53 protein-coding genes and 1 tRNA gene (1 of these 54 cut by a window edge) are annotated in these 55,242 nt (G+C 70.3%); 30 read left to right on the top strand and 24 right to left on the bottom strand.

The genetic code is table 11. The annotated features are described in order from the left end of the window. The 5 genes from ACZ7SW_RS16065 to ACZ7SW_RS16045 all read right to left on the bottom strand — a co-directional run. Positions 1–402: the 5' portion of a MarR family winged helix-turn-helix transcriptional regulator gene (locus ACZ7SW_RS16065; RefSeq protein WP_470231154.1), read on the bottom strand. Its footprint begins 24 nt before the window's first position; 402 of the gene's 426 nt are visible here — the first part of the coding sequence; it begins with the start codon at positions 400–402; the stop codon falls past the left edge of the window. Between the two features lie 4 nt (positions 403–406). Further along, entirely contained in the window at positions 407–1,630 is a 1,224-nt protein-coding gene (locus ACZ7SW_RS16060; protein ID WP_470231153.1) for a CynX/NimT family MFS transporter, read from the bottom strand. Further along, complete coding sequence (locus ACZ7SW_RS16055) at positions 1,627–2,310, bottom strand: FadR/GntR family transcriptional regulator (protein WP_470231152.1); 684 nt, start codon at positions 2,308–2,310, stop codon at positions 1,627–1,629. Before ACZ7SW_RS16055 ends, ACZ7SW_RS16060 begins: the two co-directional genes overlap by 4 nt. A 124-nt stretch (positions 2,311–2,434) precedes the next feature. Next, positions 2,435–3,031, bottom strand: coding sequence for a TetR/AcrR family transcriptional regulator (locus ACZ7SW_RS16050; RefSeq protein ID WP_470231151.1), 597 nt, complete (start codon positions 3,029–3,031; stop codon positions 2,435–2,437). 9 nt (positions 3,032–3,040) lie between these two features. Continuing rightward, positions 3,041–3,799, bottom strand: a complete 759-nt coding sequence (locus ACZ7SW_RS16045) for a creatininase family protein (protein ID WP_470231150.1) — start codon at positions 3,797–3,799, stop codon at positions 3,041–3,043. 117 nt (positions 3,800–3,916) lie between these two features. Here ACZ7SW_RS16045 and ACZ7SW_RS16040 point away from each other — a divergent pair, with 117 nt between their 5' ends. From ACZ7SW_RS16040 to ACZ7SW_RS16020, 5 genes are read left to right on the top strand one after another with little or no spacing between them, the layout of a single operon-like run. Continuing rightward, positions 3,917–5,089: an LLM class flavin-dependent oxidoreductase gene (locus tag ACZ7SW_RS16040; RefSeq protein ID WP_470231149.1), complete on the top strand. Its 1,173-nt coding sequence runs from the start codon at positions 3,917–3,919 to the stop codon at positions 5,087–5,089. Next, positions 5,086–5,898 carry an enoyl-CoA hydratase/isomerase family protein gene (locus ACZ7SW_RS16035; protein ID WP_470231148.1) on the top strand — a complete coding sequence of 271 codons (813 nt, stop codon included), beginning with the start codon at positions 5,086–5,088 and terminating at the stop codon, positions 5,896–5,898. Before ACZ7SW_RS16040 ends, ACZ7SW_RS16035 begins: the two co-directional genes overlap by 4 nt. An 11-nt stretch (positions 5,899–5,909) precedes the next feature. Continuing rightward, positions 5,910–6,668: an enoyl-CoA hydratase/isomerase family protein gene (locus ACZ7SW_RS16030; protein ID WP_470231147.1), complete on the top strand. Its 759-nt coding sequence runs from the start codon at positions 5,910–5,912 to the stop codon at positions 6,666–6,668. After that, positions 6,661–7,161, top strand: coding sequence for a flavin reductase family protein (locus tag ACZ7SW_RS16025; protein ID WP_470231146.1), 501 nt, complete (start codon positions 6,661–6,663; stop codon positions 7,159–7,161). The genes ACZ7SW_RS16030 and ACZ7SW_RS16025 overlap by 8 nt, the downstream gene beginning before the upstream one ends. Beyond that, positions 7,127–9,001 (top strand): AMP-dependent synthetase/ligase, encoded by a 1,875-nt coding sequence (locus ACZ7SW_RS16020; protein ID WP_470231145.1) that lies wholly within the window; start codon positions 7,127–7,129, stop codon positions 8,999–9,001. Before ACZ7SW_RS16025 ends, ACZ7SW_RS16020 begins: the two co-directional genes overlap by 35 nt. 223 nt (positions 9,002–9,224) lie before the next feature. On the opposite strand, the gene ACZ7SW_RS16015 is transcribed toward ACZ7SW_RS16020, so the two are convergent. Further along, on the bottom strand, positions 9,225–9,584 hold the full coding sequence (locus ACZ7SW_RS16015) for a VOC family protein (protein ID WP_470231144.1): 360 nt from the start codon (positions 9,582–9,584) through the stop codon (positions 9,225–9,227). Between the two features lie 73 nt (positions 9,585–9,657). Between ACZ7SW_RS16015 and ACZ7SW_RS16010 the strand changes: the two genes are divergently transcribed. Continuing rightward, the gene (locus ACZ7SW_RS16010; protein WP_470231143.1) at positions 9,658–9,849 is read left to right on the top strand and encodes a DUF2795 domain-containing protein; all 192 of its coding nucleotides are present in this window, start codon (positions 9,658–9,660) and stop codon (positions 9,847–9,849) included. Positions 9,850–9,859: 10 nt separating this feature from the next. Here ACZ7SW_RS16010 and ACZ7SW_RS16005 read toward each other — a convergent pair whose 3' ends face one another. From ACZ7SW_RS16005 to selD, 9 genes are all read right to left on the bottom strand, one after another. Then, entirely contained in the window at positions 9,860–10,297 is a 438-nt protein-coding gene (locus tag ACZ7SW_RS16005; RefSeq protein ID WP_470231142.1) for a PPOX class F420-dependent oxidoreductase, read from the bottom strand. 74 nt (positions 10,298–10,371) lie between these two features. Continuing rightward, positions 10,372–12,153, bottom strand: a complete 1,782-nt coding sequence (locus ACZ7SW_RS16000; RefSeq protein ID WP_470231141.1) for a complex I subunit 5 family protein — start codon at positions 12,151–12,153, stop codon at positions 10,372–10,374. A 2-nt stretch (positions 12,154–12,155) separates the two neighbouring features. Beyond that, positions 12,156–12,509, bottom strand: coding sequence for an NADH-quinone oxidoreductase subunit K (locus tag ACZ7SW_RS15995; RefSeq protein ID WP_354751095.1), 354 nt, complete (start codon positions 12,507–12,509; stop codon positions 12,156–12,158). Beyond that, the gene (locus tag ACZ7SW_RS15990) at positions 12,506–13,219 is read right to left on the bottom strand and encodes an MnhB domain-containing protein (protein WP_470231140.1); all 714 of its coding nucleotides are present in this window, start codon (positions 13,217–13,219) and stop codon (positions 12,506–12,508) included. Before ACZ7SW_RS15990 ends, ACZ7SW_RS15995 begins: the two co-directional genes overlap by 4 nt. Beyond that, complete coding sequence (locus ACZ7SW_RS15985; protein WP_470231139.1) at positions 13,216–13,452, bottom strand: Na(+)/H(+) antiporter subunit B; 237 nt, start codon at positions 13,450–13,452, stop codon at positions 13,216–13,218. Before ACZ7SW_RS15985 ends, ACZ7SW_RS15990 begins: the two co-directional genes overlap by 4 nt. Next, on the bottom strand, positions 13,449–13,748 hold the full coding sequence (locus ACZ7SW_RS15980) for a cation:proton antiporter (RefSeq protein WP_470231138.1): 300 nt from the start codon (positions 13,746–13,748) through the stop codon (positions 13,449–13,451). The genes ACZ7SW_RS15985 and ACZ7SW_RS15980 overlap by 4 nt, the downstream gene beginning before the upstream one ends. After that, positions 13,745–13,996 carry a monovalent cation/H+ antiporter complex subunit F gene (locus tag ACZ7SW_RS15975; RefSeq protein WP_470231137.1) on the bottom strand — a complete coding sequence of 84 codons (252 nt, stop codon included), beginning with the start codon at positions 13,994–13,996 and terminating at the stop codon, positions 13,745–13,747. Before ACZ7SW_RS15975 ends, ACZ7SW_RS15980 begins: the two co-directional genes overlap by 4 nt. Next, complete coding sequence (locus tag ACZ7SW_RS15970) at positions 13,993–14,448, bottom strand: hypothetical protein (RefSeq protein ID WP_470231136.1); 456 nt, start codon at positions 14,446–14,448, stop codon at positions 13,993–13,995. Before ACZ7SW_RS15970 ends, ACZ7SW_RS15975 begins: the two co-directional genes overlap by 4 nt. A gap of 165 nt (positions 14,449–14,613) precedes the next feature. Next, the gene (selD, locus tag ACZ7SW_RS15965; RefSeq protein ID WP_470231135.1) at positions 14,614–15,606 is read right to left on the bottom strand and encodes a selenide, water dikinase SelD; all 993 of its coding nucleotides are present in this window, start codon (positions 15,604–15,606) and stop codon (positions 14,614–14,616) included. A gap of 54 nt (positions 15,607–15,660) precedes the next feature. On the opposite strand from selD, the gene ACZ7SW_RS15960 reads away from it, so the two are divergent. The 6 genes from ACZ7SW_RS15960 (at position 15,661) to nrfD (ending at position 23,764) form a co-directional block, all read left to right on the top strand. Continuing rightward, positions 15,661–15,755 (top strand) — tRNA-Sec (locus tag ACZ7SW_RS15960). Continuing rightward, positions 15,755–17,044, top strand: coding sequence for an L-seryl-tRNA(Sec) selenium transferase (selA, locus tag ACZ7SW_RS15955; RefSeq protein ID WP_470231134.1), 1,290 nt, complete (start codon positions 15,755–15,757; stop codon positions 17,042–17,044). The genes ACZ7SW_RS15960 and selA overlap by 1 nt, the downstream gene beginning before the upstream one ends. Then, a complete protein-coding gene (gene selB, locus ACZ7SW_RS15950) occupies positions 17,035–18,798 on the top strand; it encodes a selenocysteine-specific translation elongation factor (protein ID WP_470231133.1) in 1,764 nt (587 codons plus the stop codon). The genes selA and selB overlap by 10 nt, the downstream gene beginning before the upstream one ends. 4 nt (positions 18,799–18,802) lie before the next feature. Further along, on the top strand, positions 18,803–22,015 hold the full coding sequence (gene fdh, locus ACZ7SW_RS15945; RefSeq protein WP_470231132.1) for a formate dehydrogenase: 3,213 nt from the start codon (positions 18,803–18,805) through the stop codon (positions 22,013–22,015). Next, complete coding sequence (locus ACZ7SW_RS15940) at positions 22,008–22,841, top strand: 4Fe-4S dicluster domain-containing protein (RefSeq protein ID WP_470231131.1); 834 nt, start codon at positions 22,008–22,010, stop codon at positions 22,839–22,841. Before fdh ends, ACZ7SW_RS15940 begins: the two co-directional genes overlap by 8 nt. After that, the gene (gene nrfD, locus ACZ7SW_RS15935; RefSeq protein ID WP_470231130.1) at positions 22,838–23,764 is read left to right on the top strand and encodes an NrfD/PsrC family molybdoenzyme membrane anchor subunit; all 927 of its coding nucleotides are present in this window, start codon (positions 22,838–22,840) and stop codon (positions 23,762–23,764) included. The genes ACZ7SW_RS15940 and nrfD overlap by 4 nt, the downstream gene beginning before the upstream one ends. Here nrfD and ACZ7SW_RS15930 read toward each other — a convergent pair. The 3 genes from ACZ7SW_RS15930 to ACZ7SW_RS15920 are packed head-to-tail and all read right to left on the bottom strand — an operon-like array spanning position 23,761 to position 26,232. Continuing rightward, positions 23,761–24,384 (bottom strand): diguanylate cyclase/phosphodiesterase, encoded by a 624-nt coding sequence (locus ACZ7SW_RS15930; RefSeq protein WP_470231129.1) that lies wholly within the window; start codon positions 24,382–24,384, stop codon positions 23,761–23,763. The two genes, nrfD and ACZ7SW_RS15930, sit on opposite strands and share 4 nt — an antisense overlap. Beyond that, positions 24,381–25,571: a zinc-dependent alcohol dehydrogenase gene (locus tag ACZ7SW_RS15925; protein WP_470231128.1), complete on the bottom strand. Its 1,191-nt coding sequence runs from the start codon at positions 25,569–25,571 to the stop codon at positions 24,381–24,383. Before ACZ7SW_RS15925 ends, ACZ7SW_RS15930 begins: the two co-directional genes overlap by 4 nt. Positions 25,572–25,614: 43 nt before the next feature. Then, positions 25,615–26,232, bottom strand: a complete 618-nt coding sequence (locus tag ACZ7SW_RS15920; protein ID WP_470231127.1) for a UdgX family uracil-DNA binding protein — start codon at positions 26,230–26,232, stop codon at positions 25,615–25,617. Between the two features lie 77 nt (positions 26,233–26,309). On the opposite strand from ACZ7SW_RS15920, the gene ACZ7SW_RS15915 reads away from it, so the two are divergent. The 7 genes from ACZ7SW_RS15915 (at position 26,310) to ACZ7SW_RS15885 (ending at position 32,466) form a co-directional block, all read left to right on the top strand. Further along, positions 26,310–26,873, top strand: a complete 564-nt coding sequence (locus ACZ7SW_RS15915) for a hemerythrin domain-containing protein (RefSeq protein ID WP_470231126.1) — start codon at positions 26,310–26,312, stop codon at positions 26,871–26,873. Continuing rightward, positions 26,870–27,682 carry a family 1 encapsulin nanocompartment shell protein gene (locus ACZ7SW_RS15910; RefSeq protein WP_470231125.1) on the top strand — a complete coding sequence of 271 codons (813 nt, stop codon included), beginning with the start codon at positions 26,870–26,872 and terminating at the stop codon, positions 27,680–27,682. The genes ACZ7SW_RS15915 and ACZ7SW_RS15910 overlap by 4 nt, the downstream gene beginning before the upstream one ends. A 39-nt stretch (positions 27,683–27,721) precedes the next feature. Then, positions 27,722–28,846 (top strand): NAD(P)-dependent malic enzyme, encoded by a 1,125-nt coding sequence (locus ACZ7SW_RS15905; protein WP_470231124.1) that lies wholly within the window; start codon positions 27,722–27,724, stop codon positions 28,844–28,846. Positions 28,847–28,864: 18 nt separating this feature from the next. Then, positions 28,865–30,316, top strand: a complete 1,452-nt coding sequence (locus ACZ7SW_RS15900) for a CYTH and CHAD domain-containing protein (RefSeq protein WP_470231123.1) — start codon at positions 28,865–28,867, stop codon at positions 30,314–30,316. Positions 30,317–30,499: 183 nt separating this feature from the next. Next, complete coding sequence (locus ACZ7SW_RS15895) at positions 30,500–30,994, top strand: hypothetical protein (RefSeq protein ID WP_470231122.1); 495 nt, start codon at positions 30,500–30,502, stop codon at positions 30,992–30,994. A gap of 21 nt (positions 30,995–31,015) precedes the next feature. Further along, a complete protein-coding gene (locus tag ACZ7SW_RS15890; protein WP_470231121.1) occupies positions 31,016–31,450 on the top strand; it encodes a DUF6292 family protein in 435 nt (144 codons plus the stop codon). Between the two features lie 215 nt (positions 31,451–31,665). Then, complete coding sequence (locus ACZ7SW_RS15885; protein ID WP_470231120.1) at positions 31,666–32,466, top strand: SigB/SigF/SigG family RNA polymerase sigma factor; 801 nt, start codon at positions 31,666–31,668, stop codon at positions 32,464–32,466. A 25-nt stretch (positions 32,467–32,491) separates the two neighbouring features. Here ACZ7SW_RS15885 and ACZ7SW_RS15880 read toward each other — a convergent pair whose 3' ends face one another. Further along, positions 32,492–33,271 (bottom strand): helix-turn-helix domain-containing protein, encoded by a 780-nt coding sequence (locus tag ACZ7SW_RS15880; RefSeq protein WP_470231119.1) that lies wholly within the window; start codon positions 33,269–33,271, stop codon positions 32,492–32,494. 59 nt (positions 33,272–33,330) lie between these two features. Here ACZ7SW_RS15880 and ACZ7SW_RS15875 point away from each other — a divergent pair, with 59 nt between their 5' ends. Then, a complete protein-coding gene (locus ACZ7SW_RS15875) occupies positions 33,331–34,227 on the top strand; it encodes an alpha/beta fold hydrolase (protein WP_470231118.1) in 897 nt (298 codons plus the stop codon). On the opposite strand, the gene ACZ7SW_RS15870 is transcribed toward ACZ7SW_RS15875, so the two are convergent. Further along, positions 34,220–35,560, bottom strand: a complete 1,341-nt coding sequence (locus ACZ7SW_RS15870; RefSeq protein WP_470231117.1) for an MFS transporter — start codon at positions 35,558–35,560, stop codon at positions 34,220–34,222. The genes ACZ7SW_RS15875 and ACZ7SW_RS15870 overlap by 8 nt on opposite strands. A 16-nt stretch (positions 35,561–35,576) precedes the next feature. After that, complete coding sequence (locus ACZ7SW_RS15865; RefSeq protein WP_470231309.1) at positions 35,577–36,842, bottom strand: hydroxyacid-oxoacid transhydrogenase; 1,266 nt, start codon at positions 36,840–36,842, stop codon at positions 35,577–35,579. Positions 36,843–36,971: 129 nt separating this feature from the next. Here ACZ7SW_RS15865 and ACZ7SW_RS15860 point away from each other — a divergent pair, with 129 nt between their 5' ends. Then, positions 36,972–39,836 (top strand): FAD-binding and (Fe-S)-binding domain-containing protein, encoded by a 2,865-nt coding sequence (locus tag ACZ7SW_RS15860; protein ID WP_470231116.1) that lies wholly within the window; start codon positions 36,972–36,974, stop codon positions 39,834–39,836. Here ACZ7SW_RS15860 and ACZ7SW_RS15855 read toward each other — a convergent pair. Further along, entirely contained in the window at positions 39,823–40,614 is a 792-nt protein-coding gene (locus ACZ7SW_RS15855) for an IclR family transcriptional regulator (protein ID WP_470231115.1), read from the bottom strand. The genes ACZ7SW_RS15860 and ACZ7SW_RS15855 overlap by 14 nt on opposite strands. 134 nt (positions 40,615–40,748) lie before the next feature. Here ACZ7SW_RS15855 and ACZ7SW_RS15850 point away from each other — a divergent pair, with 134 nt between their 5' ends. Continuing rightward, entirely contained in the window at positions 40,749–41,267 is a 519-nt protein-coding gene (locus ACZ7SW_RS15850; RefSeq protein WP_470231114.1) for a MarR family winged helix-turn-helix transcriptional regulator, read from the top strand. Here the strand turns inward: ACZ7SW_RS15850 and ACZ7SW_RS15845 are convergent. Further along, positions 41,216–41,380: a hypothetical protein gene (locus ACZ7SW_RS15845; protein WP_470231113.1), complete on the bottom strand. Its 165-nt coding sequence runs from the start codon at positions 41,378–41,380 to the stop codon at positions 41,216–41,218. The two genes, ACZ7SW_RS15850 and ACZ7SW_RS15845, sit on opposite strands and share 52 nt — an antisense overlap. A gap of 431 nt (positions 41,381–41,811) precedes the next feature. Between ACZ7SW_RS15845 and ACZ7SW_RS15840 the strand changes: the two genes are divergently transcribed. Beyond that, the gene (locus ACZ7SW_RS15840; protein WP_470231112.1) at positions 41,812–43,299 is read left to right on the top strand and encodes an FAD-dependent oxidoreductase; all 1,488 of its coding nucleotides are present in this window, start codon (positions 41,812–41,814) and stop codon (positions 43,297–43,299) included. Positions 43,300–43,399: 100 nt separating this feature from the next. Further along, positions 43,400–44,266 carry a manganese catalase gene (locus ACZ7SW_RS15835; RefSeq protein WP_470231111.1) on the top strand — a complete coding sequence of 289 codons (867 nt, stop codon included), beginning with the start codon at positions 43,400–43,402 and terminating at the stop codon, positions 44,264–44,266. 42 nt (positions 44,267–44,308) lie between these two features. Here the strand turns inward: ACZ7SW_RS15835 and ACZ7SW_RS15830 are convergent, their stop codons facing one another. Further along, positions 44,309–45,037 carry an SDR family NAD(P)-dependent oxidoreductase gene (locus tag ACZ7SW_RS15830; RefSeq protein ID WP_470231110.1) on the bottom strand — a complete coding sequence of 243 codons (729 nt, stop codon included), beginning with the start codon at positions 45,035–45,037 and terminating at the stop codon, positions 44,309–44,311. Between the two features lie 45 nt (positions 45,038–45,082). Between ACZ7SW_RS15830 and ACZ7SW_RS15825 the strand changes: the two genes are divergently transcribed. The 6 genes from ACZ7SW_RS15825 to ACZ7SW_RS15800 all read left to right on the top strand — a co-directional run bounded on the left by ACZ7SW_RS15825 (position 45,083) and on the right by ACZ7SW_RS15800 (position 55,192). Continuing rightward, positions 45,083–46,381, top strand: a complete 1,299-nt coding sequence (locus ACZ7SW_RS15825) for a hypothetical protein (RefSeq protein WP_470231109.1) — start codon at positions 45,083–45,085, stop codon at positions 46,379–46,381. 60 nt (positions 46,382–46,441) lie between these two features. After that, positions 46,442–47,650, top strand: coding sequence for an AAA family ATPase (locus ACZ7SW_RS15820; protein WP_470231108.1), 1,209 nt, complete (start codon positions 46,442–46,444; stop codon positions 47,648–47,650). Next, a complete protein-coding gene (locus ACZ7SW_RS15815; RefSeq protein WP_470231107.1) occupies positions 47,650–48,852 on the top strand; it encodes a vWA domain-containing protein in 1,203 nt (400 codons plus the stop codon). The genes ACZ7SW_RS15820 and ACZ7SW_RS15815 overlap by 1 nt, the downstream gene beginning before the upstream one ends. A 204-nt stretch (positions 48,853–49,056) precedes the next feature. Continuing rightward, positions 49,057–49,932 carry a serine hydrolase domain-containing protein gene (locus ACZ7SW_RS15810; protein WP_470231106.1) on the top strand — a complete coding sequence of 292 codons (876 nt, stop codon included), beginning with the start codon at positions 49,057–49,059 and terminating at the stop codon, positions 49,930–49,932. Between the two features lie 344 nt (positions 49,933–50,276). Next, positions 50,277–53,981 carry an IucA/IucC family protein gene (locus tag ACZ7SW_RS15805; RefSeq protein WP_470231105.1) on the top strand — a complete coding sequence of 1,235 codons (3,705 nt, stop codon included), beginning with the start codon at positions 50,277–50,279 and terminating at the stop codon, positions 53,979–53,981. Continuing rightward, entirely contained in the window at positions 53,978–55,192 is a 1,215-nt protein-coding gene (locus ACZ7SW_RS15800) for an MFS transporter (RefSeq protein WP_470231104.1), read from the top strand. Before ACZ7SW_RS15805 ends, ACZ7SW_RS15800 begins: the two co-directional genes overlap by 4 nt. Positions 55,193–55,242: the final 50 nt, after the last annotated feature.

Genomic DNA, 55,242 nt, shown 5'->3' with positions numbered 1-55,242 from the left:
CCGCCGGAGATCGCGGACGAAACAGCCGAGCAGGTCCGCGAACCGCGCGCGTTCCTCCGGGGACCAGCCAGCGAGAGCCTCGCCGAACCGGGCGGCCCGGCGCTGCCGTTCGCTCTCCAGGATCCGGCGGCCCGCGGCAGTCACGGCGAGCGGGCTGACGCGGCCGTCCCGGGGATCGGCACGGCGCTCGACCAGCCCGGACCGGACCAGCCCGGCGACCTGACGGCTGACTGTCGACGGGTTCACGCCCAGGACCTCGGCGATTTCCCCGGCCCGGAACGGGCCCTCGCCGGCGAGCATGGCCAGCAGCGGCAAGCACATCGGCTCGGCCGGTGCCGCTTCCGCTCGCTTGACCAGGCGCGCGAGCGCGAGAAGCTGGTCGGCGAGGTCGATGTCAGCCATGGTTTCAGCGCTCAGCGCGAACGTGGCGGTCGCGCCCGGCCCCGTACCCGGTGAAGACCATCACGACGCTCAGCGCGGTGAGCGCGACGAGCGCGCCGGACCAGCTTCCGGTGGCGTCGTGGAGGATGCCGAGCAGCAGCGGTCCGGCGGCGGCGACCAGGTAGCCGATGGACTGCGCCATCCCGGCCAGGGCGGTGGTCTCGCTGGGGCCGGTGGCGCGCTGGCTCTGGAAGCTGAGCGCGAGCACGAGACAGACTCCGGTGCCCAGCCCGAGCAGCGTGCACCCGACGATCGCGATTCCGGGCGCCAGAAGGAGAATCGCGAACCCGGAGGCGGTGACCGCCGACGCCGCGGCCGCGGGGAGGCGCTGGTCGGCCCGGCCCCGGGTGAGCAGGGGCAGCACCATGCCGGTGGCCAGTGCGACGAGCTGGTAATAGAACAGCGTCCAGCCGGCCGCCGCGGTGCTCATGCCCTGTCCGCTGAGGATGCTGGGCAGCCACGCGACGGCGGTGTAGAAGGCGAGCGACTGCAGGCCCATGAAGAGGGAAACCTGCCACGCCAGCCAGGACCGCCACGGCGTCGGCGCGTGCGTGCCGTGGGCCGGCGAGCCGGGGTCCGGACGCGAGCCGCGCAGCCGGGGCAGCCATCCGGCCAGCGCGGCCACGGCGACGACCACTGCCCAGGCGAGGGCGGAATGCCAGCCGCCCGGCAAAACCCCCGCCAGCGGAACGGAAATCCCGGACGACACCGCGGCGACCACGCCCATGACGGTGACGTAAAGGGCGCTGACGGTGTGCACCCGCGAGGGCGGCACGTGGGTGCGGATCACCGTGGGCAGCAAGACATTCCCGACGGCGATCGCCGCGGACAGCAGCACCGTTCCCAAGAACAGGCAGGCGATCGACGGCAGCGACCGGACCAATGTGCCCGCTGCCAGCACCGCCAGCGAGAGCACGAGCAGCCGCGTGGAACCGATCCGATGCGAAACGCGGCCGACGAGCGGGGAAGTCACCGCGAACATGAGCAGGGGCAAGGTATTCAGCACACCGCCCGCCGAGGCCGGCAGCCCGGTGTCGTGTTCGATGGCGGGCAGCAGGGTGCCGACGCCGGTCAGGGTCGCTCGGAGATTGGCTGCCACCAAGAGGATCGCGAGCAGCAGTCCGGCGGACCACTCGGGTTTGGTGATCGGTCTTTTCGCGACTGCGGGGGCTTCGACGTCGGCGGTCACTTCTCCCGCTCCGTTCCGGTGCCGGTGAGCTTCACGATTTCGGCGGCGCAGTAGCGCGCCCCGACCTCGTCCCCGGCGGCGATCGCGTCGACCAGCCGCCGGTGCAGCCGGGTGTGCTCGGCGGCGGTCGCGTCGGGCCAGAGGGTGTCGCCGATCTGCTCGGCGACGGAGGCGCTGAGGACGTCGTACACCTCGGTGAGCAGGGAGTTCCGGCCCGCGTTCACGACGGCCTGATGGAAGCGGACGTCCGCCTCGACGGCAGTTTCGGTGTCGTCCCGCTTCTCGGCTTCGTCGAGCAGCCGCCGCAGGCTGACCAGGTCGTCGTCGGTGCGGCGCACCGCGGCCAGGCCCGAGGCGTACTCCTCCAGGACGGCGCGGAGTTCCAGCACGTCGCTCCGCCGCGAGGAGTTGGCCCGCCGCATCAGGACGGACTGCATCTCGCTCGACGCCCGGACGTACGTCCCGTCGCCCCGGCGGGCCTCCAGCAGGCCGAGGTGCACCAGCGCGCCGAGCGCCTCCCGCACCGTCGTCCGCCCGACGCCGAGCTGCTTGACCAGGTCGTTCTCGGCCGGAATGCGCATCCCGACCGGCCATTCGCCCGAGGCGATCTGCTCCCGCAGGGTGTCCACGAGTTGCGCGGCGAGGCTCGCGACCCGGCTGGGTGCCCGAAGATCGTTCATAAGGCGACCCTAACACCGAATGTCAGACATTTGCATGTGACCGAGGTCGCGGGACGGTTCCGGACCCGGTCAAGGTCTGTGCGGGGGAGGCTGAGTGCTCCCCGCACGGCTGGCCGCGGGTGCGTCAGACGGTGCCCGCCGGGACGAGCAGCGCGTTGATCGCGGCCGTGCGGATTGTCGTCGCGACGCTTTCCGGATCGAGGCCGCTGTTGAACTGCGGGACGGAGTTGATCATCGAGAACACGGCATGGGTCAGGACCCGGTTCTGCGCGTCCGACAGGTCCGGGCGCAGCCGCTCCACCAGGGCGCTCCACTCCTCGGCGTAGAGGCGCATCATGCGGCGCATCCGGTGCCGTTCCTCTTCGGGGACGTTGTGCTCGTTCTTCAGGAACACCAACGTCGACGGCACATTCTGGAGGCTGCGCGTGACGTGGTAGTCGATCATCGCCTCGAGGGCTTCGCGCGGGTCGGTCACCTCCGCCGCGGTCTCGCGCGCGTTGGCCAGCAGGTCCTTCAGCGGGTCTTCGAGCACGGCGATCAGCAGCGCCTGCTTGCTCGGGAAATGCCGGTACAGCGCGGGACCGGTCACGCCTGCCCGCGCGCCGATCATCTCGGTGGTGACCGCGTCGAAGGCGCGCTCGTGGAACAGCTCGCCGGCGACCTTGATCAGCGTCTCCCTGCGCGAGGAGCGCGGCGACGCGGCGCGAGATGGGCTCGTCATGGGTCGAGTCTAGGTGAGGGGCCGATAACGTGCCGCCGCGTACCGCGCCAGCAGGTCCGCGACCGCGCTGAGACAGGCGAAGCCCAGGTCGGACGACATTCCCTGAGGGTTGCCGAGCACGCCGTTCGGGGCGACAGACCGGACGCCGCCGGTTAATACCCGGGCGAGCAGCTCGTCGTTCATCGGTTCGGCGAGGCCGGCGGCGGCGCGGTCGCTTCGCACCGCTTCCGGCCGGATGGCGAGCATGATCGAGCTTTCGGCCACGTCGGCGTGACCGCCGACGTGGCTGGCGAGGTCGGCGGCGGCGGTGCGCCAGGCGTCGAGCACCGCGGTCGAGTCGGCGAAGGCGGCCACCTCCAAGCCGGCGGGCAGGCGGGCGGCGAGTTTCGGCTCGAGTTCGCTCAGCAACGGGTAGTTGCCGATGTGGGCGGAGAAGATCAGCACTCGACGGAACCCATGTGCGGCAAGACTTTCGCAGCAGTCGAAGCAGATGGCTTCCAGCGTCTCGGGCCGCAGCGAGAGGGTGCCGGGGAAACCGAGATGGTGTGCGGAACAGCCGATTCGCACGGTCGGCAGGACGAGTGCGTCGCCGAGTCGTTCCGCCACGAGTGTGCCCAGCCGGTCGGCGTGCTCGCTGTCGACCGACAGCGGCAGGTGCGCGCCGTGCTGTTCGGTGGCTCCCAGCGGAAGGATCGCGGTGCGCATGCCGCTCGCGACCGCGTCGGCGATCTCCGGCGACGTCAGGCGCTCGATCCGCAGCTCGCTCATGCATTCCTCCCAGGGAAGTTAGCAGCAAGTAACACTTTTCCTCCTCGATCCAGTCTTGACCACGAGTTGACTCCGACTTATGTTATCGAGCAATAACATTGGACGGAAGGAGCGACCATGGACTTCATCCTCATGTCCGAGGGGGACACCCCGGTGGGCCTCACCCACGAGCACCGCTACCGGGAACTGATCGAGGAGGTGCTGCTCGCCGAGCAGGTCGGCTTCGACGCTTTCGGGAGTTCCGAGCAGCACGTCGCCATCGGCACCGCGACGGTGTCCGCGCCGGAGGTGCTCTACCCGTACCTGATGGCGCTCACCAGCCGGATCCGCTTCATCCACCTCGTGACGCTGCTGCCGACGCGGATGAATCACGCGCTGCGCGTCGCCGAGCGGATCGCGACCGAGGACATCCTGTCCCACGGCCGGATCGAACTGGGCACCGGGCGCGGCAACACGACGCTCGCGCTGCGGGCGTTCGAAGTGGACCCGACGGAGAACAAATCCCAGTGGCGCGAAGGGATCGAGCTGATCCGCCGGGCGTTCCTCGACGATCCGTTCTCGTTCGTCGGAGAGCACTACAAGGTCCCGCCGCGCAGTCTGGTGCCGAAGCCGCTGCAGGCGCCGTACCCGCCGATCTCGGTCGCCGCGGGGAGCCCGAGTTCGGTCGAAACCGCCGCCAAGATGGGCATCGGCGCGATCATGGGCGGCTTCTACCTCGGCTACGACCTCGTGGAGAACATGCTGAAGCTCTACGACGAGACCCTCGCCGCCGCCACCCACGAGCACCCGATCACGCCGCGCAAGACGGTCCTGGTCAGCGGCGGCATGCACTGCGCCGAAACGACTGCCCTGGCCCGCGAACAGGCCCGGCCGCTGTTCGAGATGTCCAAGCTTTCCACCGACGCGTTCGGGCGGCTGGCCAAGCTTTCGCAGGACTACGCCTACATGGGCGCGGTCAACGACGTCGATTTCAGCGACGAGGAGTACCTGTTCGAGCGTTCGCAGGGCTTCCTCGTCGGCGACCCGGAGCATTGCGTCGAGCACGTCCAGCGCTACGCGGACATGGGCGTGGAATCCTTGGTGTTGCGGGTGGACAGTCTTCCGCACGACCAGCTGATGCGTTCGATCGAGCTGTTCGGCAAGTACGTGATCCCGCGGTTCAAGCACCCGCGCAATGTGGTGCGCCCGGCCGACGATGTGCTGGCCGGGATCCGTGCCGCGCGTCCCGCGCACGAGGAAGCGCTGCGCCGGTTCCAGTCCGGGGGCAAGGTCGCGGAGGCGGTCCGATGAGCGAGCTTTACCAGCACGGCACCGGAAATGTGCTCGTCGAACGTCCGGCCGACGGCGTTCTGCTGATCACCGTCAACCGGCCCGAGCGGTACAACGCGCTGGTGATGCCGATGTTCGAAGAGCTGGGCCGGATCTGGGCGGACGTCGAACACGACGACGAGACGCGCGTCGTCGTGGTGACCGGTGCCGGTGAAGCGTTTTGCACCGGGATGGACGTCCGCGAACCCGACCCGACGCCGGAAGCGGCGCTCGCGATGCTGGAGGCCGAGCGGCGGCGGATCTCGACCGTGCTGCGGATCGAAAAGCCGATCATCTCCGCGATCAACGGCCCGGCGGTCGGCTACGGCCTGTCGACCGCGTTGCTCGCCGACATCAGCATCGCCGCCGAAGACGCGGTGCTGATCGAAGGGCACACCAAGGTCGGCGTGACCGCGGGCGACCACGCCGCGCTGATCTGGCCGCTGCTGGTCGGGATGGCCAAAACGAAGTACTACGTGCTGACCTCGGAGAAACTGAGCGGGGCCGAGGCGGAGCGGATCGGGCTCGTGAGCCTGGCCGTTCCCCGCGAACAGGTGCTGCCGCGGGCGTTGGAAGTCGCCACTCAGCTCGCGCAGGGCCCGCAGCAGGCGCTCCGGTTCACGAAACGCGCGCTCAACATGTGGCTCACCAATGCGTTGCCACAGCATGAATTGGCCGGTGCGCTGGAGATCCTCGACTTCGCCGGAGCCGACTATCGTGAAGCGCGCCAAGCGTTCCGGGAAAAGCGCCCGCCGGTCTTCCCCTCCGCTTCCGGCGTACCGGCGAACTGAGCGGAGGCGACATGACCACTGCTTCGCTCAGCGCTGTCCAGGTGTCCGAGGAAGCGGACGGCGTGGTGGTCCTGACCCTGAACCGTCCGCCCGCGAACGCGCTCAGCGACTCGCTCATCCGCGGGCTGGCCACGACCCTGGAAGACCTCGCCAGCGGTCCCGCCGTCGTCTTGACCGGTGCGGGCGAGCGGTTCTTCTGCGCTGGCGGCGATCTCAAGGAAGCCGTCGGCTACGACGCCGAATCGATGGTCGAGCGGATGACGTCGTTTCACGCGCTGCTCTGTGCGCTGGGAAGGTTTCCCCGGCCGCTGGTGTGCGCGGTGAACGGCTGGTGCGTCGGTGGCGGGATCGAAATGGCTCTGTTCGCCGATGTCGTTTACGCGTCGGCGCAGGCACGCTTCGTCTTCCCCGAGGTCGACCACGGGATGTTGCCGGCGGTGAAGGGAATCGCCCGGGTACGCGAGGTTTTGGGCGATCGTGGTGCCCGGCGGCTGTTGCTGGGCGGAGAATCCGTCGACGCCTTCGAGGCGAAAACGTTGGGCATTGTCGACGAAGTGGTTGAGCCGGGGGAGTTGCTGGAGGTCGCGACGGCGCGGGCGCGCGCGGCGGCGGCGAAACCGCCGGCGGTGTTCGCGGCCTTGAAACTGGCGTTGCTCCAGGAGACCGCTGTGTGGCCGGACGAGAAACAGCTGCAGGTCACGGCCGCCGACGCGCGAACAGTTTTCACTGACCCTGCCGCACGAACTGCCCGGGAGGCATGGAATGGCTGACGTATCGCACGATCTGGACCCGGCCGTTTTCCGTTCGGCGCTGTCCCGTTTCCCGTCCGGTGTCACGATCGTGACGACCCGGGGCGAGGACGGGACGCTGCACGGATTCACCGCGAGTTCCTTCGCGGCGCTGTCGCTCGATCCGCCGCTGGTGCTCGTGTGCCTCGACCGGGGCGCGACGTGTTTCCCGGTTTTCCTGGCGGCCGAGCGGTTCGTCGTGAACGTGGTGACTCCTTCGCACGCGGACCTGGCGACGAGGTTCGCGACCAAGGGCGAGAACAAGTTCGCCTACGGGAGCTTCGAGTTCGACGAGCAGGGCCACCCGCTCCTGCCGGACGCGGCGGCCGTCCTGCATTGCGAACTGGAGCAAGCCGTCCCCGGCGGGGACCACGTGATCCTCATCGGCCGGGTGCGCGAGGTGCGGACCGGTGCCGGGCTGCCGGTGACGTGGTACCGGGGTGACTTCCTCCACCTCGGCGAGCGTGCCGCGTGAGCGCCGCCGGATCCAGGCTCGCGACGGGAAGGGAGGCCGGATCATGGAGCTGACCGGGTTCGAACCGGAGCGGACGCTGCCGGGTTTGCTGCTCGATCGCGCTCGCCGCGAGCCGGACGCCGTCGCGCTGCGGTATTCGCGCGGCGGGACCGTGCGGGCGATCACCTGGCGGGGGTATCTGGACCGGGTGCGTGAACTGGCGTTCGGCCTTGTCGCACAAGGTGTCCGGCACGGCGATCGGGTCGCGGTGATGAGCGGCGCGCGGCCGGAATGGGTGTTCGCCGCGCTGGCGGTGCAGAGCGTCGGCGGGGTCGTGATCGGCGTGTATCCGACCAACTCGCCCGCGGAGATCGAACAGGTCCTCGTGCACAGCGCGGCGGTCGCGTTCGTCGGCGAGTCGGAAACGGAACTCGCCAAGGTCGCGAAGATCGCCGGGAACACCCCGGACCTGCGGTTCGTCGCCGGGATCGACGCGGCTCCGCCGGATCTGCCGGAGGGGATCGCCGGGGCGAGCTGGGACGACCTGCGCTCGGCTGGAGAACCGGATGCCTTGGCCGAGCTGATCGCCGCCACGAGGCTCGACGACCCGGCCGTGCTCTTCTACACCTCAGGCTCCACCGGAACGCCCAAGGGCGTGACGCATTCGCACCGCACGCTCCAGCACGCGATCCAAAGTGTCATCGGGCTATACCCGGAGAGCCGGACCACGCGGCACGATGTGGTCGGCTTTCTCCCGCTAGCGCATGTGGCACCCGCGGTGTTACTCGTCTTCACTCCGCTGCACACCCGGCTCGTCGTGACTTTCTGCGCCATTGAGGAATACGGCGAGGTACTGCGCGCGGTACGGCCGACGGTCGTGCTGTGGCCGCCTCGGTTTTACGAAAAGCTCGCTGCTGAGCTGATCGAACGAGCTGAGTCCTGGACCGGAATCCGGCGTTTCGCCTATCGGATCGCGATGCGCGTCGGTCGCCGGATGGCCGAGCGACGCTGGTCGAGCCGCCGTCCCTCGGTGCTGTTGAGAATCGCTTACGCCGCAGCGGTTCGCGGAGTTTTTGTTCCGCTGCGGGCAAGTCACGGCATGGACCGGCTGCGCGTCGCGTGGACGGCTTCGGCCGCCATGCCGGAGAGCGTCGTGGCGCTGTGGCAGATCTGGGGCGTCGACCTGCGCGAGAACTACGGGCTCACCGAGACCGGCGGGTGTCCCATCGGGCAGTTCGGGCAGCCGTTCCCTCGGCCGGGGCGGATCGGCCGGGAGTTCCCGGACCCGCGCTTCCAGGCGAAACTCGCCGATGACCGCGAGCTGCTGATCCGCGCGCCCCTGCTGTTCAGCGGGTACTGGCGGAATCCCGGGGCAACCGAAGCGGCGTTCGAGGACGGCTGGTTCCGCACCGGCGACCTGATGGAGCGCACCGCCGGCGGGGACCTCCGGCTGATCGGCCGGAAGAAGGACGTGATCATCACCCGGGGCGGCAAGACGGTCGATCCGCAGCCGATCGAAGTCCGGTTGAAGGAGAGCTCGCTGATCGAGGAAGCGATCGTGGTCGGCGACGGGCGGAAGTACCTGACCGTCCTGATCGAACCGAGCGCGGCCGCCGGTGCGGAGCTGGCCGGCCGGCTGCGGGCGGAGCTGGACCGGGTCAACGCGGACCTCGCGCGGGTCGAGCAGCTGAAGGATTTCCGGGTGCTGCCGCGGGTGCCGGAGGCTTCGCGAGGCGAGCGGACGGCGAACGGGAAGGTGAAACGCGCGGCCGTGGCGGACTCGTTCGCGGGATTGATCGGCGAGATGTACGGCGTGGACGACGACGCGGCGATCGCGGACCACGTGCGGAGGCCGCGTTAGGGAGGGGCGGGTCCTGCTGCCCGCCCCTTTGCGACTGCGCGGACTTCGTGGGGTCCTTGTTCCGGTTGCCGCACAACGGTTCGTCCGTCAGCGACCATGGCGACTGGTGTTGCGGCGACGTCGGGCACCTTGAACGGCGCGGGCAGGCACGCCGTCGTCCGGGCCCGGCGAGGGTGAGGGTCGTGCCGCCTGCGTCGGGGCGTGGCGTGTTAGGGAGGCGTAGCTACTGGGGTCCGTAAATCACGACGGTGTTGCCCCACGGGTCGCGTGCGACCGCGCGGACCTCGTGCGGTCCTTGTTCCGGTTGCCGTACAACGGTTCCCCCGCCAGCGACCAGCGCGGCCAGCGCCGCGGCCACCTCGGGCACCTTGAACGACGCGGCAGGCACGCCGTCGGTGACGTCCTCCTCCGGGCCGACCAGGGCGAGCGTTGTGCCGCCCGCGTCGAGGGCGGCGTAGCGATCTCCGTCGACGAATTTCGCGGGCAGGCCGAAGGTCGTGGCGTAGAACTGCACGGCCGAGCTGACATCGGCGACCGGGTGCAGCACGGTCCCGATCTTGGCCGGGTTCGGGGAGTCGTTCACCAGTCGAGCGTAGCCCGCATTGATCCCGGACCGGGTGGGTATGCGGAGGGAGAATCCGAGGAAAGGGAGTGCCATGTCCGACGTCCGGGAGTATTTGACGGAAGTCGAGTACCCGTGCGAGCGCGAAGAGCTTCTCCGCCGGGCCGCGGCGAAGGGCGCGGGCGACGACGTGCTCGGCCATCTCGGCAAGCTGCCCGAGCAGCGGTACGAGAACGTGGAGGCGGTGCACCGGCTGCTCGGCGAAGACATCGATCCGAATCCGTGAAGACGGCGGGTCAGTCGGCCACGCCCTTCTTCTGGTCGATGAACGTCTGCCGCTCCGGGGTCACCCGCAGGATGACGCGTTCGGACTTGATCGCTTCCGGCGGATAGTCCCCGCCGGTGTACTTGCGGGCGAGCTGGTCGACCTGCAGGCGGGCCCGTTCGCCGGTCTCGACGCCGGTCACGCGGCCGCGGACCTCCGCGTAGCGGTAGGGGTCCCGCTCGTCGCGGATGAGGACGGTGATCCGGTCGTCGCGGGCGATGTTGCGGTACTTGGCCCGGTGAGTCTCGGTGTTGAGCACGATCTTGCCGTTCTCGGCGTGCACCCAGATCATCTGCGTCTGCAGCCGGCCGCTCGGCAGCACGGTGGTGACCGCGGCGAAGTTCTTGCCGGTGGCCAGTTCTTCGGTCTCGGGCAGCAGTTTCGGGCCGTCGGCGGTGCGGGCGGGCACGGCAACTCCTCACAGTCGGCGTCACGGACCGCCGTGCGGGTACCCGGACGGCCGGCGGGCAAACCCGGGCGAGGTCAGAGCCAGACCAGCCCGGCGAGGACGGCGACGCCCGCGAGCAGCCAGGCCACGTAGTCGCCGACCTGGCCGGAATGCGCGCGGTGCAGGACGGTCAGGGCTTCGTGCACCGGTTTCGGGGTCCGGTGCCGCGACCACAGTGCACCTGCCGCGGTGCCGAGGGCGAGCACGGCGGTCACCGCCGCGGACAGCAGGCCGGGGCCGGTCCAGGACAGTTCGGAGCCCGTCGTGGGCAGGGACGGCGGAAGCGTGGGCAGGACGTCGTGCAGGTAGCCCGCGCGGTCGACCGCTTGCGCCCCGGCCGCCGCGGCGACGTCACGGAGCCACGGAGCGACTCCAGCGGCCAGCGCGAAGCCGAGCAGGACGACGATGGCGGCGAGCATCGGCACCGGGGTGCGCCGGATCGGCTGGCCGGTTTCGGGTTGCTCGCCGGAGCCGGTGGTCGTGTCGGCGGAATCGCCGGCGGGCGGCCTGCCGAGTCCGAAGTAGACTCGCAGCCCGGCGCGCAGCACCGCCGCGGCGGTCAGCGCGGAAACCACGGCGAACACGACCGTCAGCCATTCCGGGCCGGCGTGTTCGGCAGCGTCTTTGCCCAGCGCCAGTCCGAACGGCGGCAGCCCGGCGAGTGCGGTCGCCGCGATCAGGAACAGCACCGCTTCCGTCCGCGAATGCGTTGCGCGGCCGAACAGATCGTGCTCGTCGACGCTGCCGTAGCGGTCCTTCAACACCCCGGTGAGCAGGAAGAGCGCGCCTTTGGCCCCGGCGTGCCCGAGCACTGAGAGGACGAACGCGGCCGTCGCCTCGCCGCCGGTCGCGGCCAGTCCGCAAAGGAACAGTCCGATGTGGGCGATGGTCGAGTAGGCCAGCAACCGTTTGAGATGCCGCTGGGTGAAGCAAAGCACCGCGCCGAGCACCGCACTGGCGATCCCGGCGGCGAGGAAGATCCGGCTGACGGTGGCGTCGTCCAGCACGGCGCCGAACACGGTGGTGCGGATGCGGAGCACGCCGTAGAGGCCGAGTTCGACCATGACGCCGGAAAACAGCACGCACACCGGTGTCGGCGCGACGGCGTGCGCGTCGGCGAGCCAGAAGTGGAACGGCACGGTCGCGGCTTTGACCAGCAGTCCGGTGCACACCAAGACAAACGCGGCGATGACGATGGCGTCCGCCGGATGTCCGTCGAGCGCGACTCCCAGCTGGGCGAGGCCGAGCTGGCCGCCGCGCGCGTAGAGCAGGCCGATGCCCATCAGCGTGAAGTACGCGCCGAGGGAGTTCACGACGCCGAAGTTCAGCGCGCCCTGCACGGAGTCCGCCTCTTCGATCCGGTACCCGGTGAGGGCGTAGGCGACGCCGCTCATCAGCTCGAAGAACACGAACAGCGTGAACAGGTCGCCGGTGAAGAGAAACCCGAGCATTCCGGTCAGGAAGAGCATCATCATCGCGTGGTAGCGGGCTTCGACGGCTTCGAAGTAATGCCAGCTGTAGAGCAGCGCGCAGACCGTCAGAAACGCGGCCAGCGCGGCGAAAGTCGTGTTCAGGCCGTCCGCGACGAGCACGATGCCGACCGAACGGGTGCCCTCCGGGCCTTGCCGGCCCAGCCAGGCGACCATTCGCTCGTGGTGTGCCGCGGTCAGCAGGACCACGCACAGCACGCAAACGGCTGCTGCGGTCAGGGTGGCGGTCACGTCGACTACGACGCGGGGGAGTTTGCCGCCGAGGCCGAGCAGCAGGCAGGCGGCCAGCAGCGGGACGGCGATGGCGAGCGCGGGCAGGGTCGTCATGGTCAGCCGCGCAGCGCACGCAGTTCGTCGGGGTCGACCGTGCCGTGGCGGCGCGAGATCTGCAGCGTCAGGGCGAGCAGGAGCGCGGTAATGGTCGCCGAGACGACGATGTCGGTGAGCGTCATGGCCTGCACCATCGGGTCGACCACCGGCTGCGACTGCCCCTGCGCCACGATCGGGGCGGTGGCCTGGTCCTGGTAGCCGATCGCCAGCAGCAGGACGTAGGTGCCGGATTGCGCGACCGACAGCGACACCACGGTGTGCACGAGGTGCCGGCTGCGCATGATCCCGGCGCAGCCGAGCAGCAGGAGCCAAGCCGCCACTCCGTAGCAAGCCGCCGACACCACGCCCGTCACTGTTCCTCCAGCCCGTGCACGAAGAACCGCGACAGCAGCACGACGAACCCGGCGGCGACCTCGATGCCGATCAGGACGCTCAGCACCAGAACGGTTCCGGACGAGAGCAGCGAGCCGAATTGGCCGAGTGGCAGAACATTCGCGAGGAACGAGCCGCCGACGGCCAGTCCCATCAGGCCGGTCACGACATAGAGGCCGGTGGCCGCCGCCTCGGCGTATTCGCACCAGTCGATCGGGCGCAGCCGGGCGAGTGCGCCGTAACTGCCGGAGAGATAGAGCAGGTGCCAGCCGGTCGCGAGGACGACACCGCCCTGGAAACCGCCGCCCGGCGTCAGGTGCCCGTGCAGGACGATGTCGAGGCCCAGCAGCACCGAGACCGGCAGGAGCAGGAATCCGCCGAGCTTCACCGCGGGCAGGACGTAGCCGTTGTTGTCCGGTTTCTGCTCTTTCTTGGGCGGCTGCAGCAAGGCGAGCGTGCCGACCACCGCGGCGGCGACGATCGTTTCCTCGCCGAGGGTGTCGAGCGCGCGGAGGTCGAAGTTGATCGAGGACACCAGGTTCGGGGTGGCCTCCCGGAAACCCATGGGCAGCACCAGGTCCCGGTAGCCGTGGCCGGCGGTCCCGGCGGCCGGCATCCGGGTGAACGCGGCGATGAACAGCGCGGCGACCCCGGCCAGCCCGGCGGCGCCGACAACGTCGCGGGGCCTCATCGCTTGCCCGTCTTCCGCAGCGTCAGCAGGACGAGGAGCGGGACGACAGCCGCCCCGACGGCGAGTTCGGACAGCGCGACGTCCGGTGCCTGGAACACGACGAAAAGCACGGTCAGGCACAGGGAAAACACCGTGAGCGTGATCGCCTGCCGTTTCGGGTCGTGCGTCGCGACGACGGCGAACCCGGCCACTGCGACCAGCGCGAGCGCGACGAGCAGCACGGCGGCCGTCATGCGGGGAGGTCCTCGTCGATCTCGCCGCGGCGGCGGGCCTCGAGCCGGGCGGTGGCCGACTGCAGGATCGGGCTGGTGACCGCGAGCAGCACGACCGTGACGAGGATCGCGCCCGAGCCGAACTGGACGCCGTTGACCAGGACGAGCCCGGCACCGATGAGCGGAGCGCCGAGCGTGGTCGCCGGGGCGAGAAGGTGCAGGCGGGTGAGCAAATCCTTGGCGCGCACCAGTCCTGCGGCGGAGGCGAGGATGACGAACACCCCGGCGAAGACGAGAATCTGGGCGGCGAGCGTCATCGGGTCCCCAGGAGTCGCGCGAAGACGAGCGTCCCGGCGAAGGCGAGGACGGTCAGCGTCAGCGGGAGGATGACGGCGCTGGACGGGCCGTACGCCTGGACGAGCAGCAGGAGCGTCAGGACGGTGACGGTGCCGGCGAACTGCATGCCGACCAGGCGTTCGATCGCGGTGCCCCGGGCGGCGAGCCACAACGCGGTGCCGAGACCGCCCGCCATCAGGAGCAGGGCGGCGAGGAGGAGCCACGTCATCGCGTCACCCGATCGAGGGTCGATGAGCCGGGGAGCAGCCGGTGGATGACGACGTCGGTGCGGTCCGGCGGGCTCGCGACGACCATCGCCCCGGGTGTGCAGCCGAGGACGACCGTCGCGACGGCGAGCCGTGCTTCGTGTTCCGCGCGAGGTCCGGCCGGGACGGTGACTTTCTCGAAGTTTCCGGCGGAGGGTCGCTGGAAGACGGTGCGCAAAGCGGCGACGGACTCGCTTACGGCGGCCTTGGGAAGCGATGTCAACCAGGACAGCCAGCTGGCTTTGACATGCCACGAACCCTGCATCGCCCGGCGCGCGGACCGGGCGCCGATCGCGCAGACCGCCGCGGCGCCGGTACCGACGATCAATTCCGGGGCCGACGGGGTGGACAGCGTGAGGGTCCACAGCCCGGTCAGGGCTAGCCACCACAGCGGAATCTCGGTCGCAGCGCGCATGTCTCACCTCGGGCAGGGGCTACCCACTACGGCGACCGGCCAATCCGCAATGGCTCCCCGGTACGCGACGACAGAGGTCCGTGAGGGGAACCCTGAGGGAATCAGAGTCCCTCAGGGTTCCCCTCACGGCCGCGCGAGCGGGGTTGGCTGTCGGTGGGAAGGAGATCAGCCCACGACGATGGTGTGGTCCGCTCGGGACACCAGTTCGCCGATCACCGGATACCCCGGCAGTTCGCCCGCCACCAGCAGCCCGCCGGACGTCTGCGCGTCCGCCAGCAACAGGGCCTCGTCCTCGGAGATCCGCGACAGGTCGGCGTGCTGGCGGACCCAGTCGAGGTTGCGGCGGGTCCCGCCGCTGACGTAGCCGTCGCGCAGCGCTTCCCGGGCACCGTCCAAATAGGGGACAGCGGCCGGGTCCAGCCGGGCGGTGACCCCGCTCGCCCGGGCCAGCTTGTGCAGGTGGCCGAGCAAACCAAAACCGGTGACGTCGGTCGCGCACACCGCGCCCGCCTCCAGCGCGGCGGCCGACGCGGCGCGGTTGAGCGTGGTCATCACGGCGATCGCCTCCTCGGAGCGTTCGCCGGTGGCCTTGTGCCGCGAGTTCAAAACACCGATCCCCAACGGCTTGGTCAGCGTCAGCGGGACGCCCGGCTTGCCCGAATCGTTGCGGAGCAAGCGGTCCGGGTCCGCGGTGCCGGTGACCGCGAGGCCGTACTTGGGCTCCGGGTCGTCGACGCTGTGTCCGCCGGACAGGTGGCATCCGGCCTCGGCGCAGACGTCCAGGCCGCCGCGCAGCACCTCCGCGGCCAGCTCGAACGCGAGCACCTCCCGGGGCCAGCCGAGGAGATTGACCGCGACCACCGGGACGCCGCCCATCGCGTAGACGTCGGACAGCGCGTTCGCGGCGGCGATGCGGCCCCAGTCGTACGGGTCGTCGACGACCGGGGCGAAGAAGTCCGTGGTCGCGATCAGCGCGATGTTCCCGGAGATGCGGACGGCCGCCGCGTCGTCGCCGTCGTCGAGGCCGACCAGGAGTTCGCCGGGCGGGTCTTTCGGAGCGGTGCCGGACAGGCCGCGGACGATCGTTTCCAGCTCTCCGGGCGGGATTTTGCACGCGCAGCCGCCGCCGTGGGCGTACTGGGTCAGCCGGACGCTCATGCTGTTCATGATGCGGGGGCGCGACGGTCTTGGCAGGATGGCGGAATGCCCCAGGGAGGCGTATCCGGCCTGGTGACCGGCGCGGTCTTCAACACCGTTGAGCGGCAGGTCCTGCCGCTGGCGGGTTCGATTCCCGTCCGCCTCCGCCATGGGTGACCCGCGCCGGGCGATCCCGCGCACCGATGCCGTGCTCGGCGAGCCGAGGGTCGCGAAAGCCGCCGAGACGCTCGGCCGCGACCTGGTGAGGTCGCTGGTCTCGGCGGCGCAGCAGCGGGCCCGGGCCGGCGAGATCGAGCCCGGCGAGGTCGTCGCGGAGGTGGTGGCCCGGCTGCCCGCGACGGTGTCGTCGCTGCGTCCGGTGCTCAACGCGACCGGCGTTCTCGTGCACACCAATCTCGGCCGTGCACCGCTGTCCGCCGCCGCGCTGGACGCGATCGTCGCGGCGGGCGGGGCCACCGACGTCGAGTTCGCGCTCGAAACCGGGGAACGGGCGAAACGCGGGCGCGGCACCCTGGCGGCGCTGGCGGAGGCGGTGCCGCGCGCGGAGGCGGTGCACGTGGTCAACAACAACGCGGCGGCCCTGCTGCTGTGCGCGCTGACGTTGGCTCCTGGCAAGGAAATCGTGGTCAGCCGCGGCGAGCTGGTCGAAATCGGCGACGGGTTCCGGATCCCGGATCTGCTGGCCTCGACCGGTGCCCGGTTGCGCGAAATCGGCACCACCAACCGGACTTCGGCCGACGATTACGCGGCGGCCCTCGGTCCGGACACCGGATTCGTGCTCAAGATCCACCCCTCGAACTACCGGGTCACCGGGTTCGCCTCGGAAGCGAGCGTCGCCGAACTGGCCGGGCTCGGCGTGCCGGTGGTCGCCGATGTCGGGTCCGGTTTGCTCGCGCCGCACCCGCTGCTGCCGGACGAACCGGACGTCGCGACCGCGCTGGCCCACGGCGCGAACGTCGTCACCGCGAGCGGCGACAAGCTCCTCGGCGGTCCGCAGGCGGGCTTGCTCTTCGGAGATGCCGAACTGATGCGACGGTTGCGGCGGCATCCGGCGGCTCGGGCGTTGCGGGTCGACAAACTGACCCTCGCCGCCCTCGAAGCCACTCTCCGCGGGCCGGAACCGCCCGTGCGGGCGGCGCTGGTGGCAGAAGTCGGCGACCTCCGCAAGCGCGCCGAAGCTCTGGCCGCGTCGCTGCGTTCGGCGGGCGTGGCCGCCGAGGCGGTCGACTCGACCGCGGTCGTCGGCGGCGGTGGCGCGCCGGGCGTTGAGCTGCCCAGCGCGGCGGTCGCGTTGCCCGACCGGTATACGGAGGCGTTGCGGTCGGGCGAGCCCGCTGTCGTCGGCAGGATCGTGCGGGACCGGTGTCTGCTCGACCTGCGGACCATTTCCCCGGCGGACGACGCGGCGGTGCGGGAGGCGGTCTCCCGATGCGGGTGATCGCCACCGCCGGGCACGTCGACCACGGGAAATCCACCCTGATCCGCCAGCTCACCGGCATGGAACCGGACCGGTGGGCCGAGGAACGCCGGCGCGGCCTGACCCTCGACCTCGGCTTCGCCTGGACCCGGCTGGGCGGCGAGGAAATCGCCTTCGTGGACGTCCCCGGGCATCAGCGGTTCGTGCCGAACATGCTGGCTGGCGCCGGTCCGGTCCCGGCCGCGCTGTTCGTCGTGGCCGCGGACGAGGGGTGGATGCCGCAATCAGCCGAACATCTGGCGGCCCTGGACGCGTTCGGCGTCCGGCACGGACTCCTGGCGGTCACCAAGTCCGACCGTGCCGACCCAGAACGAGCGACGACCGCGGCGCTCAAGGAGATCGCGGCGACGGCGCTCGGCGAGGTGCCCGCGGTCAGCGTCAGCGGCACGACCGGCGAAGGCATCGAGGAACTGAACGCGCAGCTGGCCAAGCTGGCCAGCCGGTTGCCGCCGCCGGATCTTGAGGCGGACGTCCGGCTCTGGATCGACCGGGCGTTCACGATCAAGGGCGCGGGCACGGTGGTCACCGGAACCCTCGGCGGCGGAACGCTGAAGGTCGGCGACGAGCTGACGCTCGGCGCGAACCGGGTGCAGATCCGTGGTTTGCAAGCGCTCGGCGAACCGCGCGAAAGCGTGTCCGCGGTGGCTCGGGTCGCGGTGAATTTACGCGGCGTGGCAAAGGATTCCGTCGGTCGGGGCGACGTTCTGCTGACCCCGGGCGCGTGGCGTCCGGCGACGGAAGTCGATGTCCGGCTGCGTGGCGCACCGTCCGGCGAACTGCATCGGAACCTCGTGCTGCACTTCGGATCCGCGGCGGTGCCGACCCGCGTGCGTCCGCTCGGGCCGGATACCGCGAGGCTGCTGCTCGCGCACCCGCTGCCGCTCAGGACGGGAGACCGGGGACTCCTGCGAGACCCGGGGGAGCACCGGATCCCGGCCGGGTTCGACGTGGTGGACGTCCGGCCGCCGTCGCTCGCGCGCCGCGGCGCCGCGCGAGCCCGTGGCGAAGAGCTGACCGCCGTCGAACCAGGGTGGGATTACCTCCGCCGCGAGGGTTTCGTGCGCCAGGAGGACTTCCGCGCACTGGGGCTGCCGGAGGTGGGCGAGCGGCTCGGCGGCTGGCACGCCGACCCGGACCGCCTCGGCCGGTTGCGCGCGGAGGTCCGGAAAGCGGTCGCGGCCTGGACCGGCGAACATCCGCTGGCGGCGGGCATTCCGGTCGAGGCGCTCCGGCGCCGGCTCGGCCTTCCGGACGCGGAACTCGTCCCGGAGGTCCTCAGCGACGGGCTGATCCTGAAGGACGGGCTGGTCACCAAGCCCGGCACCGGCTTGACCGCCGAAGTGTCCCAGGCCGTTGACGTCCTCGAAGCGCGGTTCGCCGAGCACCCGTTCCGCGCGCCTGAAGCGGACGAGCTGCGAAAACTCGGTCTGGGCAAACGGGAACTGGCCGCCGCCGTCCGAGTTGGCCGGTTGTGCGCGATCGCCGGCGGAGCGGTGCTGGCTCCGGACGCGCCGCAGCGAGCGGCGGAAGTCCTGGCCGCGCTCGGCGAGCCGTTCACGGTGTCGCGGGCGCGGCAGGCACTGGACAGCACCCGCCGGGTGATGATCCCGCTGCTGGAGCACCTCGACGCCGCCGGGCTCACCGAACCGCTCGGCGACGGGACCCGCCGGACGTGTGGACGAGGCTGCGCGGGGCGGGAGAACGGATTACCGTGACAGCGTGGGCATGCGGCGGTGGATCGAGAGCTGGCCGGTGTACCGGCAGCTGGCCGGTCCCGACCGCACTGCGCGCGCCTCGGCGGCCAAGTCCGCCGGTACGGAGAAATGGCACGCCCGCACCGAGGACGCCGACAAGGTAGTCCGTTCGATCTGTCCGTATTGCGCCGTCGGCTGCGGGCAGAAGGTGTACGTCAAGGACGGCGCGGTCACCCAGATCGAGGGCGACCCGGATTCGCCGATCTCCCGGGGCAGGCTCTGCCCGAAGGGCTCGGCCAGCAAACAGCTCGTGACCAGCCCGAGCCGCGTCACCGAGGTCCTCTACCGCCGGCCGTACGGCACCGAATGGGAGCGGCTGTCCCTCGACCAGGCGATGGACATGATCGCCGACCGCGTGCTCAAGACGCGCGCCGAAACGTGGCAGGACACCGACGACCAGGGCCGCGAGCTCAACCGCACGCTCGGCTTCGCGAGCCTCGGCGGCGCGACGCTGGACAACGAAGAGAACTACCTGATGAAGAAGCTGTACACCGCGCTCGGCGCGATACAGATCGAAAATCAGGCCCGTATTTGACACTCCGCCACGGTTCCCGGTCTGGGGACCTCCTTCGGTCGTGGAGGCGCCACGACGTTCCAGCAGGACCTCGCCAACGCCGACTGCATCGTCATCCAGGGCTCGAACATGGCCGAATGCCATCCGGTCGGGTTCCAGTGGGTGATGGAGGCGAAGGCCCGCGGCGCGAAGATCATCCACGTCGACCCGCGGTTCACCCGCACGAGCGCGGTCGCGCACGTGCACGCCTCGGTGCGGGCCGGTTCGGACATCGCGTTCCTCGGCGGCCTGATCAACTACGTCCTGCAGCACGACCTGGACTTCCGCGAGTACGTCGTGGCCTACACGAACGCCGCCGCGATCCTGACCGAGGACTTCGCCGACACCGAGGACCTCGACGGCCTGTTCTCCGGCTTCGACCCGGAAAACCGCCAGTACGACAACTCGACCTGGGCGTACGAGGACGCTGAAGCGAGCCCGGCGGCGGGCGCCCGCGACCCGGATCAGCCGGGCGGGCACCACTGCGGCGAGAAGCACCAGAGTTCCGCGCGCGCCGAGTCCTACGGCAGCGGCGGCGCGGCGATCGAAACGAAACCCAAGACCGACGAGACGCTGCAGCACCCGAGGTGCGTTTTCCAAGTCCTCAAACGGCATTTCTCCCGCTACACGCCCGAGGCGGTCGCCGACGTCTGCGGCCTGCCGGTCGAGCAGTTCACCGAGATCGCCGAGGCGATCACCGCGAACTCCGGCCGCGACCGCACCACGGCGTGGGTGTACTCGGTCGGCTGGACGCACCACACCGTCGGCGCGCAGTACATCCGCACGGCCTCGATCCTGCAGACGCTGCTGGGCAACATCGGCCGTCCGGGCGGCGGCATCCTCGCGCTGCGCGGGCACGCCAGCATCCAGGGCTCGACCGACATCCCGACGCTGTTCAACCTGCTGCCCGGCTACATCCCGATGCCGCACGCGCACCAGCACCTGGACCTCGACAGTTTCGTCGAAGCCGACGCGGGCAAGACCGGTTTCTGGGGCAACATGCGCTCCTACACCGTGAGCCTGCTCAAGGCGTACTGGGGCGAGAACGCCCAGCCGCACAACGACTTCCGCTTCGGCTACCTCCCGCGGCTGACCGGCGACCACGGGACCTACGCGACCGTCCAGAAGCAGATCGCGGGGGAGTGCAAGGGGTACTTCCTGGTCGGCGAGAACCCGGCGGTCGGCTCGGCCAACGGGAAGTTCCAGCGGCTCGGGCTGGCCAATCTCGACTGGCTGGTGGTCCGCGACCTGCAGCTGATCGAAAGCGCGACCTTCTGGAAGAACAGCCCGGAGATCGAGACCGGCGAACTGAAGTCCGAGGAGATCGGCACCGAGGTCTTCTTCCTGCCCGCCGCCGCGCACACCGAAAAGGACGGCAGCTTCACCAACACCCAGCGCCTGCTGCAATGGCATCACAAAGCGGTCGAACCGCCCGGCGACGCCCGCAGCGACCTGTGGTTCTACTACCACCTGGGCAGGCTGGTCCGGGAACGCGCGGGCAGCGACGCGCGCGACGCCCCGCTCCGGGACCTCGCCTGGAGCTATCCGGCCGAAGGCCCGACCGCCGAGCCGAGCGCGGAGTCCGTCCTCGCGGAGATCAACGGCCACGGTCCGCAAGGCCCGCTCTCGTCCTACACCCAGCTGAAGGACGACGGTTCGACGTCCTGTGGCTGCTGGATCTACTGCGGCGTCCGCGCCGACGGCCACAACCACGCCGCGAACCGGCAGCCGGGTTCCGAACAGGACTGGATCGCGAACGGCTGGGCCTGGGCGTGGCCGGCGAACCGGCGGATCCTGTACAACCGCGCCTCCGCGGATCCGGACGGAAAGCCGTGGAGCGAACGCAAGAAGCTGGTCTGCTGGGACGCTTCGGAAGCCAAGTGGACCGGCCCGGACGTCCCGGATTTCGAGGCCGCCAAGCCGCCCGATTACGTGCCGCCGGACGGGGCCCGGGCACAGGACGCGCTGAGCGGCCGCGATCCGTTCATCATGCAGACCGACGGCAAAGCCTGGCTGTACGTCCCCGCCGGGCTGGCCGACGGCCCGCTGCCCACGCACTACGAGCCGTTCGAGAGCCCGGTCGCCAACGCGCTGTACAGCCAGCGGGAATCGCCGGTGCGGCAGACGCTGGACAGCCCGGTGAACCAGTACAATCCGGCCCGAAGCGAGGTCTACCCGTACGTGTTCACCACCTACCGGCTCACCGAGCACCACACGGCGGGCGGGATGAGCCGGACGCTGCCGTACCTGTCCGAACTGCAGCCGGAGTTCTTCTGCGAGGTCTCGCCCGCGCTCGCGGCCGAACGCGGCTTGGCGCATCTCGGCTGGGCGACCATCGTCTCGGCGCGGACGGCGATCGAGGCCCGCGTGCTGGTCACCGACCGCGTCAAACCGCTCAAGGTGCGCGGCCGTACCGTCCACCAGGTCGGGCTGCCCTACCACTGGGGCCCGAACGGCCTGTCGCGCGGCGACGCGGCCAACGACCTGCTGTCGATCGTGATGGACCCGAACGTGCACATCCAGGAGGCCAAAGCGGCCACCTGCGACATCCGTCCCGGACGGCGGCCGCGCGGGCCGGCGCTGCTGGAGTTCGTGGCGGAGTACCGGAGGCGAGCCCATGGCTGAGTACGGCGCCCAGCCCCGGATGGGGTTTTTCACCGACACGTCGGTGTGCATCGGATGCAAGGCGTGCGAGGTCGCCTGCAAGGAGTGGAACGGCGTCCCGGAGGCGGGCGGGCAGGACCTGCTCGGCCTTTCCTACGACAACACCGGCGACCTCGGCTCGAACACCTGGCGGCACGTGGCGTTCATCGAGCAGCGGAAACCCGCGGTGGATCTCGGAATGCCGACGGTCGGGGCGCCGGAGGAGCAACCGGAAGAGCCGGGCGTGCGCTGGCTGATGTCCAGCGACGTCTGCAAGCACTGCACGCACGCGGCCTGCCTCGACGTCTGCCCGACCGGAGCGCTGTTCCGCACCGAATTCGACACAGTCGTGGTGCAGCAGGACATCTGCAACGGCTGCGGCTACTGCGTTCCGGCGTGTCCGTACGGGGTCATCGAAAAGCGCGAGAGCGACGGCCGCGCGTTCAAGTGCACTCTTTGCTACGACCGGCTCGGCGCCGGGATGGAGCCCGCGTGCGCCAAGGCGTGTCCGACAGACTCCATCCAGTTCGGCGAACTGGACGAACTCCGCGAACGCGCCGCCGCCCGGGTTTCATCGCTGCACGACGCGGGTGTGCCGGAGGCGCGGCTTTACGGGCACGATCCCGAGGACGGGGTCGGCGGCGACGGCGCGTTTTTCCTGCTGCTGGACGAACCCGAGGTCTACGGCTTCCCGCCGGACCCGGTCGTGACGACCCGCGACTTGCCGCAGATGTGGAAGCGCGCCGCGACGACCGCCGCCGGGGTGGCCGCGGCGCTGGTCGTGTCGTTCCTGGGGCGGCGGCGATGAGCCCGCGGCGCGAACGGGCGATGGTCGAACCCGCCGAATTCCGCTCGTACTACGGCAGGCCGATTCTCAAGGAGCCTGCCTGGAAACAGCCGGATGTCCCGCTGTACCTGTTCCTAGGCGGCGCGGCCGGTGCGTCGGCGTCGCTGGCCGCGCTCGCCGACGCGACCGGCCGTCCGGAGCTGGCCAAGGTCGGCCGGCTGGCTGCTTCCGGCGGGTCGATCGCCAGTGTCGTCGCGCTGATCCACGACCTCGGCAAGCCGACGCGGTTCTTGAACATGCTGCGCGTGTTCAAGCCGACTTCGCCGCTGTCGGTGGGTTCGTGGATCCTGTCGCCGTTCTCCGGTCTCGCCGCTGCGGCGGCGTTTTCCACCGTGACCGGGCGGTTGCCGCGCCTCGGCCGGTTGGCCGGGGCGGGCGCGGGCGTGCTGGGTCCGGCGATGTGCACCTACACCGCGGTGCTGCTGGCCGACACGGCGACGCCGTCCTGGCACGAAGCGCACGGGACGCTGCCGGTGCTGTTCGCGGGCAGCGCGGTGACCAGCGGAGCCGGGATCGCGCTGCTTTCGGTGCCGCAGACGGAAAACGGGCCGGTCGTGCGGGCTGGGCTCGCCGGGGCTGTCGCGGAGCTTGCGGCGGAACATCACCTGGAGACCGGACTGGGGCTGGCTTCGGAGCCTTATCGGACCGGTCGGGCTGGGCGGTTGTTGAAGGCGGCCAAGGTGCTCACTGCGGCGGGCGCGACGTTGTCCCTGGCGGCACGCCGCCATCGGGTGGCGGGGGTTGTCGCGGGGGCGGCGTATCTGGCGTCGGGGCTGTGCACGCGGTTCGGCGTCTATGCGGCCGGTGTCGAGTCCGCAAAGGACCCCAAGTACGTCGTCGTGCCGCAGCGCGAGCGACTCGCGCGGCGGGCGGACAAGCGTTAACGCGCCGCCCGCACGCACCGCCACAGTTCTTCCCCGTACGGCACCCCGATCAGCGCCACGACCGCCGCCGCGATCCCCGCGAGGTAGCCGGGCGGCAGCGGACGGCGTTTGAGCCGCAGCCGCCAAGCGCCGCGCCGGTCGTCGGCGTGCAGCAGTTCTTGGACGTCTTTCCAGTGCAGGCAAGCGATCGCGGCGGTCCCCATGAACGGCAGCGACTCCAGGAAACTGTGGATGTGCTGCTCGATCGGCCTCACGTCGCGGTCGCTGTCGACCGCCGTCTTGACGTCCCACAGCGCCGTCGCCTCGTGCGCGGCGATCGTCGCGACCATGACCGCCAGGACGAGCGGGTTGATCTCGCACAGCAGCGCGAGCGTGACCGGCAGCCCGACCTCGGCCATCATCAGCAGGTGGATCAGCGATTCCCGCACGCCGGCGGTGTCCTCGATCCGGGTGCGGCGGTGCTGCCACCAGTCCAGCAGCCCGGGCACGAACCAGGCCGGGAGGATGCCGTAGAGCAGATACCGCAGCGTGGCGGTTTCGGTGTCGGACGCGCGCTCCGGGATGCGCAGCCGCGAGCGGTTCACGACCGCCTCGCGCAGGGTTTTCAGCGGGGCCTTCATGTCGCCGGCTCCAGCAGGATCTTCTGGGCGCCGTCCAGTTTCTTCTGGAACATCTCGTACGCCCGGGGCGCGTCGGCGAGCGGGAATCTGTGCGTCGCGAAGCCTTCGACGCCGAGGGGATCGCCGTCCGCGGTGAGCACCGGCAGGATGTCGTCGATCCACCGGCGCACGTTCGCCTGCCCGCTGTGCAGCCGGATCTGCTTGTCGAAGACCTCCATCATCGGGATCGGGTCGGCCATCCCGCCGTACACCCCGGACAGCGAGATCGTGCCGCCGCGCCGGACGCTGTCGATGGCCGCGTACAGCACGCTCAGCCGGTCGACCCCGGCCTTCTCGGTCACCTTGGCGCCCAGCGTTCGCGGCAGCAGCGCGACCAGGTTGTGCGCGAGTTTCCCGATGGGCGCGCCGTGCGCTTCCATGCCGACCGCGTCGATCACCGAATCCGCGCCGCGGCCTCCGGTGAGGTCGCGGATCGCGTCGCCGATCCGCCGGTGGTCGCGCAGGTCCAGCGTCGTCGCCCCGTGCGCGCGGGCCCGGGCCAGCCGTTCCGGCACGAGATCGACCCCGATCACCTCGCCCGCGCCCCGATGCTGGGCGACCCGCGCGGCCATCTGGCCGATCGGCCCGAGCCCGAAGACGACGACGGAACCGCCGTCGGGGATGTCCGCGTACGCCACGGCCTGCCACGCCGTCGGGACCACATCGGACAGATAGACGAACCGTTCGTCCGGCGGGCCGTCGGGCACCTTGATCGGCCCGTACTGCGCTTGCGGGACCCGGAGGTACTCGGCCTGCCCGCCGGGCACCTGTCCGTAGAGCTTCGTGTAGCCGAACAGCGCCGCGCCCTTGCCCTGGTCCTTGACCTGGGTGGTCTCGCACTGCGACTGGAGCCCCTGGGAGCACATCCAGCAGTGGCCGCAGGAGATGGTGAAGGGCACCACCACGCGGTCGCCCGGCTTCAGCGCGCTCACTCCGCTGCCCACTTCCTCGACGATCCCCATCGGCTCGTGGCCGAGGATGTCGCCCTCGGTCATGAACGGGCCGAGGACCTCGTACAGGTGCAGATCCGAACCGCAGATGCCGGTGGAGGTCACCCGCACGACGGCGTCGGTCGGCTCCTCGATCTTCGGGTCCGGGACGGCCTCGACGCGCACGTCCCGCTTGCCGTGCCAGGTCACTGCTTTCATGGCGGCCGGATTCCCCTCGCCGGGGCGGGCAAACGTCCGCAGGTCAGAGGCCGCGCAGGTCGGCGACGAACTCGTCGTAGGCCGTGTCGCGATCCGGTGCGCGCAGCACGGCGGACGGGTGCACGGTGGCGACCGCCGAAGCGAACAGGCCGGCGAACTCTTCCGGCGGCTCCAGCGGTTCGCCGCGGTGCCGGGTGAGCCGGAAACCGCTGCCGTATACCGATTGCGCCGCCGTCGCGCCCAGCAACAGCACGAGCCGCGGCCGAACGGCCCGGAGCTCGGCCACCAGCCACGGCCGGCACGCGACGACCTCGGACCGCGACGGCTTGTCGTGGATCCGGCGTTCGCCGCGGAGCTGGAACTTGAAATGCTTGACCGCGTTGGTCACATAGAAGGAATCGCGCTCCAGGCCCGCGTCGCTGAGCGCCCGGTCGAGCAGCTTCCCGGCGGGGCCGACGAAGGGTTCGCCGCGCCGGTCCTCCTGGTCCCCGGGCTGCTCGCCGACGGCGAAGATCTCCGCGCGCTCGGTGCCCACGCCGAAAACCGTGGCGGTGGCGTCGCGGTACAGCCCGCAGCCGTGACAATCACGGGCAGCTCGGCGGAGCGTGCCGAGGCTGGTGGTGTCCGGCGGCTCGGCTCCTGGTTCCTGACGCGAGACCATCAGAACCCGTTACCCGCAACGAGTCCCGCGCAAACACGACGAGCGCGACGGCACCGGGCGAGTTAACGTCGAGAGCCATGAGCGACATCACCAGCCTGATCCTCGACGATCACGAACGGTTCCGGCGGGCGTTCGCGGAACTGGACGACCTCGACGGCCCGGACGAGCTGGCGCGGGCGTGGGAGCCGCTCGCCGACCTGCTGGACCTGCACGCGGCCGCTGAGGAAGCGGTCTTCTACCCCGAGCTGATCCAGCGCGGTGCCGACGCCGAGGACGAGACGCTCGACGCGGTCGGCGACCACAACGACATCCGCGACGCCGTCGCCGAGACCCGCCGGCACCCGGCGGGCAGCGCGGCCTGGCACACGGCGGTCCGGCAGGCCCGCACCGCCAACAGCGAGCACATGGCCGAGGAGGAGGACGACGCGCTCGCCGACTTCCGCGAGCACGCCGATCCGGGCCTGCGCGAGGAACTCGGCCGGAAGTTCCTCGCGTTCAAGGCCGAGCACGAGGGCGGCAAGGGCATCGACACCGGGGACGTCGATCCGGAGCGCTACGTCGAGGAACAGGAGCGCAAAGCCGGGAAGACCCCGCCGGACGACGGTTCGCTGGGCATCGGCGGCCTGAAGGGAGCACGATGAACCACCTGATGCGCGAGCTCGCGCCGATTCCCGCCGGGGGCTGGAAGCAGATCGACGACGAGGCTCGGGAGCGGCTGGCGGCCCACCTCGCGGCCCGCAAGATGGTGGACGTCGAGGGCCCGCACGGCTGGACGCACTCGGCCACGCCGCTCGGCCGGACCCGGCGCGTCGATCCGCCGGAAGCCGCGCGGGAACGCGAAACCCTCGCACAGCAGCGCCGGGTGTTGCCGCTGGTGGAGGTGCGCGTGCCGTTCACCGTCGAGCGGAAGGAACTCGAGGACGCCGAACGCGGCGCCGACGACCTGGAGTTCGACGACCTCGACCAGGCCGCCGCCCAGGTGGGCCTGCTGGAGAACCGCGCGGTGTTCCACGGCTGGCCGGACGCGGGGATCACCGGGATCGCCGAGGCGAGCCCGTACGACCACGGGACGCTGGGCACCGATCCGGAGCGGTATCCGCACGTGGTGGCCAACGCGGTGGATACGTTGCGGCGCAAGGGGATCGAGGGGCCGTACGCGCTGGCGATCAATCCCGGGGGCTACACCTCCATTGTGGAGAGCACCGAACACGGCGGCCTTCTCGTGCTCGATCACCTTCGCCGGGCATTGGGCGGCGGCCGGGTGAAGCGGACGCCGGGGCTGACCGGTGCGGTCGTGCTGAGCCTGGCGGGCGGGGATTTCGTGCTGGAGCTCGGCCAGGATCTCTCGGTCGGCTATCGCCACCACGACGCCGAAACGCTGACGTTGTACCTGGAGGAGAGCTTCAGTTTCCGGGTGACCGAGCCGGACGCGGCGTACGTCCTCGACTGACCACGATTCCTCCGCCGCGCGGCCGGGTATCCGGCTGGCATGAGCAGTCGCGGAAAGATCCAAGTCACCACCCGAGTGCGGCTCGACGACGCCAAGGACCTCGCCGAGCACTACACGCCCGGCGTCGCCGAGCTGGCCAAGCGCGTCGCCGAGGATCCGTCGGTGCTGGCGCGGGAAACCGTGCGCAGCAATTCCGTCGCGATCGTTTCCGACGGCTCCGCGCTGCTCGGCCTCGGCGACCAGGGCCCGGCAGCCGCGCTGCCGGTGATGGAGGGCAAAGCGGCGCTGCTGAAGCGGTTCGCCGACGTCGACGCGTGGCCGATCTGCCCGGTCAGCCGCGAACCGGAAGACCTCGTGCGCACCGCCAAGGACTTGGCGACGTCCTTCGGCGCGATCAATCTGGAGGACATCGCCGCGCCCCGGTGCTTCACGGTGGAGCGGCAGCTGCACGACGAGCTGGACATCCCCGTGTTCCACGACGACCAGCACGGGACCGCGGTCGCCGTGCTGGCCGCTTTGGACAATGCGCTGAAGCTGACCGATCGCACGCCAGGGGAGACGTCGGTGGTGATCTCCGGCGCCGGTGCGGCCGGGTCCGCGATCGCCCGGCTGCTGCTGAAGGCGGACTTCGACGCGGAGCGGATCGTGGTCTGCGACAGCAAGGGCGCGTTGCACGGCGAACGCGATCTGACCGGCGAGAAACAGTGGCTCGCGGAGAACACCAACCGCGGCGACGCGGTCCGGGGGAGCCTGCAAGACGCGTTGCAGGACGCGGACGTCTTCATCGGCGTGAGCGCTGGCGGCCTGCTCAAGGGCGACGACCTCGCCCGGATGGCCGACCGGGCGATCGTGTTCGCGCTGGCCAATCCGGACCCGGAGGCCGACCCGGACGTCGCGCGCGAGCACGCGGAGATCGTCGCGACCGGCCGCAGCGACCTGCCCAACCAGATCAACAACGTCCTCGTGTTCCCGGGAATGTTCCGCGGGCTGCTCGACTCCGGCGCCCCGAGGGTGACCCCGCGGATGCTGCTCGCGGCCTCGCACGCGCTGGCCGCGACGGTCGGCGGCGACCTCGACCGGGAGCACCTCGTGCCCAGCGTCTTCGACGAGGGCTTGGTGCCCGCGATCGCCGAGGCCGTCGGCGGCGCGGCGGAAAACGACTGAACCGGATCAGGAGCGGGAATGAAAAGCATGGTGTCCGAACGCAAGTACGAGCTGAGCTTGAAAGCCCGGGTGCCGCGGCTGGCGGGCAAGGGGATCACCCAGGAAGCTCCCGCCGAGCAGACGCTGGCGACCGACTATTACGACACCAAGGACTTCCGGCTGGCCAGAGCCGGGATCACGCTGCGAAGAAGCAGCGGCGCCGGGTGGTGTCTCGACCTGCCCGTCGGCACCGGCCAGGAGCTGGGGTTCCCGCTCGACGAGAGCCCCCAGGTGCCCGGTCCGATCGCGACACTGGTCCGTGCGTTCACGCTGGACCGCAAGCTGCGCCCGGTCGCGCAGGTGCGGACCGACCGGTTCACCCACCGCCTGGCCGACGAGTCCGGCCGCACGGTGGCGACACTGGCGGACGATCACGTCACCGCGGAAGTCCTTGGGGGACAGGAGCTTCGGCTGGACCGCTGGCGGGAGCTGGACGTCGAACTCGCGCCGGATTCCGCGCCCGAGCTTCTCGACCGGCTGGACCGGAGCTTGCGCAAGCGCGGGGCCGAAGACGCCTGGTGGCCGTCGAAACTGCAGCGGCTGATCGGTGCCGAGACGAAGGAGGCACGCGGTTCGCGCGAGGTCTTGCCCGCGTATCTGAGCGAGCACTTCGAGCGGCTGCGTCGCGCTGACTTGGGCTTTCGGGTCGGGGCGGACGATTCGGTGCACCAGCTGCGGGTGGCGTCGCGGAAGCTGCGGAGCGCCCTTCAGACGTTCAAAACCTTGGTGGGCGAGAAGAAGGCCGATGCGGTCGCGGCGGAGCTGAAGTGGCTGGGCGGCGAACTCGCCCCCGCGCGGGACGTCGAGGTCACCCAAAGCCGTCTCGAAGCCTGTCTCGACGAAGTCCCGCCGGAGCTGGTTTTCGGGCCGCTGCGGCAATACTTGACCCGCGACTTCGCCCGCACGTCCCAAACGGCACTGGCCCGCGCGACAGAAACGTTGTCCAGCACCCGATACCTGACCCTGTTGCAGTCGATCGCCGCATTGCTCGGCACGACGCGACCCGTGGGCAAAAAGGCGTTGCGGAAACCTCTGCGCAAGGCGGCGCGCAAGCTTTACCGGGCCACCGCGGCGACCGAGGGACTCAGCGGCACAGAGTTGGAGACGGCGCTGCACAACGTCCGCAAGAAGGCCAAGCGAGCCCGTTACGCCGCGGACGCCGTCCGGCCGGTGTTCGGCAAGAAGCTGCGTGTCTGGCGCAAGCACGTCAAGGCCGCGCAGCAGACGCTCGGCAAGCATCAGGACAGCGTGGTGAACCGCGAAGCGTTGCGGCACTTCGCGATCGACGGCTTCAGCGAGAACCAGAACACGTTCACCTTCGGTCTCCTCTACGGTCGCGACGAAGCCGAGGCGAGCGGGCTGCGGAGCAGATTCGCCGACGAGTGGCGCACGCTGCGGAAAGGCAAGCACCCTGCCTGGCTGAAGGTCTGAGCGTTGTCCACTCAGGACAGCAGAAACGCCGGCGGTGTCTCGGCACCGCCGGCGTCCCCGCGGCAACGGAGGTCCGGTGCGCGGAGCGGGTCCCGCGCTGAGTTCTTGCTACCCCGCCGCCGCGAGGTCTAAACCTTTCCGAACCGGGTTTCAGCGCCGCCCGATCGGGGAACCCGGGCGGCGATGGGATCACAACTGACCGCGACGTGGGTATCGGCGATCGGGAGCGCGGGCTCGCTGCTGGGGTTCGCCTCGTATGTGTGGATCATGCTGCTCAACCGGAAGGACCAGGCGGAAGTCCGCCAGGAGCAGCAGGCGCAGTCGGTCTCCGCGTGGCTCGACGAGGGCGCCCGGCATGAGCGTGAAGAAGACTACGTCGTGTGCGCGCACAACAGCGGCGACGCGCCGGTGTTCGACTGCTCGCTGGAGGTCACCCGCCCGGACGAGGACGAACCGCACCACGCCCGGTTCGCGATCATCCCGCCAGGTTCGACCGCCGTCCGCGCGCTGCCGTTCGGCGAGGACGCGATGCCGGTGGACGACCTGTACTCGGCGGCCGCCGTTCCCGGGCTGTCCTTCACCGATTCCCGCGGCGGCCACTGGACCCGCGACACCTCGGGGATGCTCAGCCGCGCCGACCGCCGCTCTCTGCGCGGGCGCTGGCGGTCCGGAAGCTGATCCCCGCGGGGAAAGGCATCCGTGACCACGACGCCGCACTTCCCGTCCAGCAACCCGCACGCCTTCCTCGCCGCGTTGCGCGGGTACCTCGCCGAGGTCACCCGAGCGCTCGGGATCGGACTGGAATCCTGCACCGTCGACCAGGGCCCGCCGCTTTCGGCGTACGTCGCCCTCGACGGGCACCTGCCGGGTTACCCCGAGCGGGATGTCGCGCTGCTGTGGGACGAGGTCCGCGGATGGGCGATCGCGGTCGAAACGCATTCCGGCGAGGACCTGATCGTGCTCCGGTATCTCGGCGGCGCCAGCGTCGCTCCGCCGCCCGCGCGGCTCCTCCGGTTCGTCACCGCATCGCGCTCCGACGATCACCGCATCGGGCAGCTCACGCCGCCCGTGATCCGTTCTGCCGGCAGTTCCGCCGAACTCGACACTCTCCTGCGTCTGCGCGGTGTGACTTGAGCCCCCATTCGGGTGGCCGCCCGATTGATCGTGCTCCCGGGCGGGTACCACCCGGCCATGACGCTCCGGCTGCCCGGCGACCCGGACGAGCGCGCTGACCCGCCGCTCGTCTTGCGGTGCCGGGCACTGTCCACTAAGGATTATCAGCGTCGGCAACGCGATGCGCTCCATGGCACTAACCGAGTCACGTTCCCCCGGCTGTCAGGAGGATCTACATGACCGCGGCGACCATGACCCGCACCCGGCGCAGCGACGACTACCGGCACTGTGCGGTGTTGTTCGAGGAGATCAGCCACCTCGCCGAGGACACCGACGAGCATTCCCGGCTGCGGCACCGCCTCATCGAGGAGCACCTGCCGCTGGCCGAGCACATCGCCCGGCGGTTCGCCCGGCGGGGCCAGCCGTCCGAAGACCTCCTTCAGGTGGCGCGGATCGGCCTGATCAACGCCGTCGACCGCTACGACCCGGCGCGGCAGACCGATTTCGTCGCCTTCGCCGTCCCGACGGTGATGGGCGAGGTCCGCCGGTACTTCCGCGACCACACGTGGTCGGTGCGGGTTCCGCGCCGGCTCAAGGAACTCCACCTGCGGATCGGCCAGACCGCCACGGAACTGGGCCAGCGTCTCGGCCGCGCGCCCACCGCGCGCGAACTCGCCGACCACCTGGACCTCGACCTCGACGAGGTCGCCGAAGCCCTGCACGCCGGGAACGCCTACCAGGCCGCGTCGATCGATTACCAGGCTCACGACGACACCGGTTCGATCGCACTGGCCGACACCCTCGGCGAAAACGATCCCGAAATCGAGAAGCTCGAGGACCGGGAAACGCTCAAGCCGCTGCTGCGGAACCTGCCGGAGAGGGAACGCGCGATCGTCGTCATGCGGTTTTTCTCGAATATGACGCAAAGCCAGATCGCCGAGCGGGTCGGGCTTTCGCAGATGCAGGTCTCGCGATTGCTGGCCCGGACGCTGAGCACCTTGCGGGAGCAGCTCACCGGGGTGGCAGATCCGGCGTAGCCGACTGGATTCCGGTGCAGGCGAACTAGCCTGTGACGTATTCGGTAGGCGTGCAGCCGGTAATACTGCGGAAATCGCGGTTGAGGTGGGATTGATCGGCGTAACCGCACTGGATCGCCAGCTCCGCCCACGACCGCGCCGACGGGAGCCGGGCCACCGCGCGGTGCAGGCGGGAGATCCGTCCGACGGTCCGGGGCGAGAGGCCGATCTGCTCGCGGAAGCGGACGGTCAGGTGCTGCCGCGTCCAGCCGATTTCGGCGGCCACGGCGTCGACCCGGGCCGGACCGGACGTCAGCCGGTGCCAGGCGGCCCCCACCGGGCGGGCCAGGGCCGGGCCCGAGAGCACGCGGGGGAGCAGGAAGTCGTCGAGCAGGGCGAATCGCGCCGGCCAGCCGGGTGCGGACGCGAGCTGGTCGGTCAGCAGGCCCGCGTCGCGGCCGAGGAGGTCAGCCGCGGAGACGCTCGCGTTCGCCAGCAGGCGCAGCGGCAGGCCGAACAACGCGTGCGCGGCGAGCGGGGTCAGCGCGACGGTGATTCCCCGCGCGGGCCCGGCCTGCGATACGAGCAAGGGGCGGTCCCGCAATCCCAGGACCGGCGACGGCGGCAGCGACCGGGCGGGCGCCTCGAAATCCAGGATCATGGTGAGCGCGCCCAAAGGCGTTACGCGCCAAGGTGTTTCCGCGGAATCGGGGAACTCGTGGCCCGCGTAGTCCAGGACGCCCGGGACTCGCGGGCTTCCGAAGACGTGCCGTCCCCGGGAGGTCGTGATTTCCCGGTGCGGGACGACGAGCGACCACTCTGCCATGCCGCCATCTTACTTTCGTCCAAGACCGGGCGGGGTCAGGAGAAATAGCGTCCCGGGTCATGAAGAAAGCAGGCCAGTTCAAGAATTCTGAGGCGCGGCAACGGTATTTCGCGGTTTACGAGCAGGCGCTGCGGGAATGCCCGCCGCCCGACGAGGTCTTCGACGTCGCGTGCCGCCACGGCTCCGCCCGCGTCTACCGCTTCGGTGAAGGCGAGCGGCCGATCGTGCTCCTGCCGGGCCTCATGAACACGTCGGTTTGTTACGCGCCGCTGATCCCGGGGCTCGACGGCCCGGTCTATGCCGTCGACACGCTCGGCGAGGCCGGACGCAGCGTGCAGACCAGGCCGTTCGCCGACATCCGCGACCGGGCACTCGGCCTCGACGACGTCCTGGCCGGGCTCGGGCCGAGCGACGTCTTCCTGGTCGGAGGCTCGACTGGTGGTTGGCACGCGGTCAACCAGGCCATTCACGCCCCGGACCGGCTCGCCGCGCTCTGCCTGCTCGACCCGACAACAGTCAGCGCCAAGTTCTCGGCAGCCACCCAACGACGCGCCCTCACAGCGATGGTGCTGAACCGCGACCGCGATTGGCGGCGCTTCGTGGCCTGGTCGGCGGGCGAGGATGTGTTCGATCAGCCCGCCGCGCAGGTGGTCGTCGCCGGGATTCGTGCGTATCGCGCCCGGATCCCGCTCCAGACCCGCCCGCGCGAAGACGCCCTCCGCGCGATCCGGATGCCGGTGCTGGCGCTGTTCGGCGGCCGCAGCGTCGTCCACGATTCGGTTGCCGCGGCGGCGCATCTCCGCGGACTCGTCCCGCACGCGGAGGTCGATGTCCTGCCGGAAGCGGGGCACTACCTCTACCTCCGCCCCGCCGATCGGGAGCGGATTCTCGATGCGATCAGCGCGGCCCGCGTTCCGGGCGACGGTCGGCCGCCCGGAACGCGGCGGCTCAGGTGAGGCGAGGAACCTCCTTCACCGGCTGGGAAACCCGGGCGTCGTCGTCGAACAGGTCGCTCTGGCGGATCGCCAGCGTGCAGACGACGCTCACCGCGGTCGTCGCGGCGAGGTAGATCAGGATGCCGGTCGTGCCGGTCCGCCCGGCGAGGTAGGCGAGGATCAGCGGGGTGAGGCCCGAGGCCACGACGCCGGAGAGCTGGTAGACGACCGAAATCCCGGTGCACCGCCGCGAAATCGGGAACAGCTCGGCATAGAACGCCGCCTGCGGGCCGTACATCACCGGGTAGCTGATGCCCAGCACCGCGACCAACGAGAGCGTGATCAGCACGGGATTGCCGCTGTGCAGCGCGGCCAGTGCGGGGATCGCCAGCACCAGTGTCGTCACGGCTCCGGTCGTGAAGGTTTTGCGGCGGCCGAACCGGTCGGACACCCTGCCGAACACCGGGATGAACACCACCATCACCGCGGCCGCGATCATCACGCCGATCAGCAGCGGCTGCCGGTCCAGTTTCAGCGTTCCGCTGCCGTAGGAGATCACGAAGACCGCCCAGGCGTTGAAAGCCACGCCCTCGGTGAACCGGCTGCCCATGCCGAGCAGCAGGTGCCGCCGGGAAAGCCGGTCGCGGACCAGTTCGACGGCCGGGACGGTGGCCGTGCCCTCCTCGGCCGTCATGGTGCGGAAGGCCGGGGTTTCCATGACCTTGACCCGGATCAGCAGCCCCGCCAGGACCAGCACGGCGGAAAGCAGGAAGCCGATCCGCCAGCCCCACGAGAGAAACGCCGCGTCGCTGGTGATCGCGTTGAGCAGGGCCAGCACGCCGGTGCCCAGCGTGAGCCCGATGGCCAGCCCGATCTGCGGGAAACTGCCGTAGAGACCGCGTTTCCCGGGCGGAGCGTATTCGGTGGCCATCAGCACCGCGCCGCCCCATTCTCCGCCGACGGCGACGCCTTGGGCCAGGCGGAGGACGACGAGGATGATCGGCGCGGCCGGTCCGATCATCTGGTAGTCGGGCAGCAGGCCGATGAGGCAGGTCGCGGTGCCCATGATGAGCATGGTCGCGACGAGGATCTTCTTGCGCCCGATCCGGTCGCCGAGATGGCCGAAGATGAAGCCGCCGACCGGGCGGGCGAGGAAGCCGAGCGCGAAGGTCGCGAAGGCCAGCACGGTGCCGACCAGGGGATCGGAACCGGGGAAATACAGCTTGTTGAAGACGAGGCCCGCGGCGGTGCCGTACAGGAAGAAGTCGTACCACTCGACGGTCGTGCCGAACACGCTGGACGCGACCACCAGGCGGACGTCGGTTTCGCCGGTGCGCGGAGGAGTTGTCGCCATTGATAACTCCCGGTGGTCAGAGCGAGCGGCGGAAGATGTCTTCGAGCGCGGTCCGGGTGACCGGACGGGGCACGACAGCCAGCTGACGGGTCTGCTTGAGCGTGCCGTCGACGAGGGTGTCGATGTCCTCCTCGCCGTAACCGAACGCGTGCAGTCCCTTCGGCATCTGGATGTCGGCCATCAGCTCGGTGAGCACGTGCGGGAGGGCGTCGGCGCCGTCGGTGGTGGTGAAGGTCTGCCCGCCGGACAGCAGGTGCGCGGCGTGCAGATGCCGTTCCGGCGACGCGGGATAGGTCCAGCGGAACACCTCGGCGGCGGTCGCGGACACGGCCTGGCCGTGCGGGACCATCGGCATTTCCGGGTAGCCCGCGGCGCGGTACTGCTTCACCGCCCCGGCGATCGGGTAGGCGTTCGCGTGCGGCAAGTGGGTGCCGGCGTTGCCGAAACCGGTTCCGGCGTAGGTGGACGCGAGCGCCATCTGGGTGCGCGCGGTCAGGTCGCGTCCATTGAGGACAGCGGCGCGCAAATGCTTGCCCACCAACGTCAGCGCCATCTCGCACCAGACGTCGCTGATCGGGTTGGAGCCGCAGAAAGCCGGTCGTTTCATCGGGTCTTCCGGAGCGGGCTTCGCGTCGAACGCGACGCTGGTGTAGCTCTCCAGCGCGTGCGACAGCACGTCCATGCCGCTGGCCGCGGTCACCTCGGAGGGCAGGCTGATCGTCGTGCGCGGGTCGACGACCGCCAGCGACGGGCGCAGCGACGGGTGGCTCACCCCGGCCTTGAGGTGCAGGCCGAGCAGGTCGACGACGCAGATCGTGGTCGATTCGGATCCGGTGCCCGCGGTGGTCGGGACGGCGATCAGCGGCTTCAGCGGCAGCCACGGCGCTTTGCCCGCGCCGATGGGCGGCGTCACGAAGTCGAGCAGTTCGCCGGGGTGCGTGGTCAGCAGGTTGACGGCCTTGGCGGTGTCGATCGCCGAGCCGCCGCCGATCGCGACGAAACAGTCCCATTCCTGCTGGCGGGCGTAGGCGACCGCCTCGTCGATGCTGGCGTCGGTCGGTTCGACGCCGACGCCGTCGAAGATCTCGCTCTTCACCCCGGCCGCGCGGATCGAGTCGAGCGCCCGGTCCGGGATGCCGGTGCCGCGGACGCCGGGGTCGGTGAGGATCAGGCACGACCTGGCCTGCCGGGCGGCCACCTCCGCGCCCAGCTCGTCGAGCGCGCCGGCACCGAACTTCAGCGGGGGCGCGGCCCAGGTGAACACGCTTTCGTTGCGGGGCATGTCGGTCAAGGAGACCACTCCTCACGTCGAAGTTGACAACATGTGGAAGCTATATCCACTATGTGGCGAGCCTTCACGGTAGCCCGGGGACCGCGGCGCTGTGAACCCCCGATTTCCCAGGAGACGCCCATGCCGGCCCGAGCCCGTTCGCATTCGGCACTGCAGGAAGCCCTCGCGCGGGCGGTGTCCGGCGAGGTCGCCGGCGACCCGGCCACGCTTGCCACCCACTCCACCGACGCGTCGAACTACCGGCACGTCCCGCTGCTCGTCGTGCGGCCGCGCAGCGCGGACGACGTGGTCGCGGCGCTGAGGGTGTGCGCGGAGCACGGCGCGCCCGTCCTCCCGCGCGGCGCGGCGACCAGCATCGGAGGGCAGGCCGCGAACCGCGCGGTGATCCTCGACTTCACCCGGCACCTCAACCGCGTGCTGGACCTCGACCCCGCCGCCCGCACCGCGCGCGTCGAACCCGGGCTGGTGCTCGACCGGCTGCGCGAACGGGCCGCCGAGCACGGGCTCACCTTCGGCCCGGACCCGTCGACGCACAGCCGGTGCACGATCGGCGGCATGATCGGCAACAACGCCTGCGGTTCGCATTCCGTGGCGTGGGGCAAGACGGTCGACAACGTCCGCGCGCTGGAAATCGCCCTCGCCGACGGGACCCGCCTCGAGGTCGGTCCCACCTCTCCGGCCCAGCTGGAAGAATTCTGCGCTCGCGAGGATTCGGTCGGCTCGCTGTACCGCGGCCTGCGAGACCTGCGCGACGAATACCTGGCCGACATCCGGCTCGGCTACCCGAAACTGCCTCGCCGGGTCTCCGGCTACAACCTCGAATACCTGTTGCCGGAGAACGGTTTCGACGTCGCCAAGGCATTGGTCGGCTCCGAGGGAACCTGCGCGACCATGCTGAGCGCCGTCGTCGGCCTGGCTCCGATCCCGGCTACGCGCGCCCTCGCCGTGCTGGGCTTCGAAAACAGCATCGCCGCTGCCGATGCGGTCCCTTCGCTGCTCGATCTTCCGGTGCTCACGATGGAAGGCATCGAAGCCGGTCTCGTCGCCGCTCTTGACGCGCGGAAACCCGGCGACCGCAGCACGCTGCCGGACGGAACGGCGTGGCTGTACCTGGAAACCGGCGGCGACAACGCGGCGGAGGCTGTCGCCGTCGCACAACAGGTCGCCGCTCGCGCCCCGCAGGTCGGCGCTTCCGCGCTGGTCGTGCAAGATCCGGTGGCCCAACGGAAACTCTGGCGGATCCGGGAGGAAGGCGCCGGCCTCGCGACGCGCCTGGCCGACGGATCCGAAGCGTGGTCCGGCTGGGAGGACTCCGCGGTCCCGCCGGACCGGCTCGGCGCGTACCTGCGCGAATTCGAGCTGCTGCTGGACAAACACGGCCGCAAGGGCGTGGTCTACGGCCATTTCGGCGACGGCTGTCTCCACGTGCGGATCGATTTCCCGATGGCCGCGCCGGAAGCGAAGGAAGCCTACCGGTCGTTCATGGTCGAGGCGGCGGAACTCGTCGTGTCCCACGGCGGTTCGCTGTCCGGCGAACACGGCGACGGCCAGGCCCGCGCCGAACTCCTGCCGCTGATGTTCCCGCCCCGGCTGATGCGGGCGTTCGCCGATTTCAAGGCAGCCTTCGACCCGGCGAACGGCATGAACCCCGGCCGGATCGTCGACCCCGCGCCGCTGGACGCCGATTTGCGCACCGTCATCGCCCCGCCGGTCCTGCCGACCCGCGCCCGCCTCGCCCTGCACGCCGACGGCGGCGACCTGGCCGCGGCCTCGCGCCGATGCGTGGGCGTGGGCAAATGCGTCTCCGAGACCGGCGGGATGATGTGCCCGAGCTACCGCGCCACCGGCAAGGAGGAGCACTCGACCCGCGGCCGGGCGCGCCTGCTGTTCGAAATGCTCGCCGGAGACGTCATCGAGGACGGCTGGCGTTCCCCCGAGGTCCGCGACGCGCTGGACCTCTGTCTCGGCTGCAAGGCCTGCAAATCCGATTGCCCGGTCGGCGTCGACATGGCTTCGTACCGGACCGAATTCCTCAGCCGCCACTACGAACACCGGGTCCGGCCGATGTCGCACTACACGATGGGCGCGCTGCCGCGATGGCTCCGGCTGGGCGCGCCGTTCGCCCGCGCGATCAACGCCGTGGCGTCCGGCCCGCTTCGACCGGCGCTGAACCGCCTGGGCGGGATCGCCGCCGAACGCGAACTGCCGAAGCTCGCTTCGCCCACTTTCGCTTCGTGGTTCCGTCGCCGGGAGCGGGTGACCTCGCCGTCGAAGGTCGTCCTGTGGCCGGACACCTTCACGAACTTCTTCGACCCCCAGGTCGGCCGGGACGCGGTCGCGGTGCTGGAGGCGCTCGGCCACGAGGTGGTCATCCCGGACCGGACTGTCTGTTGTGGACTGACCTGGCACAGCACCGGCCAGCTGGGAGCGGCGCGCCGGGTCCTGCGCCGGTCGCTGGACGCGTTCGATCCGTGGCTTCAGCAGGGAATCCCGGTGATCGGCCTGGAACCGAGCTGCACCGCGACCCTCCGCGAGGACGGCGCCGAGCTGCTGCCGGGGGATCCGCGGACTGCCTCGCTGAAGCGCAGCGTGCGGACCTTCGCCGAGCATCTGGGGGAGAGCGAGCTACCGGCGTTGAAGAAGTCCGAGGCCCCGGTGCTTACTCAGGTGCATTGTCACCAGCACGCGGATCTCGGTTACGACGCCGACTCCCAGCTGCTCGGGCAGTTGTCCGGGCAGACGCAAGTATTGCGCGAGGGATGCTGCGGCCTGGCGGGGAATTTCGGTTTCCAGCGGGGGCATTACGACGTTTCCGTCGCTGTCGCCGAGCATCAGCTGCTGCCCGCGTTGCGAGCGGCCCCGGAGGGCACCGTGGTGCACGCGGACGGTTTCAGTTGCCGGACCCAGATTCGGCAGCTGTCTGACCACCGGCCCGCGCACCTTGCGTCGCTGACCGCACGGGCGTTGGGGGTCAGTAGCGAGTGAGCCGGTCCGGCGGCAGGAACGGCGCGATTTCCTTCGCCGCCTCGATCGCGAGGGCGCCCAGCTCCGGAATCCGGTCCTCGGGCAGCCGCACCGTCGGCACCTGGATGACCACCGCCGCCCGGGCGAGGCCGCGGTCGTCCAGGACCCCCGCGCCGACGCACCGCACCCCGGCGACGTTTTCCTCGTTGTCGATGCTGTACCCGCGATCGCGGGTCTCGGTCAGCTCCAGCGCGAGGTCGTCCCGGGTGGCGAGGGTGTGCGAGGTCAGCGCGGGCAGTCGCTCCGGAAGACTCGCGAGGTAGGACTCCGCGTCGAGGGAATTGGCGAGCATCGCCTTGCCGGAAGCCGTGGCGTACAACGGAAACCGCGCGCCGGGATGCTGCTCGAACCGCAGCGGGAGCGTCGACTGCGCGCGCAGCAGCACCACCGACTCGTTCCCCTCGCGGATCGTGATGTTGACCGATTCGCCGGTGTCGGCGTTGATCCGCTGGATGACCGGCAGCGCGAGCTGGAGCCCGTGCACGCGCTGGGCGGCCTGGCCGAGCAGGATCGCGCCGGGGCCGAGGTGGTAGCTGTCGGTGCGGGGGTTGTGCGCGACGAGCCCGTCGGAGCTCAGCGCGCGCACGACCCGGTGCGTGGTGCCCGGCGTGAGGTCCAGTTTGCGGGCGATCGCGGACAGCGGGAGTTCCCCGTCCTCGTCCATCAGGAGCCGCAGGATGCCGAGCGCTCGGCGGATGGCCTGGGTTCCGGCTGGTGGCTGTGCTCCGGTCTGGTTCACCTGGGTTCCGTGTTCTCGCGCTGTCGGTTGAGGCCAGGTTAACGCGTGCCGGGCTCCTCGACCCGATCCGGTGCGGCCGCGGGCCCGTATCATCGGCGATCGTACGGTCCGCTGACGACGGGCGGGGGGAAACGATGTCCGGTCCGCTGGTTCCGGGCGGGATCGGGGAGCACGCCAGCTGTCTGCTGGTCAAGCTCGGCCAGGTCGCGTTCCGGCTCGCCGAGGACCGGCTGCACGGGCTGGGCCTGCGGGTCCGGCACTACAGCGTCCTTCAGGCGCTGTCCGACAACGGGCCGATGTCGCAGCTGTCGCTGGGCTCGTGCCTGCGGATCGACCCGGCGACGATGGTCAGCAGCCTGGACGACCTGGAGTCGCTCGGACTGGCCGCGCGCGCCCGGGACCCCGAGGACCGGCGGCGCTACGGAGTCGACCTCACCGACGCGGGACGGGAGACGCTGCGCGAGGCGAACACGCTGCTGGACGACCTCGACCAGCAGCTGCTCAGCGACGTTCCGCAGCGCTCCCGCGATTCCCTGCACAAGCTGCTGGCCAAGATGAACGAGGGCGAGACGCTGCCGGGGGAGTTCGACCGGATGCGGGATCAGGCCGGGTCGACGAAGATGTCCAGCGCCAATTCACCCTCACCGCGCTGATAGCCGGAGAGGCCGGTGACGCCGTCGGCGGCGAGCACCTCGTCGTCGGTGAAGAGGGTTCCGGCGCACTCGCGCGAGGGCCAGGTGAGGATCGCGCACGCGGCGCGGGCCACGATTGACGGCGTACGCGACCGGAGCGAATTCGCGGCGATCCCGTCCGCTTTCAGCTCCTCGGCGAGACCGAGCGTGGTTTAAAGAGCAAACTCGCAGGTCAGGACACTGGCAGTGGCCAAGCCCGCTGCGACAGCCGAACCACGGCTCGCGGACGGCAGCGAGTCCGCGATCTTGCCTGCTCAGCGCCCGGACGAGGCCCCTTCCAGACCGAGCAGCGGAAGGCCAGCTCCTCCCGGCTGATTTCCGCGTCTTCGCGCAGCAACATGGTCACGCCGAACGCGAAGCCGCCGGTGCCCCGCCAAACAGGTTTGCCCGGTGCGCCACGGGCTACCCGGTCCCGGTCGATCGATTCCAGGGAGGGCCCGGTCATGACTTCTGCCGTCGCGCGGGACACGTCGCGCCAGTTCGCCGTCGTAGGGGAGGGCGTTCGATGACCACTACCGCCGACCAGTCCCTGTGGCTCGCGACCGCCCGGGAGACCAGCCGGCCACCCTTGCGCGGCCGGGAACGCGCCGAGGTCGCCGTCATCGGCGGTGGCATCGCCGGGATGACCACCGCGCTGCTGCTCGCCCGCCGGGGCGTGCGCGTGACAGTCCTCGAAGCGGGGCGCGTCGCCGAAGGGGCCAGCGGCAACAACACCGCCAAGGTCACCGCGTTGCAGTCCACTGTGTACTCGACGCTCGTCCGCGAGCACGGCATCGCCACCGCGACGGTCTACGCCGAAGCCGCGCTCGCCGGGGTGGAACTCGTGGCGGAGCTGGCTGAATCCATCGACTGCGGGCTCCGGAGGCTGCCCGCGGCGACGTTCGCGATGGAGGCGGACGAAGTAGATTCCGTGCGAGCGGAGTACGAGGCCGCGCAGCAGGCCGGCCTGCCGGTCGAGTGGACGACCACGCTGGATCTTCCGGTACCGGTGCACGGCGCGGTGCGGCTGCCGGGACAGCTCGCGCTCCACCCGGCCGACTACGTGCGCGGGCTCGCTGACGCCGTCGAGGCCGAAGGCGGTCGCGTGCTGGAGAACAGCCGCGTGCACAAGGTGAGCCAGGCGTCGCCGTATCGCATCACGACCGCAGACGGTGCGCTCGACGCCGAGACAGTGGTCATCGCAACGCATTACCCGATCCTCGATCGTGGGTTGTTCTTCCCCCGGTTGTCGGTACAGCGGTCGTACTGCGTGGCGGCGAAGCTGCGGTCCGGCACCCCGCCGCAGGAGCTGGCGATCAGCGCCGGGAGTCCATTGTGGTCTTTCGCCTCGTACGACGACCGGCTGATCCTCGGCGGCCAGGGCCATCCGGCGGGCGACCCGGCGGAACTCAAGCGGTACACCGAACTGGGCGAGTTCGCGGCCCGCCACTTCGACGTCGACGAGGTCACCCACCGGTGGTCCGCACAGGATCCGAAGGCCTACGACAGCCTCCCGATCGCCGGACCGTATTTCCCGGGCGCGCGGCGGTTGTGGCTCGAAACAGGGTTCGGCAAATGGGGCCTGGCGATGGGCACCGCGGCGGCGGCCATGGTGGCCGATGGGATCACCGGATCCGCCAATCCGTATCGGGACCTCTTTTCCCCGCAACGTATTTCGCTCAGTTCGGCCTCGAAACTGGTGCAGCAGAACGCGAAAGTGGCGAAGGACTTCGTCGGCGACCGTCTCGCCCACACCGACGCGAAGAGCACCGACGAGATCACCGTGGACCAGGCGAAGGTGCTCCCGGACGGACACGGCCGCAAGGGCGTCTATCGCGACCGCGAAGGCGCATTGCACGCGGTTTCCTTACGCTGCACGCATCTCGGCTGCTTCGTGCGGTTCAACGCCGCTGAACGCAGCTGGGACTGCCCGTGCCACGGTTCGCGCTTCGACGTCGACGGCGCCGTGCTCGAAGGACCCGCCACCGCGCCGTTGCCCCGCAGAACTCCGTGAAATGAACCCGGATCGCCGCGTGTAGGCCGGCGGATCGCGGGCATCCGTGCCGGACTCGCCGGGTACGGCGCCCGGCTCGAATCCCCGGGGAAGGACACTGATGTTCCGACACACCAAGCTGTTGCAGTTCGAGGCGAAGCCCGAGAAGCCGGATCCGGTGTACGCGCACAAGCTCCAGGAGCTGATCGGCGGCGCGTTCGGCGAGATGACGGTGACCATGCAGTACCTGTTCCAAGGCTGGAACTGCCGCGTCGAGGGCAAGTACAAGGACCTGATCATGGACACCGCGACCGAGGAGATCGGGCACGTCGAGATGCTCGCCACGATGGTCGCGCGGCTCCTCGAAGGGGCGCCGGCCACCGCGACCGCGGAGGCGGTGAAGGATCCGGTGATGGCGGCGGTGCTCGGCGGGATGGACCCGCAGCAGGCGATCGTGGCCGGCGGCGGCGCGCTGCCCGCCGATTCGAACGGCACCCCGTGGAACGGCAAGTACATCATCGCCTCCGGCAACCTTCTCGCCGACTTCCGCGCGAACGTGGCGGCCGAGGCGCAGGGCAGGCTGCAGACCGCGCGGCTGTACCAGATGACCGACGATCCCGGCGTGAAGGCGATGCTGCAGTTCAACCTCGCACGCGACACTGTGCACCAGAAGCAGTGGCTGGCCGCGATCGAAGAACTGAAGGCCGACGGCCTGGAAAGCGACATCGCGCCGACCGCGTTGTTCGACGAGGAAAACCAGGAGCACAACAACACGGTCTGGCATCTGTCCGACGGCCCGGACGGGGCGAAGGCAGGCTGGAGCTTCGGCGGGGAAGGCATCGAGTACCTCACCGATCCCAAACCGCTCGGCGGTCCCGGCACCGCTCCGAAACCCGACCCCGCGCTGTACGGGACGTACTCGCCGACGCAGAACGCCAAGGGTTCGCTGAAGGGGAAAGCGAAAGAAGCGAAGAACAAAGCTAAGTGACCTGTGTCAGGGGCCCCGGGCAATCCGGGGCCCCTGGCGCGATCAGACGCCGTAGCCGCCGTCCACGTCGAGCTTCTGCCCGCTGATGAACCCGGCACGGTCCGACGCCAGGAAGCACACCGCCTCCGCGATGTCCTGCGCATTGCCGAAGGTGCGTAACGAGATGGCGCGCCGGGCTGCCGCATGCGCGCGCTCGTCGAGATCGCCGTTGGCCATCAGGTTCGCGGCCATGCCGTCGGTCAGCATTCCGGGTCCGACACAGTTGACGCGGACGCCGAACCGGCCATCCTCGGCGGCGAGTGCGCGGGCGGTCGCTTCGACCGCGCCCTTGGGCCCGGCGGAAAGACCGTCGCGGACCGGGGGACTGGTGACCGCGACGATCGAGCCCTTGGTGGCGCGCAGCGCGGGCAACGCCGGATGGACGAGGTTGAAGAACGCGACGGCTTCCGCCGCGAGGTGCCCGCCGAACTCAGCGGGGTCCACTGTGGACAGGGGCCGCTGCGGGACGAGCGGTCCGGCGGCGTGGACGAGGGTGTGGATCGCCCCGAAACGCTCGATCACGCTGTCGACGTACGCCTTGCTCCGCTCGGGGTCGGTGAGGGCGAGAGGATCGGCTTTCGCCCCGAGTTCGACTGCCAGCCGGTCCGCTGCTTGCCGATCGCTGCGGTAGGTGAAGGCGATCGCGCAGCCGCGTTCGGCGAGAGTCCGGCAGAATATGACATGTCCGAGCGGACCCGGCGTCGATCCTGCTACGCTGATCGAGATGAGCAACTACTCGAACAGATCGGGGGTTCCGTTCGCCAAAGGTGAGTGCTGATGCACCCTTTGCCCGCGAACGAGAATCTTCGCCTCCATTTCTGGGCGCGCGTGCGCGAATTCGCCGTGCCGCCGTCGATGATCGAGTCAGCGACTGCCCGCCGAGCGGCGGGCGACTGGGCCGGGGCCTGTGCCGCGGCGCGCGTCGACGTGGATCTGAACCTCCGGGCCGTAGGCCGCGCCCATGGGGCCTGGCTGGCGGCACAGGTCCGCGCCGATCTGCGGCATCTGGCCCCTGACCTGCTTCGCTGGCACTTCCCGCGAATCGCGCCAGATGGCCTGCTCCGGCCGGGGCTCACCGTGTCCCTCGCCCGGTACGGCCCGGCGGACGGCGAGTTCCACCTCGTCGCGCGCACGCCGCCGGCCTGGGCGGATGCCGGGCAGCGGATCAGCCTCGCGCTGTGGTCGCCGTCCCAGCGCGGGGCCGGTCCGCATCCGCATCCGCGCCCCGACCGGCGTTATCGCCTCGATCTGCACCGCCACTTGTGGGACGCGCGCAGGTCGGGCGAGCTGCGGGAACGGTCGGGGCGCTGGCCCCCGGACGAGAACGCCGCCCTCCCGCTCCCGCCCGGAGCGGGCCCCTGCGCGGTGGACCGGTGGATGGCCGAGGCGGCGTTGCTGCTGCGCGCGGAGGGGCGAGCGGGCGGCGTCGTCGCCGTACGGCTCGCCTCCCGGCACCGGCTGATGCTGAACCTGGGCGGAGACCGGACCCGCACGGTGGCGGTCCTGCCCGACGCCGCGACCTGGGTCCTGCCCGACCTGGAGCTGCTCCACGCCGGGCTGCTCGACGCCGATCAGCTGCATCCCCTTGTCGCAGCGGCACTTCGGCCCGGCCATCCGCCCGGCGCGGCACGGATTCCCGCCGGTACAGGCAATTCCCGCCTCGTCGAATGCCGGGGCGCCACGCATCGGATCGGCGTGGTGAACGGCGTGCTCGTCCCGCTGGACCACGATCCCGGCGAAATTCGCCGCGAGGAACTGCTGGGCGCGCTGGGCGGCCCCGAATTGCCGTGCCTGCGGGCGATCGACGAGGCGCACCGGTCTCCGGAAAATCTCGTGGACGTCCGCGCCCGGCTGGACCACGGCGACGCGGCCGGTGCCCTCGCCACCGTCGAAGGACTGCTCGGACCGGACGTGCTCCTGCGCAACGGCGCATTGCGCGACGAACTGGAGACGGCCGCGCGCCGTCAAGTCGTCCACGGCCTCTACCGGGCGGGCCTGGCCGGATACGGACCGCCGCGCCAGCCCGCCCGGAACACCAGCCACCGCGGCCATCCCCGCCACGCGACCTCTCGCTGACCTTCGCGGCCGACAGCCGGCCCTGATTCGACCCCAAGGTGATGAAACCTGTTTACTGCCATGGAAATTTCTCCCGCACCCGGGAACCCGCGACCGCTGGACACCGCCGCCGCTCTGCTGACCCTGCTGAACGACACGAGCACCGAACCGCGACCGGACAGCCAGCTGGAAGCCTTGACCCTGGCCGTGTCCGCCGATCTTCCGGTGCTGTTGTGGGGCGAGCCGGGCATCGGCAAGACCGCCGCGCTCACCCAGCTCGCCGAGGCGCTCGACCTGCCGCTGACCACGGTGATCGCCAGCGTGCACGAACCGTCCGACTTCTCCGGCCTGCCGGTGGTCGGCGACGATCCCGCGGAGCAGGGCGTGCCGATGGCCCCGCCGGACTGGGCCGTGCGCCTGGTCCGGGCGGGCAACGGGCTTCTGTTCCTGGACGAGCTTTCCACCGCGCCGCCCGCCGTCCAGGCCGCGCTGCTGCGCGTCGTGCTCGAACGCCGGGTCGGGGCTCTGCGGCTGCCGCCCGGGGTACGGATCGTGGCCGCCGCCAATCCGCGTTCGTCCGCCGCCGACGGCTGGGAGCTGAGCCCGCCGCTGGCCAACCGGTTCGTGCATTTGCAGTGGACCTACGACCACGACGTCGTAGTGCGAGGGCTGGGCGGGACGTGGCCATACGCGGCGCTTCCCCAGCTGGACCCGAGGCACCTGCCCGACGCCGTGGCCTTCGCCCGCCGCGCGGTCTGCGGACTCCTGACCGCCCGGCCCGGACTCGTGCATCAGTTGCCGAAGAGCGAAGCTCGGCGCGGCGGTCCGTGGCCTTCGCCGCGCAGCTGGGAAATGACCCTGCGGCTGGTCGCTTTCGCTGCCGCGGCGGGCGTTTCCCGGGAGGTGCTGTCCATGCTGGTGCGCGGCACCGTCGGCGACGGCCCGGGCCTGGAGCTGCTGGCCAGCCTGGACCGGATGGATCTGCCAGATCCCGAAACCTTGCTGGCGGACCCCGAATCCGCGGTGCTGCCCGAACGCGGCGATCTGCGCCAGACCGTGCTGGACGGCGTGGTGGAGGCGGTGCGCAAGCGGCCGGAACGGGCTCGCTGGGACGCCGCGTGGTCGTTGCTGGTGCTGGCGTTGGAAACCGGTGCGCCGGACCTGGTCGTCGTGCCCGCGACGACGCTCGCCTCGCTGCGCCGCGACGACTGGCAGGTGCCGGCGGCGATCGAACGGCTGTCCGGTGCGGTGGCGTTGTCCCGGCGGGCGGAACCCGCGGGTGAGCGCTGATGGACGAGGAGAAGCTCTACGCCGCGCGGCTGTACGCGGTCCGGCAACGGCCGTATCTGGCGACGGCGTTGTTCGCCTTGCACGTGGTCGAGTCACGGCGCGTGCCGACGATGGCCGTCGACCGCCACTGGCGTTGCTACGTCTCGCCGGGGTTCGTGGACCGCACGCCGCTGGAGGAGCTGGCCGGAGTCTGGGTGCACGAGGTCTCCCATTTGCTGCGCGACCATCACGGCCGCGGCGACCGGTACGCCGCGAAGCACGAGCTGACCGGGCCGGCGGAACGGCTGCGGATGAACATCGCCGCGGACTGCGAAATCAACGACGACGTGTTCGGCGACGGCCTGGCCCGGCCCGAGGGCGCCGTCGAGCCGGAACTGCTGAGGCTGCGCGAGGGCCAGCTGATGGAGGAATATCTGGGCCAGTTCCGGCTCGGGCCGTACACCGCCGGTTTCGCCTGGCTCGACTGCGGAAGCGGCGCCGACGGCCTGGAGCGCGAATGGGATCTCGGCCCGGACGGCGCGAACGCGCTCAGCGAACAGGAACGGGATGCCGTCCGGTTCCGGGTCGCCCAGGGCATCAACGGCAATCCGGGCGACGTTCCGGCGGGCTGGAAACGCTGGGCCGAGGAAGCGTTCCACCCGCCGCTGCCGTGGCGGGAACTGCTGGGCTCGGCGCTGCGGTCCGCGATGTCCGGGGCCGGCGAGGACTACACCTACGGCCGCCCGTCGCGGCGGTCGGCCAGCTTGCCCGGCGTCGTCCTGCCGAGCCTGCGCCGCCGCCCGCCGCAGGTCTGCGTCATCGTCGACACCTCCGGCTCGGTGAGCGACGCCGAACTGGGCAGCGCCCTCCTCGAAACCGCCGCGATAGTCCGCGCGGTCGGCGGCCGCCGCGATCTCGTTTCAGTGCTGTCCTGCGACGCCGCCGCCTATGTCACGCAACAGCTGTGCAGCGCCGAAGGAATCCCGTTGCTGGGCGGCGGGGGTACGGATCTGCGCACCGGTTTCGCCGCGGCATTGAGAGGCAGCCCCCGCCCCGACGTGATCGTGGCGTTGACCGACGGCCAAACCCCTTGGCCCAGCACGAGACCGCCCTGCCGGACGGTGGTGGGCTTGTTCCCGAGAGCGGGTGCGCCGGCGGAGAACGTTCTCCGCTATCGGCCGGATACACCACCTGATTGGGCCCGGGTGGTCACGGTGGGGTGAGCTACCTTCGGAGGATGCCTTTCACCGGTCTGGATGCCTGGTTGAGTGCCCGAGCCGCCGACAAGTTCTCCGGGGTGGTGCTGACTGCCGTGGAGCGCAGACGGTGTTCTCGGGCGCGTACGGGCAGGCGAGCCGTCGGTGGGGCGTGCCGAATCGTCTTTCCCTCCGGTTCGACACAGCCTCCATCACCAGCTCTTCACGGCGGTGGCCGCGTTGCAGCTGGTGGACGAGGGACGGCTGGACCTGGACGCGCCGATCACCGGGATCGTCGACCTGGCCGGCACGGCGATCTCGCCGCGGGCGACCGTGCGGCGCCTGCTCACGCACACCTCCGGGATCGCCGACGACGCCGACGAGGAAGCCGGCGAGAGCTATGAGGCGCTGTGGGCCGACAAACCGGTCTACTCGGTGCCGCGAACGCGAGACCTTCTGCCGAATTTCGCCTGCAAGGCACCGAATTTCCCGCCGGGGGAGGGCTGCCGGTACTGCAACGCCGGGTACATCCTCGTCGGCCTGGCGATCGAGGAAATCACCGGGACCGCCTACCGCGACCACATCCGGCGCGCCGTTTTCGCCCGGGCGGGCATGACCGCGTCGGACTTTTACGATCGCCGGGAAGCGGTGCCGGACGTCGCCGAGGGCTGGGATCCGGTCGCCGATTCCGAAGGCCGGATCATCGGGCGGAAGCAGAACATCTTCAGCTATCCCTCGATCGGCTCGCCCGACGGCGGCGCACACGCCACCGCGGCCGATCTGGTGCGGTTCCTGCGCGCCGTCCGCGCCGGGGAGCTGCTGTCGCCCGAGCGCACCGAGCAGTTCCTCACCCCGCAGGTGCTGCACCACCGCGCCGAGGACGGCGACGTGTGGTTCGGTTTCGGGCTGGAATTCGCCTTGGGGCCGGACGGTTCCGTCCGGAACTACTGCAAGGACGGCGGAAACGCGGGCGTCGGCGGCATCGCGCGGCGCTATCCCGCCGCGGATTTCGACGTGGCGGTGCTGTCCAACGCCGAATACGGCACCCTGGCCGTGAGCCGCGAAATCGACCGGCGGATCGGCCGCATTCGGCGGTTGCCGGATTAATTGGCGTGGCAAAGTATGAGACAGTGCTCCAGTTGAGTTCTCAACCTGCCACGCAATGGTCGCGAATGAGTGTGCGAATGTCTGAGTTTATTGGGTTGTGATAGGTGTGTTCATCTGTTGTTAACCTGTACGTTCCTGTCTGGTTAACCATGGCGGGGACACCATTATGCACCATGCCATCCCCCGCCCAGGTTAGTGAAAATGCTTTCATTGCACCTCCGGGAGGCTCTCTTTCTCCCGAGGAACTCGCCGTCTTCGTCCGTCTGGAAGAATCTGGAAAACTCGCGCCGCCGGGTATTGCCGAAACCTATGCGGAATGCCTTCCGGAGGCGCGGGCGGCGACTGTGTCCCGGCTGCTCTCCGCTTTGGCGCGCGAGGGTTTGCTGAAAATAGGCCTGGCCCGCGAGCGCGGCCTGCGCCTGGTGCTGCGCGAGGCGACGAAGACCGGTCGCCTCGTCCTCGCCGGCCCGGTGCGCCTCGACGGCCAGGAGGTCGCCGACCCGTTGCGCATCTTGGACTTTCTCCTGAAGGAACAGCTGTGCTCCGGCGACCGCGACGCTTGGGAACGGCTGCGCGCCGAGCTCGCCGACAGCGTCACCGGCCACGCGCTGTCCCTGGCCGGCGCCAGGCTCTTCGCGGCCGGGCTGTGCGATCGGGATAATTCCGACAACGAGCGCGGAACCCGGCCTTTCACGACGCTTGTCGCCGCGCTCCGCGAGTCGGGCGAGTCCGGGTCGCTGCTGGTTTCCTTCGAGCGAATGGTCGCCGAAGGGCATCCATTGCATCCGGTCGCCAAAATGAAAGTCGGAATGTCGGTCGAGGACGCTGTGCGGTATTCCCCGGAATTCGGCGCGGAGTTCGATCTGCCGCTGGTTTCGGTTTCCCGGGACGCCGCGACCGGAGCGAACGGCCTCGATGCTTCGCAAGCTCTGCTGAGCGAGGCCTTTCCGCGAACTGTCGCCGCGGCGGCGGTCGAGATGCGCGCGGCCGGGCTGATTCCGGAGCAGCGCGTGCTGATTCCGGTTCATCCGCACCAGCGCTTCCACACCCTGCCGGTGCTGCACGCCGACGCGATCGCCGACGGCACGGTGGTGCCGCTGCGGACCCGGATCCCGGCGAGGCCGCTGATCTCGGTCCGGACCCTGTCGGCGCGCGAGACCGCGGCCAGCGCGGGACTGCATGTCAAAACCGCGCTGGAAGTGCAGCTCACCAGCGCCGTCCGCGGGGTTTCGCCCGCCGCGGTGCACAACGGCCCGCGACTGTCCGCGCTGCTCGAGCACATCGTCGCCGGAGACCTGGACCTGTCGCTCGGCACGCCGGACGGACGCCCCCGGTTCGCGGTGCTGCGAGAGCTGGCCAGCGTCGCGTATGTGCCGCCGGACGGGCCCGATCCCGCCACAGCCCAGGCTCGGCGTCGCTCGCTGGCCGCCGTCCTCCGTGAAGACAACGAAGACCTGCTCGGCCCGGGCGAACTGTCGATGCCGATCGCCTCGCTGTTCGCGAAATCGCCGTTGACCGGGGCCAGCCTGCTCCACGACCTGCTCGCCGAGACCGTGTCGGTCACCGGCGCTCCGCCGGCCGAGGTGGCACGGCAGTGGCTCGCCGCGCATGTCGAGTGCTGCGTCCCGCCGGTGCTGACACTCCTCGTCCGCTACGGAATCGCGCTTGAACCCCATCCGCAGAACACCGTTCTCGTACTGAAAGACCGGTGGCCGCACCGGGTCCTGGCGAGGGATCTCGGCGCCGCGCGGCTGCTGGAGTCCCGCCTCGCCCGGCGGGGGATGACCGGCGAGTTCCTGCCCGGCTCGGCCCTGCTCGCCCCGGACGCCGCGGCGTTGCGCGCCAAGCTGTACTACCCGCTTTTCGGCCACCACCTCGGAGAACTCGTCGCCGGGATCGCGCACGCGGCCGGATGCGAAGAGGACCTCCTGTGGCCGATCGTGGGGGAGTGCGTGCGGCGGACGTTCCACCGGCTCGCCATGTCCGCCTGCTGTCCCGAAGAGGCCGAGGACGCCAGAGCGGACGCCGAGGCGCTGCTGAGCGGGCCGTGGCAGCACAAAGCATTGCTGACGATGCGCTTGAAGAACCTCGTCACCGACCAGCAGTACGTCGAGGGGCCGAATCCGCTCGCCGCGCCGGACGCGGAGCCGGAACCGCCGGACCTCAACGAGGCGGAGCGGGAGATGTTCGCCTGCCTGCGGGAGCGCCGGCCGGACCTCGTGCGGCCCTGGCTGGACGAACTCGCCGGGGCCAGGCTGAGCACCCTCAACGGAGCCTGCGGCGCGCTGCTGCGCGAACGGAGATCGTTGCCCGCCAAGCGGATCACCGAGATCGTCCTTCCCCTCACCGGAACGCCGCCGGTGTCCCCGAGCGTTCTCGCGCTGCTGGGACCGCGCACGGGACGGCTGATCTGCGTGACCCTGTCGTCGGGGCGACGGCTGGCCGTGGTGTGCGAGCTGGAGAACGGGTTCGGGGCCAACGAAGTGGTGAGCCCCGTCGTGGTGAGCGACGGTGTCGAAGTCCGCGCGCTCGACCGTCCCGAACAACTAGTCGACGCCGTCGCTTCATCCGGCGAAGAAATGGATTGGGACGCTCTCCGTGGCGATCTCGTCGACTCCGCGCGCAACCTCGCCCTGTCCCGCGCCTGCGTCCGGCGCGGCCTGCCCATACACCGGCTGGCCGAGCGGCGCGCCGCTTCCGACCTCACTCTCGATCTGGACGCTTCGAGCGCGGAAGGACACACGATCCACCTCTGCCCGAGGGTCCGCCGGGGCTTCACCCCAGCGGATTCTCTCGCCTACTGCCCGGAAAGCGCCGACACCGTAAGCCTTTCCTTCGTCGCGGTGCGCAAGGATGCCGTGCGCTCGACACCCGATCCGTCGGGCGCGTCGGTGGGAACGATCGTGGCCGACCACTTCCCCGCGACAGCCGCGCGCGCCATCGACGGGCTCGCCGCTCGCGGGCACGCTCCCGCCGAGTACGAGCTGATCCCCGTCCACCCGTGGCAAATGCGGAGCCGGCTGGCCGCCGAGTACCGCGAGGAACTGGCGGCGGGCAGTATCGTCCCGCTCCCCGAAGCGCAACTGGCGTGCCGACCGACTGTCTCGGTGCGCACCTTGGTCACCGCCGCCGCGGGCAGGCACGGACGCCGCCTGACCGTCAAGACCTCGCTCGACGTCCAGCTCACCTCGCGGCGGCGCACCATCTCGCCCGCCACCACCGACAACGGCCCGCGGATGAGCTGTCTCCTGCAACGCCTCCTGGCGGACGACCCCGCCACGCGCGGCAGGATCGTCTGCGTACCTGAGCTGGCCGGCATCGCTTTCTCCCCGGCGGCAGGCGACGCCGCACCCTCGCGAGAACGGGGCCTTTCCGCGCTGCTCCGGGCCGATCCCGCCGACTACGCCATGCCCGGCGAGATCGTCCTGTCCGCGTGTGCGCTGCGCGGAGCGTCGCATTCGGACGGAACCGTGCTGGCGGAATTGGCCCAGGACCGTCCGCGCGCGTTCTTCGAACGGTACGTGGAGCTGATGCTCGCCGCGGGGCTGCCGCTGCTGTGGCGGTACGGCATCGGCCTGGAAGCCCACCTGCAGAACACACTGCTGGCGGTGCGGGACGGGCTCCCGGTGCGGGTCCTCGTCCGCGACTTCGGCGGGATCCGCGTTCATCCCGGCCGGATGCGCGAGGCGGGCCTCGAGTTCGCCCCGCACCCCGATTCGATCACCTTCACCGAGGACATCGACCACGTCCGCCGGAAGGTGTCGTATGCGCTGCTGCAGGCCAACATCGCGCAGGTGGTGACGATGTTCGCGGCGACCTGGGACCTGCCCGCCGAGCAGCTCTGGGCGACGGTGCGCGCGAAGATGACGGACCTGCTCGCCGGCCTGCCGGAGCACCTGCTCGCGCGGGCGTCCGCCGACGTGGAGTTCCTGCGGACGTCGCACCTTCCGCAGAAAGCGTTCGGGCTCATGCGGTTGCTGGCCGCCGACCACGACATCTACCTGCCACAGGCCAATCCTCTGCACGGCGCGGGCGACCCCGTGCTATGACCGGCGCCGCCGGACGGCTGCCGCTGCGCCTGTTCCTGGCCGGCACGCTGTCCTCCCGGATCGGCGACACCGCGGATCTCGTCGCCCTCAACTGGTACGTGGTCGAGCAGACCGGTTCGGCGACCGCGCTGGCGACGGTGAACGTGGTGCGGCTCGCGCCCATCCTGCTGTTCACCGCGCCGGCCGGCTGGCTCGCCGACCGCTACGACAAACGCCGGCTTCTCGCGGGCCTGCGCGTGGCGCTCTTCGTCTCGACCCTGTGCCTCGCCTGGATCGTCACCACCGGCGGCCCGCTGTGGCTCGTGTGCGCGATGGTGTTCGCGCGAGCCTCGGCGGGCAGCGCCGAACCCGTGCTGAGGCAGACGCTCCTGCCGCTGCTGCGGGCCCAGCGACCGCTCACCGCTGTGATCGCCATGCACTCAGCCTGCCTGAACGCGGCGATGATCCTCGGCCCCGCGGTCGGCGCTCTCGTCCTCGCGGTCAGCTCGGTCCCCATCGCGTTCTGGTTCAACGCTTTCTGCACACTGATCGCACTGTGCTGTCTCACCATCCTGCCCGATTCCGCTCCGCCTCCGTCCACTTCGGACCCGCCGCCCGCGGACTCGGTCTGGCACCTGCTCCGGCGAAATCCGGCGATGCGCCGCCAGATCGCCCTCGCGATGGGACCGATGCTGTTCGCTTTCCCTTACACCGCGATGATGCCGCTTCTGTCGAAAGACCTCTTCGACGGCGACGGAAGCACCGCGGCCCTGCTGCTGACCTGCGGCGCGGCGGGCGCGTTGGCCGCCTCGACCACCATGTCCCGCCGCCCGCCGGCGAACCCCGCGAGACTGGCCGCGATCGGCGCGGTGCTCCTCGGTTTCGCGCTGCTGGTCCTCCTCGTCCCGAGCGGCTTGACCGGAAAACCCGCCGCGGTCGGCGCCGGCGCGACGATGGTCGTGGTCGGGCTGGTCGGGCAGTGCTACCGCACGGCCAACCGGGCAGCCCTGCAAGCGGCCGTCCCCGGCAACCTCCTCGGCCGGATCATGGGCATCGCGAGCACCGACCGCGCGATGATCCCGGTCGGCACCGCGGTGCTGGGCCCGATCGCGGAACTCGCGGGCACCCGGACGATGCTCGCGTTCATGGGACTGGGGTGCGTGGTCACGACGCTGCTGACGATCAGGATCTACCGCGACCCGCCGCCGGAGCCGGGTCTGGCCACGGGCTGATCCCGGCCGCTCGCTTCTCGCCGCGTGCCGCGAGCCTGCTCCCGGCCGTG

The sequence above is a fragment of the Amycolatopsis sp. NPDC114484 genome (genome assembly GCF_055633755.1).
The sequence above is the reverse complement of the archived record's forward strand: the minus strand, read 5'-3'. Positions and strand labels throughout refer to the sequence as shown.

Coding starts and splice junctions, on each gene's coding strand:
- ACZ7SW_RS16055 (WP_470231152.1), bottom strand. CDS start 2,310: ATGAACGATCTTCGGGCACCCAGCCGGGTCGCGAGCCTCGCCGCGCAA.
- ACZ7SW_RS16050 (WP_470231151.1), bottom strand. CDS start 3,031: ATGACGAGCCCATCTCGCGCCGCGTCGCCGCGCTCCTCGCGCAGGGAG.
- ACZ7SW_RS16045 (WP_470231150.1), bottom strand. CDS start 3,799: ATGAGCGAGCTGCGGATCGAGCGCCTGACGTCGCCGGAGATCGCCGAC.
- ACZ7SW_RS16040 (WP_470231149.1), top strand. CDS start 3,917: ATGGACTTCATCCTCATGTCCGAGGGGGACACCCCGGTGGGCCTCACC.
- ACZ7SW_RS16035 (WP_470231148.1), top strand. CDS start 5,086: ATGAGCGAGCTTTACCAGCACGGCACCGGAAATGTGCTCGTCGAACGT.
- ACZ7SW_RS16030 (WP_470231147.1), top strand. CDS start 5,910: ATGACCACTGCTTCGCTCAGCGCTGTCCAGGTGTCCGAGGAAGCGGAC.
- ACZ7SW_RS16025 (WP_470231146.1), top strand. CDS start 6,661: ATGGCTGACGTATCGCACGATCTGGACCCGGCCGTTTTCCGTTCGGCG.
- ACZ7SW_RS16010 (WP_470231143.1), top strand. CDS start 9,658: ATGTCCGACGTCCGGGAGTATTTGACGGAAGTCGAGTACCCGTGCGAG.
- ACZ7SW_RS16000 (WP_470231141.1), bottom strand. CDS start 12,153: ATGACGACCCTGCCCGCGCTCGCCATCGCCGTCCCGCTGCTGGCCGCC.
- ACZ7SW_RS15990 (WP_470231140.1), bottom strand. CDS start 13,219: ATGAGGCCCCGCGACGTTGTCGGCGCCGCCGGGCTGGCCGGGGTCGCC.
- ACZ7SW_RS15985 (WP_470231139.1), bottom strand. CDS start 13,452: ATGACGGCCGCCGTGCTGCTCGTCGCGCTCGCGCTGGTCGCAGTGGCC.
- ACZ7SW_RS15980 (WP_470231138.1), bottom strand. CDS start 13,748: ATGACGCTCGCCGCCCAGATTCTCGTCTTCGCCGGGGTGTTCGTCATC.
- ACZ7SW_RS15975 (WP_470231137.1), bottom strand. CDS start 13,996: ATGACGTGGCTCCTCCTCGCCGCCCTGCTCCTGATGGCGGGCGGTCTC.
- ACZ7SW_RS15970 (WP_470231136.1), bottom strand. CDS start 14,448: ATGCGCGCTGCGACCGAGATTCCGCTGTGGTGGCTAGCCCTGACCGGG.
- selD (WP_470231135.1), bottom strand. CDS start 15,606: ATGAGCGTCCGGCTGACCCAGTACGCCCACGGCGGCGGCTGCGCGTGC.
- selA (WP_470231134.1), top strand. CDS start 15,755: ATGGGTGACCCGCGCCGGGCGATCCCGCGCACCGATGCCGTGCTCGGC.
- selB (WP_470231133.1), top strand. CDS start 17,035: ATGCGGGTGATCGCCACCGCCGGGCACGTCGACCACGGGAAATCCACC.
- ACZ7SW_RS15940 (WP_470231131.1), top strand. CDS start 22,008: ATGGCTGAGTACGGCGCCCAGCCCCGGATGGGGTTTTTCACCGACACG.
- nrfD (WP_470231130.1), top strand. CDS start 22,838: ATGAGCCCGCGGCGCGAACGGGCGATGGTCGAACCCGCCGAATTCCGC.
- ACZ7SW_RS15930 (WP_470231129.1), bottom strand. CDS start 24,384: ATGAAGGCCCCGCTGAAAACCCTGCGCGAGGCGGTCGTGAACCGCTCG.
- ACZ7SW_RS15925 (WP_470231128.1), bottom strand. CDS start 25,571: ATGAAAGCAGTGACCTGGCACGGCAAGCGGGACGTGCGCGTCGAGGCC.
- ACZ7SW_RS15920 (WP_470231127.1), bottom strand. CDS start 26,232: ATGGTCTCGCGTCAGGAACCAGGAGCCGAGCCGCCGGACACCACCAGC.
- ACZ7SW_RS15915 (WP_470231126.1), top strand. CDS start 26,310: ATGAGCGACATCACCAGCCTGATCCTCGACGATCACGAACGGTTCCGG.
- ACZ7SW_RS15910 (WP_470231125.1), top strand. CDS start 26,870: ATGAACCACCTGATGCGCGAGCTCGCGCCGATTCCCGCCGGGGGCTGG.
- ACZ7SW_RS15905 (WP_470231124.1), top strand. CDS start 27,722: ATGAGCAGTCGCGGAAAGATCCAAGTCACCACCCGAGTGCGGCTCGAC.
- ACZ7SW_RS15900 (WP_470231123.1), top strand. CDS start 28,865: ATGAAAAGCATGGTGTCCGAACGCAAGTACGAGCTGAGCTTGAAAGCC.
- ACZ7SW_RS15895 (WP_470231122.1), top strand. CDS start 30,500: ATGGGATCACAACTGACCGCGACGTGGGTATCGGCGATCGGGAGCGCG.
- ACZ7SW_RS15885 (WP_470231120.1), top strand. CDS start 31,666: ATGACCGCGGCGACCATGACCCGCACCCGGCGCAGCGACGACTACCGG.
- ACZ7SW_RS15880 (WP_470231119.1), bottom strand. CDS start 33,271: ATGGCAGAGTGGTCGCTCGTCGTCCCGCACCGGGAAATCACGACCTCC.
- ACZ7SW_RS15875 (WP_470231118.1), top strand. CDS start 33,331: ATGAAGAAAGCAGGCCAGTTCAAGAATTCTGAGGCGCGGCAACGGTAT.
- ACZ7SW_RS15870 (WP_470231117.1), bottom strand. CDS start 35,560: ATGGCGACAACTCCTCCGCGCACCGGCGAAACCGACGTCCGCCTGGTG.
- ACZ7SW_RS15865 (WP_470231309.1), bottom strand. CDS start 36,842: ATGCCCCGCAACGAAAGCGTGTTCACCTGGGCCGCGCCCCCGCTGAAG.
- ACZ7SW_RS15860 (WP_470231116.1), top strand. CDS start 36,972: ATGCCGGCCCGAGCCCGTTCGCATTCGGCACTGCAGGAAGCCCTCGCG.
- ACZ7SW_RS15850 (WP_470231114.1), top strand. CDS start 40,749: ATGTCCGGTCCGCTGGTTCCGGGCGGGATCGGGGAGCACGCCAGCTGT.
- ACZ7SW_RS15840 (WP_470231112.1), top strand. CDS start 41,812: ATGACCACTACCGCCGACCAGTCCCTGTGGCTCGCGACCGCCCGGGAG.
- ACZ7SW_RS15835 (WP_470231111.1), top strand. CDS start 43,400: ATGTTCCGACACACCAAGCTGTTGCAGTTCGAGGCGAAGCCCGAGAAG.
- ACZ7SW_RS15825 (WP_470231109.1), top strand. CDS start 45,083: ATGCACCCTTTGCCCGCGAACGAGAATCTTCGCCTCCATTTCTGGGCG.
- ACZ7SW_RS15820 (WP_470231108.1), top strand. CDS start 46,442: ATGGAAATTTCTCCCGCACCCGGGAACCCGCGACCGCTGGACACCGCC.
- ACZ7SW_RS15815 (WP_470231107.1), top strand. CDS start 47,650: ATGGACGAGGAGAAGCTCTACGCCGCGCGGCTGTACGCGGTCCGGCAA.
- ACZ7SW_RS15800 (WP_470231104.1), top strand. CDS start 53,978: ATGACCGGCGCCGCCGGACGGCTGCCGCTGCGCCTGTTCCTGGCCGGC.